We start from the raw sequence: 57,671 nt of genomic DNA, 5'->3' as shown, positions 1-57,671 counted from the left end.
TGGAAGCCGACTCGCTGAACTGCTGCGTACTGGCGGAAGATGTCACGCCTGAACAACCTGAATTTGCGCTGTTCGTGCGGGAAGTCGTGCGCGAGATGACCGCCAAAGCCGGGCAAAAATGCACCGCCATTCGCCGGATTATCGTGCCGCAAAACCGGCTGGGTTCGGTGATTGAAGTGCTGAAAGCGAAACTGGAAAAAATACAGCCCGGCGACCCGGCTCTAGAAGGCGTGCGCATGGGGGCACTGGTCAGCCTTGAGCAGCGGGATGACGTGCAGCGGAAAGTCGACCAACTGGTTGCCGCCGGCTGTGATGTCCTGCTGGGCGGCAAGGCCGATACTGCGCAGCCGGGCGCGTTCTTCCCGCCAACCCTGCTACTTTGCCAACAGCCTGACGAAACGCCTGCGGTGCATGAGCTTGAGGCCTTCGGCCCGGTAGCGACGGTAATGCCATACCGGGATGCCGAACATGCCATGGCGCTGGCCCGCGCCGGCCAGGGCAGCCTGGCGGGGACGCTGGTGACCGCCGATGAGCAAACGGCACGTCACTTTATTCTCGGCGCGGCCCGCGCTCACGGACGCCTTCAGGTGCTGAACCAGGAATCTTCAGTGGAATCCACCGGGCACGGTTCCCCGCTGCCGATGCTGGTGCACGGCGGCCCTGGTCGCGCGGGCGGCGGGGAAGAACTCGGCGGCCTGCGGGCGGTGAAGCACTATATGCAACGCACCGCCATTCAGGGCAGCCCGACGATGCTGGCCGCCGTTAGCGGGCAATGGAACTACGGCGCAAAAGTTCACGAGGACGCCGTGCATCCATTCCGCAAACATTTTGAGGAGCTGCGCATCGGGGAAAGTATTCTGACTGCCCGCCGCACCGTCACCGAAGCTGATATCACCAACTTCGCCAACCTGAGCGGCGACCGGTTCTACGCCCATACCGACAAAATTGGCGCGGCGGAGTCGTTCTTCGGCGAGCGCGTGGCGCACGGTTACTTTGTGGTGTCTGCCGCCGCCGGGCTGTTTGTTGACCCAGGCGTCGGGCCGGTGATTGCCAACTACGGCATGGAAAACCTGCGCTTTATCGAGCCGGTAAAAATCGACGATACCATTCAGGTGCGCCTGACCTGCAAACGCAAAACCGCCAAGCCTCAGAAGACGGCGGAAGATAAGCCGGTTGGCGTGGTGGAATGGGCGGTGGATATCACCAACCAGCATCAGCAGACTGTTGCGCGCTACTCGATCCTGACGCTGGTGGCCCGTCTGCACGGAGATTTTGCCTCTTAAGACTTCGTCACCGATTCTGTTTTGCCCCTCACCCTAACCCTCTCCCTGGAAGGGAGAGGGAAAATAAAAAACGCCCTCTCTTTTGTTTTCCCTCTCTCCCTTTGGGAGAGGGTCGGAGTGAGGGCTGAAGTTAACCTCACGCTCATCGACCCGGAGTCACAATCCTCCTCGATCCCTCATTCTGGCAACCACAGCAAAACACTTGGCAGGGAGCACAAGGGAAGCCCTGGCGGAAGTTGTTATGTTGAATCCGACAGTCTTTATCCAGCACGCACATAACAACACAACGCACTTTTAAGGTGAGAAAGCGATGACAATGAAAACTGGAAAAAAAGCGCTGGCGCTGGCTATTGCGCTCCTGACTTCGGCGGGGATTAACGCCCCCGCTTTTGCCCACGGCGGCGAGGCACATATGGTGCCGATGCAAAAAACGCTGGCGGATTTTGGCGCCGACGTCCAGTGGGACGATTACGCGCAGATGTTCACCCTCGTGAAAGATGGTGCCTATGTGAAGGTGAAGCCCAACGCCACCTCCGCGATCGTTAACGGCAAAACGCTGAAGCTTGAAGTGCCGGTGATCTTTAAAGGCAAAACGGCGTTTATCTCCGAAGGGTTTATCAATGAAGTCTTCCAGTCCGGGCTGGATCAAACCTTTGCCGTCGAGAAAAAGCCGCACCCGCTGAACTCTCTGAGCACCGGCGAAATTAATAAAACGGTGGAGATAATCAAAAACGCGGCTGACTACAAGCCGACTATTCGCTTTACCGAAATCTCACTACGCGAGCCGCCTAAAGAACAAGTCTGGAAGTTTGTGATGGAGGGCACTAGCGTCAGCCAACCACGCGAGGCGGACGTCATCATGCTGGATGGCCGCCATATTATTGAAGCCACGGTGGATCTGGCCGCCGGGAGAGTTAAGAGCTGGAAACCTATCGAAGGCGTACAGGGCATGGTGCTGCTGGACGATTTTGCCAGCGTGCAGTCAATCATCAACAACAGCAAAGAATTCGCGGAAGCGGTGAAAAAACGCGGTATCAGCGATCCGTCGAAGGTCGTCACAACGCCGCTGACGGTTGGCTATTTCGACGGTAAAGACGGCCTGAAGCAGGATCAGCGCCTGCTGAAAGTGGTGAGCTACCTTGACGTTGGCGACGGCAACTACTGGGCGCATCCGATTGAAAACCTGGTCGCGGTGGTGGATCTCGAGCAGAAAAAAATCATCAAAATTGAGGAAGGCCCGGTCATTCCTGTGCCGATGACGCCCCGCCCTTATGATGGCCGCGACCGGCAGGCCGCCAACCTCAAGCCGCTGGATATCATTGAGCCTGAAGGAAAAAACTACACCATTACCGGCGACACGATTCACTGGCAAAACTGGGATTTGCACCTGCGCCTGAATTCCCGCGTTGGCCCGATTATTTCCACCGTGACCTACAACGACAACGGCACTAAACGGAAGATCATGTATGAAGGATCGCTCGGCGGGATGATTGTGCCGTATGGCGACCCGGACATCGGCTGGTATTTTAAAGCGTATCTCGACGCAGGAGATTACGGCATGGGCACGCTCACGTCCCCTATCGTGCGCGGCAAAGATGCGCCGGCTAACGCGGTCCTGCTGGACGAAACCCTGGCCGATTACACCGGTAAACCTACCACCATTCCGCGAGCTATTGCTATTTTCGAGCGCTACGCTGGGCCGGAATACAAACATCAGGAAATGGGGCAGCCGAACGTTAGCAGCGAACGCCGTGAGCTGGTGATCCGCTGGATAAGCACCGTCGGTAACTACGACTACATCTTTGACTGGGTCTTCCATCAGAACGGCACCATTGGCATTGATGCAGGCGCGACCGGCATTGAGGCGGTAAAAGGCGTGAAGGCTAAAACCATGCATGATGCCAGCGCCAAAGAAGATACCCGGTACGGAACGCTGATCGACCATAATATTGTCGGCACAACGCATCAGCACATCTACAACTTCCGTCTGGACCTGGACGTGGACGGCGAAAACAACAGCCTGACCGCGATTGATCCGGTGGTGAAGACAAATACCAGCGGCGGCCCACGCACCAGCACCATGCAAACGAATGAATACGCGATCAAAAACGAGCAGGACGCCGCGCAGAAATTTGACCCTGGCACTGTCCGCCTGCTGAGCAATCCGAACAAAGAAAACCGCATGGGCAACCCGGTGTCCTACCAGCTGCTCCCGTATGCGGGCGGGACTCACCCGGTCGCCACCGGCGCGAAGTTTGCACCGGACGAGTGGATTTATCATCGCCTGAGCTTTATGGATAAGCAGCTGTGGGTGACCCGCTATAACCCGGATGAGCGCTATTCCGAAGGGAAATACCCTAACCGCTCTGCGCACGACACCGGTTTAGGGGCTTACAGCAAAGACAATCAGTCGCTTGAGAACACGGATAATGTGGTCTGGCTAACCACCGGCACCACGCATATCGCCCGCGCCGAAGAGTGGCCCATCATGCCGACCGAGTGGGTACATGCCCTGCTGAAGCCGTGGAACTTCTTTAACGAAACGCCAACGCTTGTGAAATCAGAGGAAACGACCAGTAAATAAAGGGTTTGCGGCGCGCTATTACAGCGCGCCGTTTATTTAACGCCGAGACTAAATATTCGACCTGGCTTAGGTAGTCATTTTGGTTTGTCATGAATAATAAAAATGTGGCGTCACCATCATTGGTTTAGTCTTTTTAAATTTATTTTCAACATGAATGTAAACACCCCCACATTATTTATCATACCGATTATTCCTTGGTGCCTACCATAATGATAGATTTGCTCATGACCACCCTATGACCATATTTTTCCATGAAAGACATTCGCCAATTGCTGCGCAATACTTAGCTCCTCCGAGTTCTCTTTTACTGCGCCGGAATAGCAGCTAACCAGATAATAAATGAAATAACAAACCAACTATAACACCTTAATTAAGGCGTTATAGTTGGTCATTACGAAGAAAAAAACGATGAACTCTCAGTTTCGCTGCGTGCTATTCCCGCCCGCCTGAGGATTTTACCGCATGCCAGCCGTGAATCAGCAGCGACTGGAAGAACGGTGTTACGCTGGCGAACCCGGCTTCGCGCAGCAGAGTTTCGGTCTGGCGAGGCGGCAACAAGAGCAACCGCTGGTTGAGCTCAGCTTTTACCTCAGCAATATCGCGCTGGCGTTGGGTATAGGCCTGCTGCAGCGCAACCCAGTTTCTTAATTGCCCGTCAAAATCGGGGTCCGCCATATCTCCCGCTATTTCTGCGGCAATCAGCTGTCCCACGGGTTTTAGCCTGTCGCCGATGTGCTGATAGATCCCGCCCCGCTGCGGATGTTGAATAAAATGCGCCACCAGTAAGCACAGCGCAGCATCAAATTCATCCTGTTCCGGGACATCTTTGACGTGTCCTACAATCAGCTCACAGCGGCCGCTCAGCCCTTCCCGTTCAAGCTTTTCTGCACAGACGGCCAGCATATCGGGGGAAGGATCGACCCCGGTAAAATGCCACTCAGGATGCTGTTTTGCCAGCCGGACGATTTCGGTGCCGGTCCCTACGCCAACGCAAAGCACTTTCGCCTCAGCCGGAAGATCCCTGAGAAGCAATGACAGCAAGGCGTGCAGGTTGTTAGATATGTCTTTCAGACGTTCGCTGCTGGCATCGTACTGACGGGAAAATTCCGCGTTAAAGATATCATTTGTGTCGTTCATCATTTCACCTCCGGCGGTGCACTGCGGCTAAACATCACCATCATGGATAAAAGATCAAAATGACCTTTTAAATATCATGTAACTTACGATATCACATGAAAGATGAGTATAGAAAGACTTTGTATCTTGCTTTTCTGACGACTGCCGAAGCCTGTTTTTGTAGCAAAAGATAACTATTGCTCCCTTTTCACAGCCCGCTGTTAAGGACAAAACCTGCCTTTTAGCCACGACGATACCACTCGCCGCTGGCTAAAACATTACCCTTTCTTTAAGGAGTTAAAATGGTGAGACTGGAGAAACTAACGTCCCTACGAGGGGGACTCTCGGCTTAGTATCAGAAGGTTCTCGTTGCTTAAAAATAATTCCCTGATTATTTAAAAGACCTAAAACCCCTTGATATTCAGAGTTATAAGATAAGCGCGCATATCCACCATATACATATATTCTTCTCTGCAATACATTAGCTAGTCTCTGCGCCACGCTAAGCTCTTCAGAATTTTCTTTTGCCTCGCCAGAATAACAGCTTAAAAGATGTAGCGGTCTTTTATCTCTCGAGAGGTCAAGTGAATGGCGAAAAATAAGATAACGGTGAAGTTCTTCCGGTGTAAATGCCTGATAAACAGGATTAGGTCCATCCCCCATGATGTACAACTTACCGCTTTGAGAACCATGCACCATAAGGCCAGGCTCTCCTGTACCCAAACAATCATTGACGTATCCTAGACAGAGTCGAGTAGCCTCTCCATTCTTTTTCTCACCTATTTCAATCGTTTTATAATAAGTAACTGGCTTTGCACTAGCAGGATTAAAATTAACGCTTAAATTTCTCTTTTTTCGTTCAAATAAAAATTGATTAATGCTTTTACAAATAGTCATAGCAATATCCATATCATAAATAAAGCATAGGGCATTATAATAAAATGGCGAGAAGCACCATGAACAAAATCTTAATTAAGGTATTATCCCCCGCTCTGAACGGAGAGCATTTTAAACCCTAAAAAAAATAGAAAATTAAAGATGAAGCAGAAACAAAAGTGAGTTCTTCGTTGGCATAATCCTTAAACATTTTACCGAAGTCGCCGCAACTTTAACTGCTACATCGGCTGCAAACCTGACGGAAAAGACAGCAATCCAGGCGTAACGCTCGCTGCATGTTTTTTGTACATGACCTCACACTGTTTTCCTCTGCCCGGAGATATTATTTCCACATAATTTCAAAATCAAAAAAATGAGAACGATAAGCATTTTTGGTTAATAAAAATTAAAAACAAGAAAAAACAGAATCATATTTTTAACTTTAAAATAAACAGTGATATACTCAAAAACGATATCAACTTGCAATCACTAAATAAAAATCACGTATAACGTGCATTTTATCTCTGCCTTTAGCAGTCGTTTTATGGGGCATTTGCGCCATAGCTGAATACCGAGAAAAAACAATATGACACGACACAAACTTCAAGACACCATCGAAAAATACAGCCAACAAGTTAAAAAACATCCTCGTTTTCGAGAAGCCATACAACATCATTATGATCACCTGCTAATCACCTATAAAAAACAACCGCTTTTTTATAAAACCATTCTGCAAAGCTCGCGCTTTCATGTGGTTCTGGCCCTGCTCTGTTTTCACTACGGTGACCGCCAGGCGGTGCTCGCAGACATCAAAGAGTTTTGCGTAAAAATGGGGTTAACCAGCCTGAACACCGTGAATTCTCTGGTCACGCTGCTGCGCATCACCGGCAGAATGACGCTTGAAAAAAGTGAGGATGACCGCCGGGCCCTGTTGTATTCCCCGAGCGTAAAGGGCCTCAATGAAACCCGCAGCTATATGCAAATATCCATCCCTTCATTGAAATTTTTGCTACCGGAAAATGCTCTGTCGTTTCACGCCCTGGAGGATGAAAACACATTTGCAAATTTTTTCCGGCGCAGCGCTAATCTTCTTTTTGACGAAGTTATTTTAAGTCGACTGGTACCCAACAGCGCCATGTTTGTTGACAAAGATGCCGGGCATATCATTATGTTGAGAATATACCTGGGGGCAAAACAGGATGATGATGGCCGCTGGTGGCTGAAGCCTAATTATAATAAAACGTCCAAAGATCTTTTTGTGTCGAGAATGCATCTGAGACGCATTGTTAATTGCGGCATTATGGCCGGGTTATTCAGTGAAGACAGTGAGGGCACGCTCGAAATACACCGTACCTTTATGGAAACGGCTGAATCTTATTTTGGATATTATTTTTCTTTTATCATGTACGGTCTGGATATCGACCCGACGATATTTTAAGCAGCATTAAGCCGGCATTCGCCGGCTTTTTTGATTATCGTTCTCTGAGTGCTTCCTTCGTTTTATTCAGCGGTTTCAGCAGGTAATCAAGCACCGATTTGCTGCCGGTTTTGATATCTACGGTGGCAATCATCCCCGGAAATATCGGAAACGTTTTGCCGTCCCTGTTTGTCAGTTGGCTGACATCGGTGCGGATGTAAACCCGATAGTAGTAAACATCACGCTTGACCTCGTCCTGAATCGTATCCGGTGAAATAGTGGTCACCACGCCCTTTAACCCGCCATAAATCGAGTAGTCATAGGCGGTGATTTTCACCAGCGCCTTTTGGCCGGGATGAATAAACGCCACGTCACGAGGTGAAATTTTTGCCTCAATCAGCATTTGATCGTCGAGCGGAACCAAAGTCATGAGTTTTCCGTTTGGCGGGATGACGCCGCCCACCGTCGTGACCTCGATGCCCTTCACTATCGCCCTGACCGGCGCGGTAAATTTGAGCCGGGTTAACGAGTCCTCTCGCCCACGCATCACCGAGCGCTGGGTTTCAATTTCTTCGTTAGTTTTCGCCAGCTCTTCGCGCGCGCGCACGTAATACTGGTTCTGCATTTCGGTAATTTTGTTTTCCAGCTCGTTTTTTTGTCTCTGCAGGCGCAGGACTTCCACGCTGCTGGCAGCCCCCTGTTTAACCAGCGGCTGCGTCATCGCCAACTCGCGCTGAACCAGCGAAATGGCTTCCCGCAATCCGGCAACCCCTTTTTCAAGACTGCTCCGGCGCGAGTTATAAAGCGCGGTTTCCTGGCGAACAAGTTCGCTATCTCCGGGTAACATGTCGGGAAAAACCAACGGCGTGGCGCCTACTTCTGCCTTCAGCCGTGCGGCGGTGGCCATCGCAGCATGTAGCCTGGATTCACTCTCCTGCACGCCTGACTCGGTTTTCGTGCGATCAAGCTGCGCAAGGACCTGACCCTTCTCTACAATATCCCCCTCCCGAACGTCCAGTTTGTAGAGGATGCCGCCTTCCAGGGACTGAATAACCTGCTCGCGAGAGGACGGCACGACTTTGCCAGCCCCGGTGGTCACTTCGTCCAGAGAGAAAAAGTTTGCCCACAACACAAATGCGAGCAGCATCAGTCCAAGTGCCCACGCCACCAGGCTTGCTCGTGGAAGCGCCGGCTCTTTCAGTCGACTGTTATAACGCGTGATGTCGTTCATGCCCGAACCTCCGTGTCACCTGTCGGTTTTAAGGTCGCGGTTCTGCGAGGGGCAGCTTTTTTTTCCATAAGACCGTGCTGCTGCAAGATTTGGTCCCTTGGGCCGTCCATTACGATGCGGCCGTTATCCAGCACGATGATGCGGTTAACCAACTGCAAAATTGGGATACGATGCGTGGCCACCACCAGCGTGCGGTTGCCGAGCCACGGGCCAAGCTGCTGGATAAGCTGCTGCTCGCTGACTTCATCCAGCCACGCTGTAGGTTCATCCAGTAATAAGATTTGCGGCTGCAGGATCAGCGTTCTGGCCAGCAAAAGTGCCTGCCGCTGGCCTCCCGATAGCCCACTACCGCCTTCGCTGATCGTGTAGTTGAGGCCATTTTTCTGTTTTTGTACAAATTCCAGCGCCCCGCTTAGCGCCAGCGCCCGGTGGATTTCTTCGTCCGTGGCTAACGGGCGCCCCATGGTGAGGTTGTCACGTATTGAGCCGAAGAAGAGCCGCGCCTGCTGGCTGAGCAGATTCATGTCGCGTCTCAAATCGGCAGTGTCGATTTGCCCGAGGCTGGTGTCGTCCAGCAAAATCTGGCCGTGCTGAGGCGTTTGCATCCCCGCCAAAAGCTGAAGTAGCGTGCTCTTACCCGAACCGTTTCGCCCGAGAAGCGCAATTTTTTCCCCGGCGCGGATCGTCAGGCTGGCAATGTCCAAATCGTTGACCTTCTCTTCTTCATCGTAATAAAACGCCGCGTAGTTGAGCTGGTAGTTCCCCTGCAGGTGGGCTTTATGCACTTTCTTGCCCTGTTCAGGATCGTCCAGCGGGCGCTGCATCAGGTCGTCCAGCCCTTTGCGCGCCACCTTAGCCTGCTGCCACCGCGAAAGCACGCCTGAAATCTGCGCCAGCGGCGCGATGGTGCGTGAGGCCAGAATCGAGGTGCCCACCAGGGCGCCTGTAGTCATGTCACCGTTAATCACCAGGTAACAGCCGACGAGTAGCACCACGGCGTAAACGATGGACTGCACTTCCTGCGTCCAGGTCATAAGCAGGCTGGTCAGCCAGCGCTGTTTCATCCCGACCGCCGCGGCAACGTCGTTGGTGTTGTTCCACTGGTTCTGGAACCGCTGTTCGGCGCGCAGCAGTTTAATGTCTTCGATGGACTGCACGGCTTCTACCAGCGTGGCATTGCGAATGGCCGACTCGCGCATCCCCTCATTCGAAAGGTGCGCCAGCGGGCGCTGCACCAGTAAACCTGGGATCAGCAGCAGCGGGATCGCCAGCAGCACAACGAACACCAGCGGGCCGCCTATCAGCCAGAGAATAAAAACAAACAGCAGGAAGAACGGGATATCCGATACGGTACTGATGGTGGTGGAAGTAATCAGCTCGCGCACCGACTCCAGCTCGCGAATTTGCGAGATAAAGGAGCCGGTAGATTTTGGCCGGGCGCTGTTTTTAATGCGTAACGCCCTGGCAAAAACCCTGTCGGAGATACGCAGGTCGGCCCGTTTGCCGACCACATCGGCAATATGAACGCGGAGCATACGCATGGTGAATTCAAAGAGGATAGCCAGCATGACGCCGCCAAACAGCACCCACAAAGTGGGCACCGACTGCGAGGGCACCACGCGGTCATACACCTGCATGGAAAAGATCATCCCGGCCAGCGCCAGCACGTTGGCCGCCATCGCCACCAGCATGATGTCGCCGTAACGTTTCCAGTCTTTCAGCGCCAGCGTCCAGAACCAGTTTTTCTGATAGGGCTTCACGTAATCATCGACGCGCGCATCGGGAATTGAATTCAGCGGGCGTAGCACAACCAGGCTTTTTAGCCTTTTGGCCAGCACATCCCGAGCGATCACCGTCTCCAGGCCGCCATCGCCGCTAAGCTGCAGGCTCAGTTGCCCGTGATTATCCATATGGGTAACCACCGCTATTTGGCCCCCCTCAAGCTCGGCCACCAGCGGCAAGCGCCACGGGTCGATAAGCGAGACGTCCGCCGGGGCGCGACGCATCGCTAAACCAAGCTGGCGGGCCATATCTTCCAGCACCAGCTGCTGCGGGCTTTGGTTTTCCTGGTTAACCACCACGCGGACGTGCTCTTCCGAGAAATCCAGCCGATAGTGGCGCGCGACGGCCAGCATGGCCTGCAGCCAGGGTTCATAGCTTGTATTCGTTGAAGTCATGGTGTTTCACATCCTGCGAAAATGGCAAAAAACGCCTGTGTCGTCCTTTCCGCGGCTTGTTTCATAAACATGTTTTATACCGGGTAATAAAAGTTAAGCTGCTGATATTCCGCCGGACTTAAGGCCCGGCGGAATAAGGGCTAGATAACTAACAGTTGGTGGTTAGCCAGCAGCGTGGCGAGATCGGTTTGTACCCCGTTGAGCGTGACCACCGTGGTCGGGTCAAAGACGCCGCCCTTGCCGTCGCGGTCAATTTGAATCTCAGTGCTGCTGCCGTTCTGCACCACTTTGATGTAGTCCCCGATATTGCCCGCCCCGGCCCCCAGTTGCGCAACGCCATTGATGTAATGCGCCGATGCGTCCCCGGCGTAGCCGCTGCCCTGCAGCAGCTCACGAAGGTCAATACGGTCGCTGTCCGCCGTACCTTCCCAGGTTCCCACGCTGAAGCCGTTCACCACATCATGGCCGTTGCCGCCGGTGGCGTCCGAACTGTTCAACAGCTTGTAGAGCAACGTATCGTGGCCGCCGCTGCCGATGTTGAAGGTGTCGTTGCCGCCGCCGCCTTCGAAGGTGTTGTTCCCGCTATTGCCGGTGATCACGTCGTCATGGCTGGAGCCGACGATCCCTTCGATGTTGGTGAAGGTTGCCGTGTTAAAGCCGGTGTTTTGCGCCCCGGCTTTACCCAGATCAACGGTGATACCTACCCCGGAGTTACGGAAGTCAACCACATCCATCCCGCCCGTCGCGCTCCAGGTCTGGTGATCGGATGAAGTTTCCCAGCCGCCGCCGCCGTTATAGACGTAGGTTCCCTGCTCGGCGATAAAGGTATCGTTATAGCCAGTGCCGTTCAGCGTGCCGCCGTGAACGCCGGTGGCGGCCTCCGCCGTCAGGGCATAGCTTTCTTTCCCGTCTCCGGCGGCCAGCCCATTCCAGGTCACATTGCTGGTGACGCCGTTAATCGCTCTGACCAGCTCGGCATGGTAGGTTTCATTCGGGTTGAGCCCGTAGAAGCTCACCAGCGCCGACGCGTCGTTCGCCCCAATGCCCGACTGGGCGTTGATAATCTGCGTCGAAACCAGCTTCCCGGCAGAGTCATACAGCCGGACGGTATTGCCGTAGAAGACGTTGATCCCTTCACTGTCGACAATGCGCAGGTGCATCGCGGTACCCGGGGCGATGGTGTTGGTGTTGGCCACCAACACCACTTTCCCGTTTTGCTGAGAAACCAGCAGATCCTGAGTACCGTTCCAGTCGTAGTCCGCCACCGCAACGCCCGTGACGTTAACCAGTCCTTTTGCCAGCTGGCTTTCGGTCCAGTTCTTGCCGGTGCCGTCGTTGCTAAACAGACGCGCTGTCTGGCTGGTGCCGTAGGTGGAAAACTTAACAATATCCATGTCGCCATCACCGTCCCAGTCCACGGCCACGGACATATAGCCCGCGTTAGCCGCGGTCGACGTAGACTCCACGCTGGTGTAGTTGCTGTTCAACTGACCATTGCCATCGTTGTAGAAAATCTTCCCGCTGTAATTCACCGTCGCAGAGGTCACGCTCCGACCGGTGGCGATATAGAGATCCAGGTAGCCATCGCCGTTGAAGTCAGCCCACGTCATGGAGGCAGCGGTCGTCGTGTTCGCCACGTTATCGACAAACACGTTGGCAATAGACTGCAGGGTCGTCAGCTTGCTGCCGTTGTTAGAAATCACGCTCAGCGCACTGGTCCCGTTACTGTTGGTATGCTGAACAATATCGATGTTACCGTCATTGTTGATGTCCACCCCGGACAGTTCGCGGTAGCTGACGCCGGTCAAGCCGCCGTTGCCATTCGTCCCGTCGGCCACCATGCTGCCTTTGTTGTTAATCAGGTAGGTTCTGGAGTCCCCCCCGGCGTCACCGTAGGCCAGGTCGACATAACCATCGCCGTTTTTGTCATAGGCAATGACGCCGCCGTACCAGATGGTGGTGCCGTTGGCCTGGGTACTGGTGGTGTAGGTGCCATTGGCGTTGGCAATCCACATGGTCTGTACCGCGTTGCCGTAAGTGGTTTCCGTGCCGTAGATATCAACGGTGCCGTTACGGTCAAAGTCCAGCGCGGTGTAGCTGACGGTATTCGCACGCGTATTAGGCAGCGACGTCTGGGTGTAACTGTTCAGATCCGTGCCGTTGTATACCGAGGTGTTGGTCACCAGCGTCCACAGACCGTTATTGTTGAGCATTAACGTGCTGGCGCTGTTGTTCGCATTGCCCGCCGTGCTCGCCCAGCTGGTGTCATTGGCCGTTTCGGCATGCACGACCAGCGATCCTGTCTGGATCCCGGTGTTGTTGCCGTTACCCGCGCTACTCTTTACTTGAGCGGTGACGTTGTAGCTGTTCAGCCCCAACAGGTCGTTGTCAGGAATTTGCAGATACCAGCGGTTAGATGAAGGATCGACCACCACCGGACCTCCGCGCTCGGAGCTGTACGTTTTGCCATTCACGGTCACGACCACGAATTCACCCTTCATCAGTTGGGCACTGACATCCCCGGTGAGAATCGGCGTGGTATCTGAAGTCGATACCGCATCTACGTGGGCAATTGTCGTCGGCACCGAGGTATCGACCGTCAGCGTGAAGTCGTTCGACTCGGTGTAGTTCCCCGCTTTGTCCGTCACGCGCAGAACATAGTGGTAATTTCCGTCCAGCAGGCCAGAATCCGCAAAGGTCCAGCTTGTACCGCCGGTAATGGTCACTTTGCCTACCAGCACGCCATCGCGGAAGATCTGGGCAATTTCACCGTCGGCCAGCGCATGGTTCAGCGTACCGTTCAGGACCGGCGAGGTATCGTCGGTGGAGTAGCTGCTGTCGAAATTACCGGTACGCTCGCCGTCATTATCCGTATAGCTGACGATAGTGCCGACGGTATCCGGCGCCACGGTATCAACGGTGACAACCTGGGCTGCGGTTGAACCCACGTTTCCGGCCTGATCGATAATCCGCACCTGATAAAGATGGTCGCCGTCCGGCAAAGTACGTCCATCCACGTAATGCCACGCCGTGCCGTTCACCACGGCATCCACCCAGCTCTGACCGCCGTCCAGGCTGATTTGCACGCGTTCGTCGCTGGCAAGGGCGTGGCCCAGGGTGCCGTTCAGGGTCAGCGTGGTATCCATAGTGATAAAGTCGCTGGCGCTCTGCCCGGTATCATCCGAAATACTGTCGATGGTGATGCCATAGGTTGGCGCGACGGTATCTACCGTTACCGTCTGGCTGGTGGTTGCTCCCACGTTTCCGGCAAGGTCGACAACGCGAACCTGCCAGGTGTGGTTACCGTCCGCAAGCTGGCGTCCATCGGTATAGCTCCAGCTTGTCCCGTTGACGGACGTGGCGTTAACCCAGTTGGCTCCGCCGTCGAAGCTCACCTGAACATATTCATTTTTGCCAAGCACCGCGCCAAGTGAGCCGTTCAGCGTCAGCGTGTTATCGTTGGTGATAAAGTCGCTGTTGCTGAAGCCGCTGTCGGTGGTGATGCTGTCCACGGTAACGGTGATAGCCGCATCCGGCGGCGTGGTGTCTACCGTTACCGTCTGAGAAGCGCTCTGCCCGACATTACCCGCAGCGTCGACCACGCGAACATAGTATTGATACGTGCCGTCGGTTAACGTCCGTCCGTCGGTAAAGTACCAGGTTGTGCCTACCGTGGTGACCGTTTTCCAGGTGAGACCGCCGTCCATGCTTATCTGCACATATTCGCCGTCCAGCAGTGAAGCGCCCAGAGAACCGTGGAGAGTCAGCGAGGTGTCGCTGGTGACAAAGTCGCTATTACTCAGCCCTGTATCGTCGGCAATGCGGTCAATGGTGACGGATTTGCTCGCATCCGGTGCCACGGTATCAACGGTGACCAACTGGCTGGTGGTTGCCCCGATATTGCCCGCATCATCAATCACGCGCAGTTGATAGAGATAATCTCCGTCAGCCAGCGTGCGGCTATCGATGTAGCTCCATGTGGTGCCGCTGATACTCACGTCAACCCAGGTTTTTCCGCCATCAATACTGATCTGGGCATGTTCACCGGCCGCCAGCGTTCCCCCTAACTTGCCGCTAATGGTCAGCGTATTGTCACTGGTAATAAAGTCGTGCGCATCGAGACCCGTATCCTGGGTAATGGCCTCAACGGTAATGGTTTTACTGGCATCCGGCGCAACAGTATCAATAGTTACGTTTTGCGTTGCCGTCGAGCCCACGTTGCCGGCATTGTCGATGACGCGCACGTTATAGGTCACGATACCGTCCGGCAGCGTGCGCCCGTCGGCATAGCTCCAGGATTTGCCGTTAACCACAAGGTCAATCCAGCTGGATCCCCCGTCGAGGCTTATCTGCGCCTTTTCGTTATTGCCGAGTGCCGCGCTCAGGGAACCTTTCACCACCACCTTGTTATCGGCGGTAATAAAGTCGGTCTTGCTCAGCCCGGTGTCGTTTTGCAGAGCGTCAATGGTAATGGTCATCTGCGGCGGTGTAGTGTCCACCGTGACGGTGCGGTCTGCTCCCGCACTGTTACCGATGCTGTTGCTGACGCTGGCATGAATCACATACGAGCCACCATCGACCAGCGCGGAAACCGCACCGCTGCCGAGGGTGTAGCTCCAGGTGCCGTCGCCGTTGACCGTGGTGGTATAGCTCTGGTTATTCAGGGTGATGGTCACCGTCTGGCCCGCAGGCGCGTTGGTCACGCCGCTTATCACCAGCGGAGTGCCGTGTTCTGCGGCGCTGACAATGTTGTCTTGCGCGAAGTCATTGACGCTGATGGTCGGCACTTCGCCATTCAGGGTCACCTGCTTATTCGCACTACTGCTGTTGCCGGCTTTATCGCTAACGCTGGCGGAAATCTGGTAACTGCCGTCTGTCGCGCCCAGGAAGTCCTGTGCCGGAACCGTCACAGACCATGTTCCGGTGTCGCTCACCACCGCCTTATAAGAGTGATTATTGAAGGTGATGGTCACCGTCTGCCCAGGCTGAGCGTCAGTGGTGCCGCTAATGACCTGGCCTGCCTGCTGCTCGGCGCTGTTGATGATGTCGTCCCCCGCCACCTTGTTAAAGGTGATGGTTGGCGGGGTGGTGTCCACCGTCAAAGTACGATCCGCGCTGCCCGGGTTTCCTGCCTTATCCTGAACGGAGGCGCTAACGTTGAAGTTGCCGTCGGTAAGCTTAGCCAGGTCGTCCGCGGCAACGGTCACGCTCCAGGAGCCGTCCGCCTGCACCGTAGCTTCGTAGCTCCCGCTTCCCAGCTTAACGGTCACTTTTTGCCCGCCTTCCGCGCTGCTGGTACCGCGAATGGTTAACGGCAGCTGCTGTTCCGCCGCGTTGATCACGTTGTCACCGGAGATATCGGCGAGGGTGATGACCGGCGCTGCGGTGTCTATGGTGATGTTATGGCTTGCCGAAGTGGCATTATTTGCGCTGTCCGTCGCCGATGCCACGACCGTGTAGCCGTTACCGTGCACCAGGTTTTGCACCTGACTCGCCGGCACGGTAACGCTCCAGCCACCGCCTTGTTGAACAGTGGCGTGGTACTGTACGCCGTTCAGCGTGACGGTCACCTGAGTGCCGACGGCCAGTTCAGCGCTGCCGCCGCCGATAACCAAATCCTGCTGAGATTCTGCGGCGTTAATCACGTCGTCATCGCTGATAGTCCCGATGGTTAGCCCAACACGGACGGCGTTAACCTCAACCGTATGGGTGTTAGTGCCCTCGTTGCCGGCGCTGTCGGTGAGCGTGGCGGTAATCGTTGCCGTGCCGTTTTTCAGCGATGAAATCGCCGAAGCCGGGACGCCTATGCTCCAGTTGCCGTTGGCATCTATCTGGGTGACATACTGAGTGCCGTTGAGGGTAATAACAATTTTATTCCCTGCTGCTGCGCCGCTGCTGGAGCCAGAGATAATCTGCGCCTGAGCGTGCTCTTCAAAGTTGATGATGTCGTCACCCGCCACGACGTTAAAGCCGATCGTCGGCGCGGTGGTGTCTAGCGTTATCGTTTTGCTACTGGTTGATCCGTTACCCGCCGCATCGCTGACGCTCGCACTAAGCTGATAGTTGTTATCTGCCAGGCTCCCCAGGGCTGTAGCATCAAGCGTTACGCTCCAGGTGCCGTCCGCTTTCACTACGCCAGTATAGGTTTTTCCGTCCAGGGTCAGCGTGACCGTCTGTCCGGCTTCCGCGTTTGACGTTCCGGTGACGACGACGCCCGCGCCTGCTTCTGCGGCATTAATAACGTTGTCCGTGGCAATGGGGTCAATGGCAAACCCCGGCGGCGTGGCATCCACGCTGAACTCACGCTCTGCGCTGGCTCCGTTGCCGTTCACGTTAGTCACGGTAGCTTTTACTGACGCATCGCCATCCTTCAGCCCTGCCATATCGCCTGCTGGCACGGTGTAACTCCAGCTCCCGTCGGCCGCAACCTGCACCGTATAGGTGTGCCCGCCGAAAAGAATGGTGACGTTTTGCCCGGCCTCAACGTTCTGGGTCTTACCTGAAAGAACCAGATCGGCCCCTTTCTCAGCCGCGTTAAGCACGTTATCTGCTGTGATAGCGTCAACGCTGACCGCAACCGGACTGAGGTCGACATTCACCATGCGATCGATAGAGATCGGGTTCCCCGCGCCACTGCTGCCCGCGGCGGTAACAGTGACATTGCCTGCCGCCCACTGGCTGACATCTTCCGCAGGTACGGCGGCCGACCAGGTTCCGCTGGCGCTCACCGTTGCCAGGTAGCCTTTGCCGTTGATGGTGACGGTCACGGTACTGCCTGCGCTCATGCCGCTGGCGCTTCCGCTAACAATCAGGTTCTGATTGTGTTCAATGGCGTTGATCACATCGTCCCCCGCCACGGTGTGGATCCGAAGACCCGGCAGGCTGGCATCAATGGTAAATTCACGTTCTGCCGTGCCGCTGTTGCCGTGCCCGTTAGTGACCGAGGCCGTGGCGGTGAGTTTTCCGTTCCCCAGGGCGGTAAGCACGCTAGCAGGCAGGTCGAGGCTCCAGCTCAGATCGCTCTGCACCGTCGCGGTGTAGGTTTTCCCCCCCAGATTGATCGTGACTGTGTCGCCGGCTGCCGCATTGCTGACTTTTCCGCTCAGAGTCTGGCCTGCTGCGATTTCAGACGCGTTAAGGACGTTGTCTGCGGTCACTGGATTAATCGTGACGCCCGGCGCGGCGGTGTCGACCAACAAACTGGCGTGAGTGCTGGCGCTGTTGCCGATAGCGCTTGTTGCGGTAGCGGTCAGCGTATAGTTGGCTTCGCCCAGCCCGACCAGATCGCCCGGCTGAACGTCAACGCTCCAGTTACCGCTGGCGTCGGTGGTGGCGGTATAATTTTTACCGTTCAGCGTGACAATAACCGCAGTGCCCGGGGCCAGATTAGCGCTGGTCCCGCTCAGGGTTAATGTTTCCCCTTTTTCACTGGCGTTAAGCACGTTGTCACCGCTTAACGGATTGAAGCTGAGCGACGGTAAACCGGTATTGACCACAACGTCATGGCTACCGATCCCCGTATTACCTGCTGCATCCGTCAGGCTGGCGTGAATAGTGACGGTGCCGTCCGCCAGCTGGCTGACGACGCTGGCCGGGACGCCAATGCTCCAGTTGCCCGCAGCATCCACGGTGGTGCTCCAGCTGTTGGAGCCAATGGTCACGGTAATTTTGTCCCCTGCCGCAGCGCCGCTGCTGGAACCGGAGATAATTTGTGCCTGCCCGTGCTCGGCGAGGTTAATCACATCGTCGCCCGCAACCACACCAAAGGAGATGGTCGGCACGGTGACGTCCACGCTGAAGTTATGGCTTGCGGAGGTGTGGTTGCCTGCGGCATCGCTGACGCTGGCTGCAACGGAATAGACGCCGTCACCAAGCGCAGAAGCTTTCTCCGCCGGAACGGTTATGCTCCACGTTCCGTCAGCCTGCACGGTGCCGGTATAAGTTTCATTGTTCAGCTTCACGGTCACGGTCTGACCCGGCTCCGCATTGCTGGTACCGTTGATGACCAGCGGCTGCCCGGCCTCGGCTGCATTGAGCACGTCATCCCCGGCGATAGTGTTGATTTGCAGGATCGGGGCCGCGGTATCCACGCTGATTTCACGCCCGGCCGATGCTCCGTTACCGCTCACGTTAGCGACGCTAACTTCCACAGAAGTCTCGCCGTCTTTCAACCCTTTCATATCATTAGCCGGTACGGTGAATGTCCAGCTACCGTCGCTTGCTACCTGAGTAGTGTAGGTGTGCCCGGCAAAGGTAATGGTGATAGTCTGCCCGGCCTCCACATTCTGTGTTGCCCCGGACAGCAATAAATCAGCGCCCTTCTCGGCAACGTTCAGCACGTCGTCCCCGGCAATCTGGCCGATGGTTATCGCCACCGCGCTGAGATCAACATTGACGGTGTGATCGATGGACACCGGGTTGCCTGAGCTGCTGGTTCCGCCTGCCGAAACGGTAATATCGCCGGCCTGCCACTGGCTGACTTCGTTTCCTGGCACCACAGTCTGCCAACTGCCGTCGGCGCGTACCGTCGCGGCATAGTCTTTACCGTTGATGGTCACAGTTACCGCACTGCCTTCGCTCAGGCCGCGGCTGGTGCCGTTGATGACCAGGTTCAGGCCATGTTCAATGGCGTTGATAACGTCATCGCCCGCAATTGTATTAATCCGGATGCCCGGCAGGGCCGCGTCGATAGTGACTTCGCGAGAACCGGTACCGGTGTTACCCGCGCCGTCCGTCACGGAAGCATTAATTTTAAGCGAGCCGTCGCCCAGTGCGGTCAGCACATCCTGGCTAAGGGCCAGGCTCCAGGTGAGATCGCTTTGCACCTTCGCGGTATAGTTGACGCCACCGATGTTAATGGTCACGTCTGCGCCGGCCTGCACGCCGGTCACGCGCCCGGTGATCGTCTGGCCAGCGGCCAGCTCGGAGGCATTGATAATGTCGTCGATCGCCACGGCATTGATAATAACGCCCGGCAGCGTAGAGGCGACTTCCAGCGTGCTGCTCTGGCTGCCAGCGTTGCCCACGCCGTTGCTGGCGCTGACGGAAACTTCATAGAAGGCCTCGCCAAGTTTGCCCACGTCGCCTGCTGGTACGGTGGTGGACCATTTGCCGTCGTCGCCCACGGTAGCGGCATAGTTTTTACCGTTCAGATGTACGGTGACGGCGCTCCCGCTCGCCAGCCCGGTAGAGGAACCGCTGATGATGACATCCCCGGTTTTCTCATCGGCATTGAGGATGTTGTCCCCCGCAATAATGTCGATGGTCAGGGTTGGTGCCGCGGTATCGACCTTGACGCTATGAATCGCATCGCCGGTATTGCCCGCTTTGTCGGTAATGAAGGCCGTCACGGTGTAGGTGTTATCGCCCAGCGCGCTGATATCCGCCCGCGGGATGCCGACGCTCCAGTTCCCGCTCGCGTCCACTACGCCGGTGTAGCTTTTACCGCCTAGCGTAACGGTAACAATATCGCCAGCCTGCGCACCGGTGCTGGTACCGGAGATCACCTGCGCCTGGCCGTGTTCGGTCTGGTTAATCACGTCGTCAGTAGCGACGGTGCCGATGGTCACTACAGGCACGGTTTTATCAACCAGCACGTCGCGGCTGGCGCTGCCCGGGTTACCCGCGCGGTCTTCCACGCTTGCGGTGACGGTGACGTTACCATCAACCAGTTTACCGACGTCCGATGCAGGTACGGTCAGGCTCCAGTTTCCGTCTGCCTTTACCGTTGCCTGATAGCTTTCTCCGTTCAGCTGCACGGTCACGGTCTGGCCCGCCTCTGCGGTACTGGTTCCGCTGATAATCAGATCCTGCTTAGCCTCTGCGGCATTCAGCAGGTTATCCTTGCTGACAGGATCCACGGTCAGGGTCGGAGCAAGGCTGTCGACGCTGACGTTTTGCGCCGCTTCTGTACTGTTGCCATTTTTGTTGGTCACGCTCACCTGAACGGTGGTGTCACCCTCTTTCAGGTTCACCATATCCGCCGCCGGGACGGTGTACTTCCAACTGCCGTCCGCCTGAACCGTGGCGGTGTAGGTGTGCCCGGCAAAGATAATGCTGACGGTTTGCCCCGGCTCTACGTTTTGCGTCGTGCCGGAGAGTTCGAGGTTGGCGCTCTTTTCAGCGGCGTTCAGTACATTATCGCCGGTGATGGCGTTAATGCCGATCACCACTTCGCTGAGATCGACGGTAACCTGATGCTGGATAGCCACATCATTTCCCGCGCCGCTGCTGCCCTTCACCTCAATGGTGACGGCACCTTCTGCCCAGCGAGCGACATCTTCTCCCGGTACGGCGGCCTGCCAGCTGCCGTCCGCGCGAACGGTTGCCGCGTAGTCTTTACCGTTAATCGTTACGGTTACCGAGCTGCCCGCGCTGAGGCCGGTGCTGGTGCCGTTGATAATCAGGTTCTGGTTATGCTCGATGGCGTTAATCACGTCATCGCCCGCGACGGTACCCACGCGCAGCCCCGGCAGGTTCGCGTCGATAACAATATCGCGGCTGCCGCTGCCGGTGTTGCCGTGTCCATTGGTCACAGAAGCAGTAATGGTCAGCTCGCCATTGCCCAGCGCGGTGAGGATCTCTTTGGAAACCGACAGGCTCCAGCTTAAATCGTCCTGGACGGTCGCCTGATACAGCTTGCCGCCGAGATTAATAGTGACAACGTCACCTTTTGCCGCCCCGGTGACGAGGCCGCTGAGCGTCTGGCCGCTGGCGATTTCCGTGATATTGAGAATATTGTCGCTGGTGACGTTGTTGATAGTAACTGTTGGCAAGGCGCTATCGACCTGCACGCTGTGGCTGTCGCTATTGCTATTGCCGTGGGCGTCGGTTACCGCCGCGGTCACCGTGTAATTAGCCTCACCCAGCTTGCTGACGGCAGAAGCCGGAATCGTTGTGCTCCAGCTGCCGTCGGTTCCGGCCACGGCCTGGTAATTAATTCCGTTCAGGGTGACGGTGATGAGGGTGCCAGCGGGCTGGTTGCTGGTCCCGGAAAGCACAAGGTCCTGCCCCTTTTCCGTTGCGTTAATAACGTCATCCACCGCAATGGCCGCAATCGAGATCGCCGGCAGCGCGGTATTCACGCTCAGGCCTCGATCGGCGCTGCCGCTGTTGCCAGCCGCATCGGTGACGCTGGCGGTGATGGTGTAGCTGCCGTCCGCCAGGCCATTAATGACCGACGCCGGGATGCCGACATTCCAGTTACCCCTCGCATCAAGCGTTGTGGTGAAGGTGAACGACGTTCCCTGCCCGTTGGTCACCACGACGGTAACCACATCCCCCGCAGCAGCTCCGGTGCTGGTGCCGCTCACGGTGTGGGCCTGGTTATGCTCGCTGGCATTAATGATGTCATCGCCTGCCACGGCATCGATAGTCAGCTTCGGCTCGGTAATATCAACCAGCATGCCGCGATCGGCGTTTGCAGGGTTACCTGCTTTGTCAGCCACGGAGGCGCTGACGGTGATGATGCCGTCCTTGAGCGCGGCTAAATCATTGGCCGGAACGCTGACGCTCCAGCGGCCATCGGCGCCAACGGTCGCGGTATAGTTGACGTTATTCAGCGTCACCGTAACGTCCTGCCCCGGCTCTGCGCTGCTGCTGCCGCTGACAATCAGCGGCTGCTTGGCTTCTGCGGCGTTAAGCAGGTTATCCCCGCTCAGCGGATCGATAAGTAGCGTTGGCGCGCTGGCGTCCACGCTGTATTCCTGGGCGGCGTTTGCCGGGTTACCGTTCACGTTGCTGACGCTGACGGTCACCTGGGCATCACCGTCTTTCAGTTTTGCCATGTCGGCGGCTGGTACGGTATAGCGCCAGCTCCCGTCGTCATTCACGACGGTGGTATAGCGATGCCCGGCGAAGGTAATGCTGACGGTCTGGCCCGGCTCAACGTTAGTGGTCAAGCCGGAGAGCACCAGATCGCTGCCTTTTTCTGCCGCGTTCAGCACGTTATCGGCCGTGACGCTATTCACGCTGATGGACACCGGCGCTAAATCGACATCCACGATACCGTCGATGCTGACCGGATTTTGGGCACCATCCTCTGCTTTTGCGGTTACCGTCAGCACGCCGTCAGGCCAGCGGCTAACGTCGCTTCCCGGTACGGCGGCGCTCCAGGTGCCGTCGGCGTTTACCGTTGCCAGATAGTCTTTGCCGTTTAGCGTCACGGTCACCACGCTACCCGCGTTGAGGCCAATGCTGGTGCCGCTGACAATGAGATCCTGGCTATGCTCCGCGAGGTTGATCACGTCATCGCCCGCGATAGTATTAATACGCAGGCCCGGCAGCTGGGCTGCGATCGTGATGTCATGATCCGTGCTGCCGGTGTTACCGCGCCCGTTGGTGACGGAGGCGTGAACGGTAAGCTCACCATCGCCCAGCGCGGTGAGCATCTCTTTGCTCAGCGGCAAACTCCAGCTCAGGTCGCTCTGGACGGTAACCGTATAGCTTTTACCGCCAAGAATGACGGTAACTTCATCTCCTGCCGCCGCGTTGAACGCGCTGCCGCTGAGCACCTGTCCGGCGTTAACCTCCGCCAGGTTGATGATGTTGTCGCCCGCGACGGTATTAATAGTGATGACAGGCAGCGAGCTGTCGACCAGCACGCTGTGACTGGCAGAATTGCTGTTACCGCTGGCATCCGTGACCGATGCGTTAACGGTATAGTTAGCTTCACCCAATTTTGCGACGTCCGGCGCCGGGATCTTAACGCTCCAGGCACTGCCGTTGACGACGGCAGCATAGTCAACGCCGTTCAGATTCACGGTGATTTGTGTCCCGTCCGGCTGGTTGCTGGTCCCGCTAATGGTAACTTCTGCGCTCTTTTCTGCCGCGTTAATCACGTCATCCTGCGCGATGACATTGATGGTGATTTGCGGCAGTCCGGTAGCAACATCAAACGCCAGCGAGCTGCCGCCGACGTTGCCTGCTTTATCCGTCACCGCGACCGTTGCGGTATATTTGCCGTCTGCCAGACCGCCTATCACCTCTGCAGGCAGGCCAATGCTCCAGTTTCCACCGGCGTCCAGCACCGTAGAATACTCGACGCCGTTAACGGTGACTTTAACGCTGTCGCCCGCGGCCGCGCCGGTGGCTTTACCGGACAAGATCTGCGCCTGGGAATGTTCGGCGCGGTTAACGATGTTATCGCCAGCGAAAACATTGATGGTGACCACCGGCACGGTGGTATCGACCAGCATGCCGTGGTTGGTGCTGGCCGGGTTGCCAGCTATGTCGCTGACGCTGGCGCTGATAGACCAGTTTCCGTCGGTTAGATTAGCCAGATCTGCAACCGGCACGGTGATGCTCCAGGTGCCATCGGCCAGAACCTGCCCGGTGTAGCTTTGGTTATTGAGGTTCACGGTGACCGTTTGCCCCGGCTGTGCGGTGCTGGTCCCGGTGATGACCAGGTCTTGTGCCGCTTCGGCATGATTAAGAATATTGTCAGCCGTGACGCTGTGGAGCGTGATTGACGGCGGTTGGGTATCGACCAGCACTTCCCGTGCGCCGCTGGCGCTATTACCGCTGGCATTGGTGACGCTCACGGACACTTCTGCGCGGCCATCAATCATGTCGCGCATATCCGCCGCTGGCACGGTATACGTCCAGTCACCGTTTTCGTTAACGGTTGTGGTGTAGGTGTGCCCGGCAAATTTAATGACTACAGTTTGCCCGGTTTCTACGCCCTGAGTTTTCCCGCCCAGGGTAAGATCTGCGGCCTTCTCAACCGCATTCAGCATGTCATCGCTGGTCACGCTGTTGATGGAGATAGCGACGGAGTTCAGGTCAACGTCCACCGGGCGGGAGGCCGCAACCGGGTTGCCCCATTCATCGGCAGAACTGGCGCTAATGTTCAGCTTACCGTTCGGCCAGCCGGCCAGATCGCTTGCCGGGATCCCTATTTGCCAGGTGCCGGTGGCGCTTACAGCCGCCGGGTAATCCACGCCATTCACGCGTACGGTAATAATTGTCCCGGCGTTGAGGTGCGAGCTGGTGCCGCTCACCGTCAAATCCTGATGCTGCTCGATGGCGTTAATCACGTCATCCCCGGACACGGTATTGATGCGCAGCCCCGGGAGCTGGGCGTTGATATTAAAACTACTGTCACCCCGGCCGGTGTTGCCGTGACCGTTGGTCACGGAGGCGACTACGGAAACATCGCCATCGCCCAGCGCCTGCAGGTCGCCCGCAGAAACAGTGATGCTCCAGGTCAAATCGCTTTGTACTTTGGTGGTGTAGTTTTTTCCACCTACGTTAAGGGTAACCGTGTCGCCTTCATGCGCGCCGGTGACTCGCCCGCTCAGCGTCTGGTCGCTGGTGATTTCGCTGTTATTGACGCGGTTGTCGCCCGCGAAGGTCGACACCACTACCGTAGGCAGTGCCGTATCAACCAGCAGCGTCGCGTTCGCCGTCCCCGTATTTCCCGTACTGTCCGTGCCGCTGACGCTCAGCGTGTAAGTGGTATCGCCCAGCTTGACGACATCCTCAACGGGTACCTGAACCTGCCAGACACCGCCCTGAACGTCGGCGGTATAATTGACGTTATTCAGCCTGACGGTGACGGTGCTGCCGTCCGGTAAATTGCTGGTGCCGCTCAGCGTTAACGGCTGAGTCGCCTCAATGGCGTTCAGCACGTTGTCCTGGCTTATCGGATGGAAAGCAACCGCTGGCGGCGTGGAGCTGACGGTGATGTCATGCTCTACTCGGCCACTGTTTCCCGCCGCATCGGTGATGGTCACGGCCACGGTATTTGTGCCTTCCGGCAGCGATGAAATAACTTCTTTGGGCACGCCGACGCTCCAGCTGCCATCCTGCTGCACGCTGGTTTGCCAGGTTTCTCCGCCAATGGAAACGGTGACTTTGTCGCCAGGGGCTGCGCCACGGCTGGTGCCAGAAATGATCTGTGCCTGGCCCTGTTCGCTGACGCTGAGAATATCATCCCCGGCCACGGTATTGACGCTGGCTTCCGGCGGCGTGGTGTCGACCAGCAGAGAGGTGTTAGTGGTGGTGGTGTTGCCCGCTTTATCGCTGACGCTGAAGTTCAGCGTGTAGCTATTGTCCGCCATAGTCTGCACATCATCCGCCGGCACGGTCATGCTCCAGCTGCCGTCTGCGCTTACCGTTGCGGTATAGGTTTTGCCGTTCAGCTTAAGCGTGACCACCTGCCCGGCTTCGGCGTCAGTTTTACCGCCGATGATCACCGCCGCGCCGTGTTCAACCGCATTAATGATGTTGTCGTCGGCGATGGCATTTACCGTCAGCCCAGGCGCTTTCGTGTCCACCACCAGCGTTTCACTGGCAGTGACATTGTTGCCTGCGGCGTCTTTCCCGCTCACGGCTACCGTCCAGCTCCCGTCCGCCAGGTTTTTGGCGTCGGCTGCAGGCACGGTTACGCTCCAGCTGCCGTCGCTACCTACGGTTGTGCTGTAAGTTTTCCCGTTCAGGGTGAGGGTTAACGCCGTGCCGCTGGCCAGTGCCTGCGAACTGCCGCTGATGATAACGTCGTTTGCCTGCTCCGCCGCGTTGATCATATTGTCGCCTGCCGTCGTCGCGACGGTCAGTGAAGCCTGAGCGGTAACAACATTGAGGGTAATATCCCCGGCAGAGGTGACTTTATTGCCGTCGATTTGCACCACGCTGTAGGTGTGCGTCCCGTCCGGCTGCTCGCTCAGCAGCACTTTCCAGTTGCCGTTGCTGTCGACCATGGTACTGGCAATGGTGTTGCCGCTGCTGTCTTTGACCTGAATAGTGGCTCCCGGCTGTCCGGAGCCGCTGAAGGTTGGCGTTGCGTCATCGGTCACCGCGTTGCTGCTCAGCAGCCCTTTGCTGTCGCCTTTATTATCGGTAACCGTGAACGTTGGCCGGGCGCTTTCGACCTCTTTGGTATTGTCGATAACGGTGGTGTGTGACTTCCCGCCGCCGTGTGCCAGCAGCGCCCCGATACCCGCGCCCCCGGCCACGGCACCAGCAACCCAGCCCCACGGCACATCGCCGAGCGCAGAGCCGTCCATGAATGGTGCAATGGATTCAATGGGGACGGAGGTTTCCGTTAAAGCCGTGCCCTGGGTGCCAACCGCGGCGCCCGCTTCGTCGAAAGTGATATGCGTCAGTGCCTTGCCGTCATCAAACACCAGTTCTGAATGGTGCCCAGACCGCCCTTCTTCCTCCACAAAATAGCCATTGCAGCGAATAACGCTGCCGTCTTTCATGTATACCAGCAGATCGTTGCCCTGACGCAGATAGTGCGCCACATCTTTAGCGCTGCCGTGAATCTGAATGACAGAGGGGGATGAAAGCGACACAGAGAGATTCCCATCGCCTGTTACCAGGGTTTTCTCTGCGTCCTTGCGGGAAATAACTTCAAGAATCTTACTCATAGCACTTCTCCTTATATATGCCGGAACGAGGCATACGGTATTAATTTTTGGATGTAGAAACCCCTGAGAATTCCGGATCTCATTTCACATCAACTTATTTTTATGTGGCGGGGCTAAGCCACTACTTTCACACCATTTATTTCAAATCCGGTAATTTCGAGGCGGCATTTTTCTCGACGCCTGTCAGGGGCAATAGATTATCAACGGCGGCAGCGTAATTTACTGCCGCCTGCCAGCCGTCGAAGTCCGCATTAATTTGTGCATAGGCCGCCTGGAACACATCCTGCTCCACGCTTAATAAGTCGTTGAGACTGCGTTTGCTTAATTTATATTCATTTTTATAAACTTCCCGCGCGCGTCGGGCATTTTCCAGCTGGAGTTTTCCCGCCGTTTCACGGCCTCTGGCCCCGTTCCAGTCAGCCATTGCCACGGACGCTTTTTGCAGCACGTCGAATTTCGCCTGCTCAACCTGAGAAGCCGCAATACGTCTGGCTCCCTGAGCCTGCTCGACCTGGGCGGAGACCGCCCCACCCTGATAGATAGGCGCGTCCACGCTCAGCTGAATCTGATCGTCCCAGTACGCGCTGTTGTTGGACTGGTAACGAGTGCGTCCGCCTTTCAGGCTCAACGTGGGCCAGTGGCCCGATTTCGCTTTCTCTACGGCATACCCTGAAGACTCACGCATGGCCTCCGCCGCCAGCACGCTCGGGATCAGCGAGTAATCAATGTTGTCCAGCGGTTCCTGTTCAAGCGCCAGGCGTACCGGCATGGCCTGATATTGCGCGGCGCTGATTCCGGTTAATACCGCCAGTCTCGCTTTCGCGCTTTGGAACGCCGCCTGATATTGTTCAAGCGTTGAGCGCATACCGGCAATGCGAGTCTGGGTTTGCAGCACGTCCGAACTCGAACTCAGCCCGGCATCCGCCCGCAGCTTTGCCATAGTGTTGACGTTTTGCAGCGCGGCAATACTCTCTGTCGTTGCCGCGATCAGCGCCTGGTTACGCTTCACATCGACATAGGCCTGCGCCGTTTTTTCTGCCACACCGGTCAACGTCGCCATAAGCTGGTAGCGATAGCTCTCACGCTGGCTCTCCTGCTGACTAATGTTGCTGCTGGTTTTCCCAAAGTCATACACCAGCTGCGTCAGGCTAAGCCCGTAGGCAGCCGAGTTCTTGAGGGAACCGCTGGAGTCCGTGGTACGCGAATGCCCGGTGCTGCCGCTGAGGGAGACCTGCGGCATCCAGGCGCTGCGGGCTTGATCAATCTGCGCCTGACCAATCCCGAACTGAGCTGCCTGCTGAGAAACAGCAGGATCGCGGTCAAGAGCGAACAGAATACTTTCGTTCAGCGTGAGGGTTGCCGTTTGCGCGATGCCGGGTGCTGTGGCCCAGGCCGGCGCTGGTGCGGCATTCACCCGCATGCCGCTGCCGAAAAAAATAACGGCAAACATCGCGACCGGCAGGGAATAAGACTGAAGCATAAACGGCAATATCCTTATCCATTAAATAATCAGGATGATGTTGCTCCTTCCTGCATTGGGAATAAACAGGCACGGATGAGTAGCTGATGTATTTAAACGACTGTAATGGTTGAATTAAAACGCCCACATTATTGCGCCCCGTTTATTTCTGGAGCGAGACGTTGTGACTATAAAGAGGTAGAAAGCTGTCGACCGCTTTCATGTCTTCTTAATAAATGAAGGTCATGATTTCACGCTGCCTCTTTATATAAAGGCGTTACGCAATATGACTTATTTAGTCCTGCGGAGCAAATCACTTAGATCCTTTTTCCGAATCATCCTTAAGAAAAATCCTACCAAATAAAAATTAACCTCACCAATGATTTATTGTTAAGAGTATGTTACTCAAAAGGAGATGCTCTGAAAAAACAGCTCGATTGATCTCGTGAATAGAGACATCGTGATAAATAGCTAATAGTTATAATTCATCAACTTATGGAATAAGCATTGATTTACATCAATTTTACATTCCAGCGAAGTTCTTCAATAAATCCGTGCTGCTCATTTTTGGTTGTTTTTCCATAAATGTTACATTGTCGCAAGTTCTACGCAAAATAAGGGCGTTGGGCAGATTTTAACCCGGGGAAATTGTCACGGAAAAAAATCATTTCATGACTAAAATAACGTCTTCTTGACAAAAAAATGCAAAAAAAAAGACCGGGGGAAACCCGGTCTGAAGGTAGCAACATTTCTTATCAAGATTAATGGTCAAGATCGGATAACGATCTTCCCTCGCGGGAGGGGACCTGCAGATTACCAGCCGTAACTTATTCCGGGGCGTGATAAGTGCCGAAATGTGCCAACGTTTAGTAACGCACGCACACGGTTTTGGTTTCGGTGTAGGCATCAAGCCAGTCCGGGCCAAAATCACGCCCTGTGCCCGACTGCTTCATGCCGCCAAACGGCATATTAGCGTCGATCAGCGTATGGCTGTTCACCCAGACCGTGCCCGCCTGTATCCGCCCGGTGTACTGCATTGCTGCCTGCAGATTGTTGGTCCACAGGCTTGCCGTGAGGCCGTACTCGCTGTCGTTGGCCTGTCGCAAGGCTTCTTCCGCATCCGCCACGCGCACGAGGTTAACCACCGGGCCAAAGACCTCTTCTCTGGCAAGGCGCAGAGAGGCGGCAGGGTTCACTACCAGCGTTGGGGCAATATAGTAGCCGCTGCCCTGCGGGCCTGAATTCCCGGAGAGTAGCTCCGCGCGCTGCTCTTGCGCCTGCGCCAGATATCCGGCCACTTTTTCCTGTTGCACTTTCGATACCAGCGGGTTGATGTGGGCCGCTGGGTTCATGCCCGCCCCCACCTGCAGCGATTTCACCGCTTGCTCAAAGCCGCTCACCAGCGTGTCGAACAGCGGGGCTTCGATATAGATCCGCGAACTGGCGGCGCACACCTGCCCCTGATTGAGGAAGCTGCCCGCTATTAAACCTTCAATGACCATCGCCGGGTCGGCATCTTTCAATACGATTGCCGGGTTTTTCCCCCCCAGCTCCAGCGTGACGCGCGTTAGCCTGTCTGCAGCTGATTTGGCAATGCCTTTACCCGTCGCCGTCGAGCCGGTGAAGCTGACTTTGGCAATCAGCGGATGTTCGGTCAGGGCTTTACCGCAGCCGGAGCCGCTGCCGGTGACGGCGTTAAATACGCCGTCCGGTACGCCCGCCTCGGTGGCCAGCTCAGCCATACGCAGCAGCGTTAGCGGCGTAGTTTCTGAAGGTTTGACGACAATCGAGCAGCCTGCCGCCAGCGCCGGCATCACTTTCCACATGCCAATAAGCAGCGGGAAGTTCCACGGCACGATCCCGGCCACGACCCCAACGGGTTCTTTGCGCGTCCATGCCTGATAGCGCGCCCCTTCCGGCATCGGGATAGAAACATCCAGCGTCTGACCGCTGATTTTGGTTGTCAAGCCTGCGGTATAGCGCATCCAGTTCAGCGTGCAGCCGACTTCAAATGCACGAGAGATGTTAATGGACTTACCCTGCTCCAGCGTTTCAAGCTGCGCCAGTTCTTCCGTGTTTTGCTCAAGCAGGTCAGCAAACCGTAGCAGGATCCGCTCCCGCCCGGCAGGTAGCATGTTGGCCCATACGCCGCTGCTGAAGGCACGCCAGGCAGACGTTACCGCGCGGTCGACATCCGAGGCGCTGGCGTCGGCGCTGCTGGAAATTTGCTGCCCGTCCGCCGGATTAAAGACCGGCAGGCGCCCTTCGCTGTCTGACGGCTGCCAGCGGCCGTCAATGTACAGCCCATGTGAACGCTGAAGAAACTGTCGCACACTGCCCAGCACGCTTACCGTTTCTGGCTCAGTCATAGCATCTCCTTATCAAGGTCATTATCGTGTAGCCCACCTTCATTCTAGGCGCTATGTTGAGGTTAGGGTTTTCTCCGGCTGACATTCGCTTTGCTGGCTGTGACACGCTACACAAATGTTGATGATGATTCTTTTTTTGAATCACGTTTATCTATAGTTATTGGCTTCTGGCGGCAATCAGTGAGGATATATGGCAGAAAAACAGTGCAACGAGCGATTCGAAAAATGGCTTGACCAGGTGAATCGCGCATGTGGTCGTTTTTCAGGTGCGGCGCTGGAGAGCGGGTTTCACGGCAGCCTGAGCGAACACCTTGCCCATGCCATTAAACTTAGCGTGGTGGAAATTAACCAGGCACGCCTGCTGCGCACAAAGCAGGAAGTTACCCAAAGCAACGACGCCTGGTTTTATACCGTTTTTCAGCTGGAGGGCGAAGCCGTCATGGAGCAAGGCGATCGCCAGGCCGTGCTTACTCAGGGTGATATTACGCTGATTGATGCTGCCCGCCCCAGCTGTTTTACCTATACCGACGGGGCGAAGCAGGTTTCGCTTTTGCTGCCGCGCCATCTGTTGGAACACCACCTTCGCCAGGGCGAAGTCCCCTGCGCACAAAGACTCTCCGCAGATATGCCTGTTGTGCGCCTAAGCCACGGTTTGCTGCGTGAAAGTATGGGTAGCGAGGGGCTCAGTGGCGGAGAAAGTGAAGCCACGCTCGAAGCGATTGCCTGCCTGCTCGCGCCGGCGCTGATTCAGCACAACCTGCCGGGCTCAAAGCGCGACCGCCACCTGCAGAAAGTCATGTCGCTGATTGATGACCATATTCAGTCCGAAACGCTACGCCCGGAGTGGATCGCCGCCGAGTCGGGGATGTCAGTGCGCAGTCTTTACCGACTGTTTGCCGATAAAGGCCTGGTTGTGGCGCAATACATTAAGAATCGCCGACTGGATCTCTGCGCCCAGGCGCTGCGCACGGCCAGTCACAGTGAAAAACTGGCGGGGATTGGCTACAGCTGGGGATTTGCCGATCACAGCCATTTTTCAACGGCGTTTAAGGGCAGGTTTGGCGTGTCGCCTGGGGAGTATCGCAAGCGTTTTCAATCAGCCTGAAAGGCAACCCTCACCCCGGCCCTCTCCCAAAGGGATAGGGGGAAGACAAGTTAGGGGGAATAGACATAAAGCTACTTCTTCATCCACTGCCCGTTCAGCCCGCGGACGTATTCTCCGGCAGGTGCTCTGTCCACCAGCTTTTGGCCAGCCAGGCGAGCAACCTCATTGAGCGAGACATTGTTGGTGTCTGCCAGTTGCTGGTAGTGTCGGGCGCGGCCTTCATTGATGCTTTGCACCAGTGCCAGCGTCTCCGGATCCTGCTTGATGGGCGCAATATAGCCGCTTAGCGTTTCGCCCACCCGCCCCTGCTCACGCGCTTCGTTTAGGGTCAGCGCCATCACGGATGTGCTGAACAACAGGCCAGCCAGCAGCACGCCTTTAATTATAGAGTTCATCGCCGTTCCCCTTCTCAGAACAGATCGCTACGGTTTTTAAGCAGGCTTTCAACGTCTTTATCCACTTTGATGTGGATTTCGTGTTCGATTTTGACGTTCATATTGATGGTGATCGGCTCTTTAGGGGCGGCCACTTCAATGCGCGGCGTGCAGCCTGTCAGCATCAGCGCCGCCGATGCCAGCAGCGCAGGGGTAAAATAGTTCATTTGGGTTCCTCACAGGCTTCACCGGGCTGGGTGCAGCGAGCCGTTGGCAGCGCGGCGTTCTCTTCCAGCCAGGTTTGTAAATTATCGCCAAAGCGCAAACTGCGCCACAGGGTAAACAGGTTTTCCTGATGGGTATAGTTGAGATTGACGGTGTTAGTTTTTCCCTCCACGTGACTGATGCCGGTCACGCTGGAGCGCATCCTGACCACGCCGAGGTTGTCGAGGTCGATTTGTGTCCATGAGCGCGAGATCTCCATGTAGCGCAGCCAGTTGATTGCCGCGCCAGCCGCCATGTTGTTGTCCACGATGGCATCCGCCATGTCTTTGTCCATGCGGAAGGTCATTGGGCCAGGGTTGGTCAGCCAGCCGTCTTTGATAATCCACTGCGGGTGATTGATCCACAGCGGCAGCGCGCCGTTGAAGCGCCCGGACATACTGAACTGTTTAGGGTTGATGGCGGTGACGAGCTGGCTGGAGGAGAGCCCCTGCAGCCGTAAAAGCGCCGCGTCCCGCTGGGGCATGCGCAATTGCTGCATTGAGATCTTGCCGCCCAGCACATCCGCATTGACGTTGGTCAGCAGCAGCGGCTGCTGTTCGCTCCATGGATACCAGCCTTCCAGATCGGCGGTGATGTTTTGTGCCACTATCTGGTTGCGAACTTCAGCAATGCGCAGCGTGACCGGCCTACGCCTGCCAAAGTGCCAGGTTGAATCGCTAAAGCGGAACGGCAGCACAAAATCGACGCCGTTAATCTGGTTATCCGGCATCCACACGCTGCCGCTTTTGACCACGCCGTGGCCCCCGGCTTCAAAGCCCTGCCCGGCCGCCGCGGAGAAGGCTACCTGGGCGTAGAGATCGCCCCCTTTCAAATCCATTTTCCAGTCAGTGGGCAGCAGCGGCTGGAACACGGTGAGCGTCTGTTTTGGCCACCACGCGTTGCCTCTCAGGCGCTCCCCGTCCCAGCGTCCGACCACACGTACCGGGCCAATTTCCCCGGCGTGTAAATTGCCTTTGAACAGGAAAGCGGTCGGGTTTTGTCCGTCCACGCTGAATTTAAGCGTCGATGGCGGCAAGGTGCTGCCGCCGCTAAAGGTGGTCGCCCCCGCGTCCAGGGAGAAACCGCCGGTGAAGATCTCTTTTTCTTCGTTCCGCTCCCAGCGCAGCGGGTTGTCCAGGCTAAGACGAGGCTTCGACATCAGCATTGAGCCGTACTGCAGCTTGTCGAAACCGGTGGACAGCGAACTCAGTTCAATGGCGCTGTCACGCCATTCGCCCACGCCGCGAACGTCCCATTTTGCCTGCATCGGCGTAAAGCTGCCTTTGCCCCAGTAGCGCCATTGCCACAGCCCGGCGTCCGGCAGGAAGTCATTGGCTTTCCCGTCCAGATGCAGTTCCACGGCGCCCATTTCATTGTCGTGGGCGCGTAAGATAGCCTGTAGTCTGCCGTCGATGCCTTTACTGGAGACTCGCACGCCCGCCAGCGGCCAGCGCACATCGTCAATATTCAGCGTTTCAATCAGGCGGCCACGGGAGCGCAGCAAGGCGCCCGGATGGAACAGCAGCGATGGGTCGGTTAATGCGCCCGTCAGTTCACCGGGCAACGCGGCATAGAAAATAAGCTGGTCCTGCTTCGCCTCTCCGGTGAGCTGTAGCGGCAAAGCGCTGTCGGTCAGGCTGAGTTTTCCTGGGCCGAAGTTAAGCACGGCGTTGCCCTTCCCGGCGTCGCCCTGAGTCAGCACATTCAGCCGCCCGGTGAAAATGGCGTTATCCAGCCCGGCCTGCCAGTTATCCACCTTCAGCGACACTCCGCCGCCCAGCGGGAAACCTTCATAAGGCCAGCGCCACTGCCCGGCGTTAATCTCAAGGGCGTTTTCGCTCAGGCGCCAGGGAATGTTCAGCAGCGGGGCCTCGTCGCCTGATAATTTTTTCACCGTCAGGTTGCCGGCGTTAGTGTGCCAGTTCAGGGCCACGTGCAGCCTGTCCGGCTCCTGGGGAATTTGCACCTGCGTGGCCACTTGCCCATCCGTCGGCAGGCCATCCGGCACCAGCGGGAGCGTTAAGTCACCCACCAGCTCAAGCGGCGGAAGCCCTTCGAATGCCCCGACTTTTAGATCGCTAATTTTCAGGTTTTGCCCTTTGAGCGTGGCGGAAAGCGTGAGCAATTTCCCCTGATAATCCAGCTGCTGCTGCTGCGGGGTCAAAGAGAGATGCAGCGCCCCCGCATACTGCAGCCACGGCGTGACGTTAAGCTGGTCGATAGTCAGCCAGGTGTTCGGCAGCATTTTCTGCCATTCTTCAAGGGTGCGCGGTGCGGCGGGAGCCACATCATCGGCGGGGATCTTGCTGATGCAGTCTGGATTGAGATTCAGCTCCGCGAGGTGAAGCCGCCAGCGGCTCGGATGGCTGAGGCTTGCATCTTTGAGGCTGGCAAGCTCGCATTCCCCGGCGAGATAACGAAGATCGGGGATAATAATCGCCCCGTTGTGCAGGCGCGGGCTGTCCTCCAGCGCAATACGGGTGCCCTGTGGCAGCCAGATCCCGGCGAGCGTCGGCAGCCAGTACGCCACCGTGAGCAGCAGCGACAGCGGCAGCAGAATCAATGCAAGTATCAGCGCAAGCGCGGCTTTATATTTACCCTTCATGGGTGGTTAATATCCTGATTCAGCGACAATTTAAGCCGAAATATGTCATTATTCTGGCACGATTCAGGCCGGGCGTGAAGGCGGCGGCAATAGTAAGCATAGTCTGCCCGGGAAGTGAAATAGTCACCTGCCGTTAAAATTTCAGTTTATAAATTGTATGATTATTTTAAGCATGATAGTTTTGGAACCAACCCTTTCTGGAGATAAGTCTTATGAAACTTGCGGTTTATAGCACAAAACAGTACGACAAAAAGTATCTGGAGCAGGTTAACCAGGAATATGGCTTTGATCTTGAATTTTTTGACTTCCTGCTGAGCGAAAAAACCGCCAAAACGGCCAACGGCTGCGACGGTGTGTGTATTTTCGTTAATGATGATGGTAGTCGCCCGGTGCTGGAAGAGCTAAAAAAACACGGCGTTAAGTTTATCGCGCTGCGCTGTGCTGGCTTTAACAACGTCGACTTGGACGCAGCGAAAGAGCTTGGTATGCCGGTGGTTCGCGTCCCTGCCTACTCGCCGGAAGCCGTGGCTGAACACGCTATCGGGATGATGATGTGCCTTAATCGTCGCATTCATCGCGCCTACCAGCGCACACGTGACGCCAACTTTTCGCTCGAAGGCTTAACCGGTTTTACCATGCACGGCAAAACAGCAGGCGTGATCGGCACCGGGAAAATCGGCGTTGCCGCGCTGCGTATCCTGAAAGGGTTTGGCCTGCGCCTGCTGGCGTTTGATCCGTATCCGAGCGCAGCGGCGCTGGATTTAGGCGTGGAATATGTCGATCTCGAAACGCTGTTTGCGCAATCCGACATTATTTCCTTGCACTGTCCGTTGACGCCGGAAAACTATCACCTGCTCAACCACTCCGCCTTTGATCAAATGAAAGACGGCGTGATGGTGATAAACACCAGCCGCGGCGGGCTGATTGATTCCCAGGCCGCCATCGACGCGCTCAAGCACCAGAAAATCGGCGCGCTAGGCATGGATGTGTACGAGAACGAACGCGATCTGTTCTTTGAAGATAAGTCTAACGACGTGATTCAGGACGACGTGTTCCGCCGCCTTTCCGCCTGCCACAACGTGTTGTTTACCGGCCATCAGGCATTTTTGACGGCGGAGGCGCTGACCAGCATTTCCGAAACGACGCTTGAAAACCTGCGTCAGCTGGAAAAAGGCGAGCCTTGCCCGAACCAGTTGAATTGATTTTCCGCCCGCCTCTCGCAGGAGGCTGGCTGCTTTTAAGAATATCCTTACTGATTCATGCGCCACATCCTGCGAAAGTGGCGCGCTTTCATTGATGACACATAAACCTTAGGGAGAAGAGATGAAAAAGTTTGCTTCACTGATGCTGGCAAGCGTTGTACTGGCGGGCTGTGCCCAACCGGCGGATAAAGGCAGCGTGACTGCACAAGATTTGCAGCACCATCGCTTTGTGCTGGAGAGCGTAGACGGTAAGCCTCTGGACGTGAAAAACAGCAAGCGCGCGCCTGAGCTGAGCTTCGGTGAAAACATGCATATTTCTGGCGCGATGTGTAACCGCTTTATGGGCCAGGCGACACTCGAGAACAATACGCTGAAGGTGAAAGGTATGGGCATGACGATGATGCTTTGTGTTGAGCCGCAGCTGAACGACCTGGATCACCGCATTAATGACATGCTGACCAGCGGAGCCAAGGTTTCTCTGGCTAACCAGCAGCTGGTGCTGAAGAGCGGCCAGCATACGCTGACGTACAAACTGGCCGATCTCGTAAATTAATCAGTAGCTTCCACAGGTGCCAGCGGCAAGCGAGTTTTCGTTACAGCGCTTGCCGTTCGGCATGGCACACATGCCAATCGCGCTGCCGTCCAGCTGACGCGCAACGCTCATCGTACCGCCAATCATCGCACAGTTCGCTTCGCCCTGGCTGGACATCGCCGCCCTGAGGCCTGGAGGGACGTGGGCCGCAGTGGCCTGTTGAGGGGGTTCATTACTGCAAGCTGATAATAACAGTGCGGCACAACCGGCTAAAAACGCAGCGCGCATGGCTTCTCTCTCCCGTCTGAATATGCAAAACCTTTGCATAATGGCGCATGGCTCCCGCTGCGTCGAGAGCATAACGCAATAAAATGTGTTGGTTTTTGTGGCTTACATCACCTTTCAAGCCAAAACATCAGAGTTTTCTGAGCATCCTTCATTCCTTTTATGATTCAGCGCAGTACGTCCCCAGGTTATTTCACTGTTAATCGTGGATCAATTTGTGCACTCGGCAGGCCCATAACTTCTAATGGCCAGGGTGGACACACTATAATTGAGGAATTACAACGGGGCTCCAGGCTTTCAGGCGAGTCCCTTTATTTTGCGCAATGTAAGGGTGTCTTATGATCACTATCGACGGCAACGGCGCAGTCGCCTCCGTGGCGTTTCGTGCCAGCGAAGTAATTGCCATCTACCCGATTACTCCCAGCTCGACAATGGCGGAACAGGCGGATGCCTGGTCGGGCGACGGCAGGAAGAACGTGTGGGGCGATGTCCCTCGCGTAGTCGAAATGCAGTCTGAAGCAGGCGCGATTGGCGCGGTGCACGGGGCACTTCAAACCGGGGCGCTTTCCACTTCGTTTACGTCATCGCAAGGCTTACTGCTGATGATCCCGACGCTGTACAAGCTTGCGGGCCAGCTGACGCCATTCGTTCTCCACGTTGCCGCGCGCACCGTGGCCACCCACGCGCTTTCCATTTTTGGCGATCATTCTGACGTGATGGCCGTGCGCCAGACCGGCTGCGCCATGCTGTGCGCAAGCAGCGTCCAGGAAGCGCAGGACTTCGCACTGATTTCCCATATTGCGACCCTGAAAAGCCGCGTGCCGTTTATTCACTTCTTCGACGGCTTCCGCACCTCGCACGAAATCAACAAAATTGTGCCGCTGGCGGACGATACCCTTCGCGGCCTGCTGCCGCAAAAAGAGATCGATGAACATCGCGCCCGCGCCCTGAACCCGGAGCATCCGGTGATTCGCGGGACGTCGGCCAACCCGGACACGTACTTCCAGTCCCGCGAAGCGACCAACCCGTGGTACAACGCGGTTTACGCGCACGTTGAACAGGCGATGAACGACTTTGCCGCCACCACCGGCCGTAGCTATCGTCCGTTTGAGTATTACGGCCACCCGGAAGCGGAGCGCGTGATTATCGTGATGGGCTCCGCCGTCGGCACCTGCGAAGAAGTTGTCGATGAATTGCTGACCAGGGGCGAAAAAGTCGGCGTGCTCAAAGTGCGCCTGTACCGCCCCTTCTCCGCCGAACATTTGCTGGAAGTTCTGCCGCAAACCGCGCGTCAGGTGGCGGTGCTTGACCGCACTAAAGAGCCGGGCGCCCTTGCTGAGCCGCTGTATCTCGACGTGATGACCGCGCTTGCCGAGGCCGTAAGCCGTGGCGAGCGCGAAACGCTGCCTCGCGTGATTGGGGGCCGCTACGGGCTGTCATCCAAAGAGTTCGGCCCGGAATGCGTCCTGGCTATTTTCAATGAGCTTCGCGAAGCCAAGCCGCGCCCGCGTTTTACCGTGGGTATTTACGACGATGTGACCAACCTGTCGCTGCCGTTGCCGGAAAATACCCTGCCGAACCGCGCTAAACTCGAAGCGCTGTTTTATGGCCTGGGCAGCGACGGCAGCGTGTCTGCCACCAAAAACAATATCAAAATTATCGGTAACTCCACGCCGTGGTTTACCCAGGGTTATTTCGTTTATGACTCCAAAAAGGCCGGGGGGCTGACGGTTTCTCACCTGCGCGTGAGCGAGCAGCCGATCAACTCCACCTACCTGATTGAGAAAGCCGATTTCGTTGGCTGCCACCAGCTGCAGTTTATCGACAAGTACCAGATGGCCGAGCGCCTGAAGCCCGGCGGTATTTTCCTGCTGAACACGCCTTACGCCGCCGACGAGGTGTGGAGCCGCCTGCCCCAGGAAGTTCAGGCTGTGCTCAATCAGAAGCAGGCTCGCCTGTACGTCATTAACGCGGCGAAGATCGCCCGCGAGTGTCATCTTGGTGCCCGTATCAACACCGTAATGCAGATGGCATTCTTCCACCTGACGCAGATCCTGCCTGGCGACACCGCGCTGGCAGAGCTGCAGGGCGCGATTGCCAAAAGCTACAGCAGTAAAGGGACGGAGATCGTCGAGCGTAACTGGCAGGCGCTGGCGCTAGCTCGTGACTCCCTCGCCGAAGTGCCTCTGCAGGACGTTAACCCGGCAAGCGCGATGCGTCCGCCGGTCGTCTCCGACGCCGCACCTGATTTTGTGAAAACCGTTACCGCCGCGATGCTCGCTGGTCTCGGCGATGCCCTGCCGGTTTCCGCCCTGCCGCCTGACGGGACCTGGCCGATGGGCACGACCCGCTGGGAAAAACGCAACATCGCCGAAGAAATTCCTATCTGGAAGCCGGATATTTGTACCCAGTGCAACCACTGCGTCGCCGCCTGCCCGCATTCGGCTATTCGTGCCAAAGTGGTTCAGCCTGAGGCAATGGAAGGCGCCCCGGAAGCCCTGCAGTCGCTGGACGTGAAGTCCCGGGATATGCGCGGTCAGAAATACGTGCTGCAGGTAGCGCCGGAAGATTGCACCGGCTGTAACCTTTGCGTAGAAGTTTGCCCGGCCAAAGATCGCCAGAACCCGGAAATCAAGGCAATTAATATGCTGTCTCGCCTTGAACACGTTGAAGAAGAGAAAGAGAACTATGACTTCTTCCTCGCGCTGCCGGAAATCGATCGCACCAGCCTGGAGCGCATCGATATTCGTACCTCGCAGCTGTTAACGCCGCTGTTTGAATACTCCGGGGCCTGCTCCGGCTGCGGCGAAACGCCGTACATTAAAATTCTGACCCAGCTGTTCGGCGACCGTATGCTGATCGCTAACGCCACTGGCTGTTCGTCTATTTACGGCGGCAACCTGCCATCCACGCCGTACACCACCGACGCAAACGGCCGCGGGCCAGCCTGGGCTAACTCGCTGTTTGAGGATAACGCCGAGTTTGGACTGGGCTTCCGCCTGACGGTGGATCAGCACCGCGCCCGCGTCATGCGTTTACTGGGCCAGTTTGCCGATAAACTTCCGGCCGAGCTTAATGAGCAGCTTCACGCGGAAGCAACACCGGAAGTCCGCCGTGAACAGGTTGCCGAGCTGCGTAAACATCTGGCGAACATTGACGATGCTGATGCCCGCCAGCTGCTCACCGATGCCGACGCGCTGGTGGAGAAATCTATCTGGCTGATTGGTGGTGACGGCTGGGCCTATGACATCGGTTTCGGTGGCCTCGACCACGTGCTGAGCCTGACCGAAAACGTCAACATTCTGGTGCTGGATACGCAGTGTTACTCCAACACCGGCGGCCAGGCGTCTAAAGCCACGCCGCTGGGCGCCGTCACCAAGTTTGGCGAGCACGGCAAGCGTAAAGCACGTAAAGATCTGGGCGTCAGCATGATGATGTACGGCCATGTGTACGTCGCGCAGATTTCGCTGGGGGCACAGCTGAACCAGACGATGAAGGCCATTCAGGAGGCGGAGGCTTATCCTGGTCCATCGCTGATCATCGCCTACAGCCCTTGCGAAGAGCACGGCTACGATCTGGCGCTGAGCCACGATCAGATGCGCCAGCTGACCGCCACCGGCTTCTGGCCGCTTTATCGCTTCGACCCGCGTAGGGCTGATGAAGGCAAGGTGCCGCTGGCGCTGGATTCCCGTCCACCGTCCGATGCGCTGGCCGATACGTTAATGAAGGAGCAGCGTTTCCGCCGCCTGAACGCCCAGCAGCCGGAAGTTGCCGAGCAGCTGTGGAAAGATGCCGCCGCCGATTTGCAGAAGCGGTACGATTTCCTGGCGCAGCTGGCGGGTAAAGCGGAGAAGGTTAGCGAGTAATCGGGGCAATTACCCTCACCCCGGCCCTCTCCCTGAAAGGGAGAGGGGAAAACACGCACATCCCGTTTCAGATACCTTCGCCCCTATGGGGAGAAGGTCAGGCGGAGGAGAAAACGCGTTTACTTCAGCAGGCGAACCTTCACTGACTTACCTTTGATTTTGCCCTGCTGCAGCTGTTTCCACGCGTGACGCGCCACGGATTGGCGCACCGCAACGTAAACATGGATCGGGTGGACGTCGATTTTGCCGATGTCCGCACCTTCCAGCCCCATATCGCCGGTTAACGCCCCCAAAATATCGCCCGGACGCATTTTGGCTTTCTTGCCGCCGTCAATGCACAGCGTCGCCATTTCCGCTTCCAGCGGCTTCACGGAAACGCCGGACGGCACCTGCTGCCATTTCAGCGAAAGATTCAGCATTTCAGCCAGCACGCTCGCGCGCTGCGCTTCTTCCGGGGCGCAGAAGCTGATAGCCAGCCCGCTTTGCCCGGCTCGCGCGGTACGGCCAATGCGGTGAACGTGCACTTCCGGGTCCCACGACAGCTCGTAGTTAATGACCATTTCCAGCGCTTTGATATCCAGCCCACGAGCCGCAACGTCTGTTGCCACCAGCACGCGGCTGCTGCCGTTGGCAAAACGTACCAGCGTCTGGTCGCGGTCGCGCTGTTCCATGTCGCCGTGCAGCGCTAACGCACTTTGATGTCGCTCGTTCAGCGCATCGCATACGGCCTGGCAATCTTTTTTGGTGTTGCAGAACACCACGCAGGACGCCGGCTGATGCTTGCTGAGCAGCGCCAGCAGCAGGCCGATTTTGCCCCCGCGGGAGATTTCATAAAACTGCTGTTCAACGGACGGCAGCTCATCAACGGTATCAATTTCGATAGTCTGCGGGTCGCGCTGAATTCGCCCGCTGATAGCGGCAATGGCTGCAGGCCAGGTGGCGGAGAAAAGCAGCGTCTGGCGTTTGGCCGGCGCATGGGCAATAACTTCATCGATGGCGTCGGCGAAGCCCATGTCCAGCATACGGTCGGCTTCGTCCAGCACCAGCGTTTGCAGAGCCTCCAGCTTCACCGTTTCTTTTTTCAGGTGATCTAACAGGCGGCCCGGCGTGGCCACGATAATGTGCGGCGCATGCTGTAACGAGTCGCGCTGTACGCCAAACGGCTGGCCACCACACAGGGTTAAAATTTTAATATTTGGCATGTAGCGCGCCAGGCGACGCAGCTCTTTGGCGACCTGGTCGGCCAGTTCGCGGGTTGGGCACAGCACCAGCGACTGGGTTAAAAACTGGCTGGCATCAATGTGCTGCAGCAGGCCAAGGCCAAAAGCGGCGGTTTTGCCGCTGCCGGTTTTGGCCTGAGCACGGACGTCTTTTCCGGCCAGAATGGCGGGCAAGGCCGCTTCCTGAACGGGCGTCATTTCGTGATACCCCAGTTCGCTAAGGTTGGCGAGTTGTGCTTCAGGTAAAGCGTTCAGTGCGGAAAAAGCGGTCACAATGGTCATCTCTTAATAATAACGGGCAGGCGCGTATGCTAGCAGATTCGCGTGATTCAGGCGTGAGTTTATCAATTTTGCTGCGTTAACGAGTGAAACAGTAAAAACGGTGCCTTTCGCTAAGGCACCGTTTTCCATTGGGAATGGAAGCGCTATTCGCTAATCGGCAAATAGCCCTGCCATTCTGGCCTGAAGCGTTCGCCCTGCTCCGCTTTTTCCAGATGGATAAAATAATCCCCCACGCTTTCTAACAGCAGGCAGTCATCGACATCTTTCAGGTTGTCTTTGTGCTGCTGGTAGCTTTCGACCAGCAGGTTGGCAATCGCCTTCTCTTTTGCCTGGGCCGGATTTTCAGCCACGAAGAAATCAAAGTCATGCAGCTCCGCCAGCGTTTTCGGGCTGTAGCCACCGACGTTCACAAAAAAGAGCTTTGGCGTTTGCTCAACGGGTTTATCGGAAAGACTAATGCGGTAGCCGTCGGCCCAGCGCAGCTTGCCGTATCCGTCGATATGGATTTTATCTTTGTCACCAAACCAGGCCGCCCGCAGCGCGGGCCACGCGTCCTCTGGCCTCTCTGCAGCCACAAACTGGACGTCATGCACTTCGATATTGGATTTTCCGGCATTGCCGCCCACATAAAAGACGTAAAGTTCCATTTGTTCTCCTTATTAATCGCTATATAAAATAATATATAACGATTGATATTTGAATGACTTTCCATGTGCATTAAAGATTGATCGCCAACAGGAACGGGGATAAAAAAACGATTACTATGCTTAAGCTTCTCGCCCTAAGCTAAATCAGCAGCCAAAGCAGAAGATTAAACAGACAAGGAGCCAGAATGTTCGAAGATAATGACTATAAGCTGTATGTCATCGTGAACCGCACTGCCGACGTCAGCGTGCAAATGAATGCCGTGGGCCACCTGTGCGGCGGTATTATGCTTAAAGTCGATGAGCCTGTATTTCATGACTATCCTAACCAGGATAGCGCCTTAAGCGCCTGGATGAACCATTATCCAGTGGTTGTACTTCAGTCTAAAAACAGCAACCAGCTGGCAACAGCGCTGGAAAAATGCAGGGAAGAAGGCGTGCTGTATAACTTCTTTACCACCACCATGCTGTCGCACTCTTCTGAGCAGCAGATCAAAGATACGCGCGACACGCCTTTCGCTGAGCTCGATTTTGTTGGCATCGCGCTGTACGGTGAAACTGAAAAACTCAAACCGCTGACCAAAAAGTTTTCCGTCTTTAAAGGTTAAACACTCCGGGTAATGATGCCTTGCGCAGTTATTCAACCCTTACCCTTCGTCTCCGGCGTAAAAATTGATGATGTCATCTTCAAACCAGCAGCCCACTTTGTAATACATCGCACAACCAATCAGAAAGCTGGCAATGAGTATTAATGCTGTCAACAATCCTTTCACTTCGAAACACTCTCCCATGATACTTGCTGTGATATTGACAGGCCGGTTGAGAAAAAGTTCAGCGGCGAAACTATTCTGGCCATAGCACGATCATCACAGACGCTTCGGTCTTTGCGATGGCAATTCTGTCACAACGTTCTGGTTAACTAGGGTTGCTAATTTTCTGAGCAAACCAGGTGTCATTGTGTCCGATAACCACCTTCATTTCAAAAACGTCAGCGGTTTCTTTTTCCGCGCCGTTCCGGCGGAGTTCCTCAGTAGCGTGCTTTCGCGCACTCGGCCCGATTCCCCAGGGCGTTACCATCGACCAGGGCAAACAATTCTTTATATGAGCCCGGTACGTGAGTGGGCAAGGCTGGCGGTTGCCGCCCATATGCAAAAAGACGGCAAGCCGCGGCTGCTCGTCCCACTGTATGTCGAAGGCGCGCGGGTGCTGGACCAGCGAGATGAATATTCATGCCTGGCTTTAGGCATCAACCGAGATCTGTCTAATCATTGCTGGCTCAGCGCACTGCAGCAAAATATCGAACCACCTTCCTGGCAAAATGCTGACCAGGCTCGCTTCTCCAATGCCGATGGCATTATCGACCGTTCCCGAAGTATTCCCGATGGCTGGCACCTGAATTTATTCCGCTGGAACGATCTTGGCGGCCCACGCGTCACGGTGTGTGGCGATCCGATTCCCGTTCCGCTATCGTGCGTTTAACCCCAACTGAAAGCTAATACCATCACAGGAGACTTTATGTCGGATGTTTATTCTCGTCTTACCGGGCAGGGATGGTCATTGCCACCGGCGCTGGTTCCTCCCCCGGGCGTTGTTTTTCCTTTCGAGGCGGTCAGGATCGTGGGGAACCGGGCCTATATCTCGGGGCACGGGCCGCAAAACCCGGATGGCTCTTTATACGCGCCCCGCGGGAAAGTCGGGGGCGAGGTTAGCGAGCAGGAAGCCTGTGAAGCCGCCCGCCTGACGGCGCTGTCGATTCTTGGCAGTCTGCACCGTTCCCTGGGCGATCTGAACCGTATTTCATCCTGGAATCGGGTCTTTGGCATGGTCAATGCCGCCCCCGGATTTACCCGACTACCGGCGGTCATTAATGGTTTTTCTCAGGTGATCCTCACGGTGTTCGGCCCTGACGTGGGCGCGCACAGCCGCTCCGCTGTAGGTCTGGCTGAACTGCCTTTTGATATTGCCGTTGAAATTGAAGGTGAAGTGGGTATTGATTAAACGGCCTGGCCGCTAGCAAACCCGCGCTATGGGCAGATCGGCATAGCGAGTGGTATAGCGCGGCGACAGCATGTCGCGCTTCATCGCCCACGGCTGCTGTATGCCCTGCCCGGCAAAATAGAGCGTGCCTTTGCCCTGTTTTTGATTCAGAAAGTCCAGCACGGTCATTAATTTTTCGCCGTTAGGGCGTGGAACATGCTTGTCGAATAAATCGAATTGCGCCACACCCTGACTAAAAAAATCCCCCAGCATAACGCCGGCTTTCTGGTAGCGATGCCCCGCCTGCCAGATAGCGTCCAGGCTCTGCAGCGCGGCCTGGATAATATCCCGGCTGTCCTGCGTGGGAATGAACAGCGAGACGGACGAGCAGTTGCCGTAATAGGGTTCGTTCACGGCAAACGGACTGCTTTTCACAAAGGCAGAGATCACCCGGCAATATTGATGCTCAGCCCGCAGTTTTTCCGCCGCCCGGCTGGCGTAGCTACCGATCGCCTGGCGCATAGCCTCATACTCGGTAATCCGCTCCCCGAACGAGCGGCTGCAGATGATCTCCTGTTTGTCGGCAGAGAACTCATCCATTTCAAGGCATGACTCGCCGCGTAATTCGCGCACGGTTCTTTCCAGCACCACGCTGAAGTGCCGCCGAATAAAGCGAATATCCGCGTCAGCAAGCTGTAAAACCGTTTTGATGCCCATGGCGTCGAGTTTTTTCGACAGCCGCCGCCCCACGCCCCAGACTTCGCCCACGGGAAGCTGTGCCATAAGCCAGCGCTGGTGCGCAGGCCGGGATAAATCAACCACACCGCCGGTTCGCTCCTGCCACGTTTTTGCCGCGAGGTTTGCCAGTTTAGCCAGCGTTTTTGTTGGTGCGATGCCCACGCCTACCGTCAGGCGGGTGCGCTGGCGAATGGTCGAACGGATCGTCTGGCCAAAGGCCTTCAGGTTGTAGCAAGTGCTCACGCCCGTTAAGTCACAAAATGCCTCGTCGATGGAGTAAATTTCGACCCTGGGCAGCAGCTCTTCAAGTACGCCCATCACCCGCTCGCTCATGTCGGCATACAGCTCGTAGTTGCTGCTAAACGTCAGCACGCCATGCCGCCTGAGCGCCTCTTTCTGTTTAAAAAAAGGTTCACCCATTTTGACAAAGGGCCGGGCTTCCGCAGAGCGGGCGATGACGCAGCCGTCGTTATTGGATAAGACCACCACCGGTTTTCCGGCTAAATCCGGGCGGAATGCCGTTTCGCAGGAGGCGTAGAAGCTGTTGACGTCCACCAGCGCAAACATGCTTAGCTCGCGGCTTTGATGATAAAAGTAACGATACCAAAAATATCGAGTGGCACCTCATCGGTGACCGGAATCGGTGCCCAGGCGCTATTCATCGGCAGGAGCATCACCGTGGGGCGAAGCTGCAGACGCTTCACGGTGAATGCCCCATCAATGGCGGCAATCACGATGTCGCCCTGTGATGCCGTTCTTGAGCTGTCTACAATCAGCAAGTCACCTTCGCCAATCCCGCCTTCCACCATCGAATCCCCTGCTGCTTTCACAAAGTAGGTCGCGCCGGGATTGCGCACCAGCAGCTTATTGAGATCGATACGTTGCTCAACATAATCCTGAGCCGGATTCCCATATGAACTCATTCTGCCCATATCTTGTCAGTCCTAGAGAAAATACAACTGTTTTGGGTTATAGAGGTAACACTGTAGAGAGTCTTATGCATGATTGATGCACCACATAAATACAACTGTATTTATATACAGTATCTGTGGTTTTAGATATGGATCAAGATGTTTTTTTGAAGATAGCCCAAACGCGTTGAAGTTCGTAGGAATTTAGTTGGCGGGGTCAGTCTTTAAGTACAACTGTTTTAGTTCCACACACTTTTTGAGACTTCCGGGGATTTAGCCATCAGCCGGTATTCTTCCGCCGTCAGATTATTCAGAGATTCATGAGGTCGCTCGCTGTTATATTCGGCCAGCCAGCGCTCTGTGAATTCCCGCGCTTCATTCAGTGCCTTGAACTGGACTTCTGTCCGGTACATCCGGTTAAAGTGCTCGATTAGGAACAGAAAATGGAGAACTTCCGATATGAGACGTGATGCTTTATAGCTGCGCATGACTTTGATCAGGTTCAGTTAAATAATACGGCTCACCCGATATTTATCGCAGGTTTCACCGGTTTCACTCAGAGCAGTGAAAACGCTGCTGTGGAAATACACACCATCACTCAGGACATATAAATCACGGGCAAACAAACGCTGATTATATTTATTACGTGCCGAAAAAGGATTATGCAGTCACGCATAGAATCCACCTCTCCTGCAGTTATGTTAAACTCTGTTTCAGCGAAATAACGTTAAGTCCCGAAAGAGATAAGCTTAAAATCACCCCAGCAATTTGGGACGCTAAACTCGGTAATATATGGGATATGTCTCTTGCTAAAAAAGCTATATTGAGACAGTATGTTAATGCCCTAGGGCAGGCCATGATAGTTTGAAAAGTGATCCATTTTCTTGTGTTATGCTATAGCTAACATCTCCACCGTGGGCGCGCATAATAGCTTTTACTACCGATAATCCTAAACCACAACCCTCTGGATTAATATTTTTGGCATATTCTCCTCGCTGAAAAGGCTGGAATAAGAACTTCTGAAGTTCTTCAGGAATTCCAGGTCCTTTGTCCTGAACGATAATGAAATTATCGCTTCCCACAATACCATTCTTCACTAAAAGCATTTGTGGTGCGGAATATTTTAAAGCATTGTCAAAAATAACAGTCAGGCACTGAATAATACGTAAAGGATCGCAGATGCAACGCTGGCATGTAAGCTCAGTCACTATGTTAAAGCGTTTTGTTTCAAAGTCAGGCAAAAAGGTATCAAGCGCACCGGTGATCAGTATTGCAAGATCAACTTCACTGAGCGTCAAGGAATATCCTGCCCCTCCTGACGAGCTCACGACACGAAGATCCTCGATTAAGTTAGTCAGACCTTCAGTTTGCTTAAGGAGGTTTCTGAATAGCGGCAGTTCTGGTTCGAACACGCCGTCAACCAGTCCCTGAAGCCTCCCCCGTAAAATAGTCACCGGTGTCCGGAGTTCATGCGCGATGGCAGCATTCCATAAATTTCTCTGAGCATCCAACGTCTGCAATTTTTCCGCCATCTCATTAAAGTCATCGACGAGTTTATTCATCTCACCTAACTGCGAGCCCCGGCTAAATGCTCTCGCGCTCAGGTTTCCCTGAGATATTTGTTTCAGGCTGTAAGCCACATCATTCAAGGGTTTTAATATTCTTGCCGACAGTTTTACGGTAAAAAAGAGTGAAACCACCAGACTGGTGATGGAGGCGATCAAGATCCACATCCAGTCCAGGAAAGTCATGTTATCTTGATTGTCTACGACCATGCCTCCTGGCAGGTAGTCAATTAAGAAACTATAAAATAAGTACGAACCGAGTACAGCAATGGCAATGATCACAAATGTTAACGACAACATATATGTCAAAATCTGACGGCTCAGGATCGCTTCTTTGTTCATTTTTTGTCACCTAACCGGTAGCCTAATCCTCGGATGCTTTCGGGAATGCCTTTCAGTCCGGCATGTTCAAGCTTTTTCCGAAGTTTGCTCATATGGCTGTCTACAGTGCGATCCATAGAGTCACCCTCCGGCAAACACGCATCGAGTAACTCTTCACGCGAACAGACTTTTCTCGGGTTTCTCGCCAGATAGGTCAGAAGCTTAAACTCAGTGGTGGTTAATACTGGCGTGGAAACCTCACCTTCTGCAGTGATTTCAACGTAAAATTCATCAGGATAAATCGTTAAAAAAGGAGTTCTTAAAGGCCGTGTATGTGTAGCCTCTGCAACCGGTCTGGTTCTGCGAAGTACAGCTTCAACTCTGGCAATAACTTCTGATGGATTAAAGGGTTTTATCACATAGTCGTCAGCCCCGAGCCGTAGGCCCATCAGTTTATCAACGTCTTGATCAAGTGCTGTAACCATTATGACGGGGACATCAGTTTCCTTTCTTAACGTTGTAAGAACGTTCCAGCCATCGTAAACGGGCAGGTGAATGTCCAGCAGCAGAAGGTCAGGCTTGTGTTGACGAGTAAGGTTTATAGCCTGCTCACCGTCTTCAGCTCTTAGGGTTTTCATGCCCGCCTTGTGTAAGTAGCCTGTCAGTATGGCGGCGATGTCATCATCGTCTTCTGCGACGATTATCAGATTGTTGTTGTTCATTTTTTCTTCCAGAGTACCGATGACAGCATGCATTTTAGCGTGAAATGCCTTTTATAGTCATGTTTAAAGATTTAGCACTTAATTAACAACGTCATTTTTAGGTCAATTTGTTTCGACAGGAATTTTTTAATAAAGTTCATATAATATTTAGAAGATATTTACACAGTCAGCTCTCCATACTAGCTACACATTTCAGAAATAATCAATCAACATAGCTCAGTAAAAATCGTCACCCAAGAAAAGCTTAGGGCTGTAATTTATGTTGCTGAGTAAGGAATGTAACAATGATAACTAAAGCTATTTTTCGAAGCGAGAATTTTATTGCCTCGATTATATTTTCTATTATTTCATGGGGGTTGTTACACTCTTGGTTTTATCTTACGCATGCGATCAATGAAAAAGTAGACTCAACATTGCCGTTCTCCGCATTGTTCCGCGTATTGATATTTATTTCAGCATTTTCATTCATTATCCAGAAAAATCCCGGGGTGTTAAAATACCTCATTGTCATAACAACCGGATTAATCCTGACATTCGCACACATCATCATCTTATTACATCTAATTTTTAAAACCATGCCGGATATTTATGATATTGTTTTTTATTTCGAGTGTTTTTTAGTAATCTTTTTTTGCGGATTTCCTGTGTTCTTAGGATTTAGATTGATTTGACTCTAGCTATTGTCAGCGCGATGGGCGACTTTTGATGTAACTACACATATCCTCCATAATCTGTCCATTCGCTATTGATATCAAAACGTTATACTTAACATATATCTTTTATTATCGAATATATTATGCCACTTCATTTACACCTAAACTGGATAATTAAGCCATTGCTAAATGGTTTTATTCTACGATGCGTAATTAAAATTCATCATGATTTATAAAGACAAAAACAACAGATCCACGGCCCCCGGGGTTGCTATCTCGCTTAAGAGACTCGCCTACCGGCACAGAAAGAAATTGTGCATTACTTTCATGCTCGTTATTGCTGAAAACGTTGCATTCCTGCTTTATCCCGTCCTCGCGGGCATGGCGATTAATGCCATCCTAGCAGGACAGACATCACGTGCGGCCTTTTATGGCCTGATGGTTCTGTTAATGTGGTGCATGGGCGCAGCTAGGCGTAGTGTAGATACACGAACGTTTGCACGTATCTACGCAGGCCTTGCTGTGACTGTAGTATTATCCCAGCGAAAATATTTACTTAATCACTCGACTATTGCTGCGAGAGTAACACTATCACGAGAATTTGTGGATTTCTTCGAATTGCACCTGCCTGTATTGATCACCTCGATAATTTCCCTTTTTGGTGCAGCAATAATGCTGTTATGGATTGAATTCTGGACAGGAATAACCTGTTTGATCATTGTGGCAATACTGATGTGTTTTGTCTCCGGCTATGCCCATAAAAACGAGACGTTATATCAGCGTATTAATAATCGACTCGAAAAAGAGGTTGATTATGTTAATAAGGCATCACTTGGGGCTCTAAAAAGACACTATGATATGCTTGCCCGTCTGCGTGTAATATTATCTGACAGAGAAGCATGGGGATATTTATCCATAGGAATTCTGGTTTCTGCCCTCTTTTCCATGACTATTATCATGATGAGTCTGGAGTCTGGAATTAATGCCGGACATATTTATTCCGTCATGACATATATGTGGATGTTTTCAACTAGCCTGGATGACGCCCCTCATCTCCTTGAAAAATTTTCTCAGCTCAGGGATATCGGTAAACGGGTCTCAACAGACGATGCCCCCTCTTTATCAAGTAAGACATGTTGATTTTTAACCATACCTACGTTGACTGGAAGTACATCTGATGCCGCATTTTTTTATTGAGCGCCCCATTTTTGCATGGGTTATCGCCCTGTTTATTGTTCTGACAGGAGTATTGTCTATTCCTCGTTTGCCGGTTGCACAATATCCTGCTGTTGCGCCACCAGGTATTATTATTTCCGTGAGTTACCCTGGCGCTAGTCCAGATGTTATGAACACATCCGTTGTGTCTCTGATCGAGCGTGAAATTGCGAGTGTTGACAATTTACTTTATTTTGAATCTTCCAGCGACACGACGGGGATGGCGTCAATTACCGTAACCTTCAAACCCGGAACCGACATCAAACTCGCCCAGATGGATCTGCAAAACCAAATTAAGATTGTGGAGTCTCGCCTGCCTCAGTCGGTAAGACAAAATGGGATAAATGTTGAGGCAGCTAATTCCGGGTTTTTAATGATGGTGGGATTAAAATCTCAAAAAGGAGACTATCAGGAAGCTGACTTAAGCGATTATTTTGCCAGGAATATTACTGATGAACTCCGGCGCGTACCGGGTGTAGGTAAAGTCCAGCTTTTTGGAGGAGAAAAGGCGCTCCGCATATGGCTTGACCCGATGAAATTACATAGCTATGGGCTCTCTGTTACGGATGTATTAAGTGCCATCAGTCAACAGAACGTGATTGTTTCACCGGGCAGAACCGGAGATGAACCCGCGACGAACGGTCAAGGGGTGACCTATCCAATAACGGTAAAAGGACAACTATCTTCTGTTGAAGAATTTCGCAATATCACGATTAAATCACAGGTCTCCGCCGCCCGGGTGACGCTGGCAGACGTTGCCCGCGTAGAGTCCGGATTACAAAGTTACGCATTTGGGATCCGTGAAAATGGCGTGCCAGCAACGGCAGCCGCCATTCAACTGTCTCCTGGTGCAAATGCGATTAGCACCGCATCGGGTATCCGTGCGCGGTTAACAGAACTGTCCGGTGTACTTCCTGATGGAATGACATTCACCGTGCCTTTCGATACGGCTCCATTCGTTAAGCTATCGATACTGAAGGTGGTTGAAACATTTGTTGAAGCCATGGTTCTGGTCTTTTTCGTTATGCTGCTTTTCCTTCACAAGATACGTTGCACACTTATTCCTGCGATTGTAGCACCTGTGGCGCTGCTCGGTACTTTTACCGTAATGCTATTAAGCGGTTATTCCATCAATATTTTAACCATGTTTGGAATGGTGCTGGCCATCGGGATTATTGTTGACGATGCGATTGTTGTGGTAGAGAACGTCGAACGACTGATGGAAGACCAAAAAATGTCTCCGAAGGAAGCGACGCGAGTAGCGATGCGTGAAATTACTCCGGCCATCATTGGCATTACGCTGGTACTCACTGCGGTATTTATACCTATGGCTTTTGCCAGCGGATCCGTGGGTATTATTTATCGACAGTTCAGCATTTCGATGGCGATATCCATTTTACTGTCGGCATTCCTAGCGCTGACGTTAACCCCTGCGCTTTGTGCAACGCTGCTCAAGCCTCATGATAGTCGTCAGGGTAAAAAAAGTGCATTTTCAGCATGGTTTAACGCTCACTTCCATCGTCTGACTTCGTTTTACGCCACTGGTCTGGGTTTTGTTCTGAAGCGTACCGGTCGTATGATGATGATCTACTCTGCATTATGTTTGGCATTGTTTGCCGGTCTGTCTTCCTTACCTTCATCGTTTTTACCCGATGAAGACCAGGGCTATTTTATGTCCTCAATCCAGCTTCCCTCTGATGCCACAATGCAGCGGACGCTTAAGGTCGTCGATACATTTGAGGAGGAGATCGCCCACAGGAAGGCGGTAGAAAGTAACATCATGATCCTGGGATTCGGTTTTTCTGGCTCAGGTCAGAACTCGGCCATGGCATTCACCACCCTCAAGGACTGGAAGAAACGCAAAGGAACCACGGCGCAGGAGGAAGCCGACAATATTCAGTCCCGAATGGCAAACGTGCCGGACGCCGTGACGATGAGTCTGCTGCCTCCGGCCATTTCTGATATGGGAACCTCATCAGGGTTCACTTACTATTTACAGGACAGAGGCGGGAAAGGCTATCAGGCACTCAAGAAGGCGGCCGATGAGCTTATCGTGCGGGCAAATCATAATTCTCAACTTGCCGATGTCTATATTGATGGACTTGGTGAGGGGACAAGGCTTGCCCTGCATATCGACAGAGAAAAAGCAGAGGCCATGGGTGTGTCGTTTGATGAGATAAATCAAACCATTTCCGTTGCAGCAGGTTCCAATTATGTTAATGACTATACCAATAATGGTCGTGTTCAGCAGGTTATCGTCCAGGCAGATGCGCAATACCGGATGCAACCAGAACAACTTTTGGCTTTGTCTGTCAAAAACCGTCTGGGGCAAATGCTTCCGTTATCCACTTTTGTGACGCTTTCGTGGAGTGTTGCACCACAGCAACTGATACGCTATCAGGGATATCCTGCCATACGCATAACCGGAGGTGCCGCACAGGGAAAATCATCGGGAACCGCAATGGCGGCAATGGACAAGCTGGCTAAACACTTACCACCGGGGTTCGCCGGTGAGTGGGCGGGAAGTTCGTTACAAGAAAAGGAATCCGCATCACAGCTTCCCGGTCTTATTGTGCTCTCGGTACTGGTTGTATTCATGGTCCTAGCTGCACTTTACGAGAGTTGGTCTGTTCCTTTCGCAGTCATGCTTGTTGTTCCTTTGGGACTACTCGGTGCTGTGCTGGCTGTATCCGTTGCGAATATGATGAATGACGTCTTTTTCAAAGTGGGCCTGATCACCCTGATTGGTCTTTCCGCCAAAAATGCGATTCTGATTATCGAGTTTGCGAGACAATTGATGAAAGAAGGAATGAGCCTTATTGATGCGACATTGGCCGCTGCAAAGCAACGCCTACGACCAATACTGATGACTTCTCTGGCTTTCACATTAGGCGTTGTTCCACTGATGCTCGCCAGTGGAGCCAGCGACAGCACGCAGCACGCTATTGGCACCGGTGTATTCGGGGGGATGATTAGCGGAACTCTACTGGCTATTTTTTTTGTACCGGTATTTTTTGTGGTAATTACCCGATTTACTAGTACGCGAAAAAACAGGCCGGGAAATAGTCGGAACGGCTAATATCTGCCACATGTTCCAGCCAGTAAAAAGCATGCTTATTACCTGGCTGGTATTTCATCGTCGAGGACATTATGAACATGATTATCACCCAAAGATTAACTATTCGTCCTTTTAAGGAAAAGGATTCGGCCTCGCTTTTCGACTATCTCTCTTCCCCACGTACTCCTTGCTTTAAGGATGAAAAGTTACATTCATTAGCTGAGGCGAAGGTCGAGGTGACTAAACGAGCCGCTGACCCAACACAGTTTGCCGTCTGTCTAAAAGAAACCGATACGTTAATCGGAAATCTTTTTGCGGACAATAACAACGAACCGGACAACAATACCTGGTCTGTTGGCTGGCATTTTAATCAACGCTATGAAGGTCAGGGATATGCGACAGAATCAGTCATTGCATTGTTTGATTACTTATTTAATACAAGAGGTGCAAGGCGTTTGTATGCCTGGGTTGAGGATTATAATCGGGCCTCTCAAAAGCTCTGTGAGCGTCTGCGTATGCGACGTGAAGGCTGCTTTAAAGAGTTTATTTCATTTGTAAATGAAAATGGCCAAGAAAGGTATGATGACACCTACATCTATGCATTATTGAAAAAAGAATGGACAAAGTAGAGGGCGAAGAAAAATATCTTCTTTTCTCTCAAAGTTACCTATCAAAGCGATCAAGCTTAACCAAAACTTTGACCCTGACCCAAAATCCTGCTCCATTCAGAAATAGAATTCTTGATTATGAATGGAGCATATTCGGGGTCATAGTCACAATGAAGACATTGGCCACTTGACTGTACTTACGGTTACCTGCTTGAAACTAACAGTCGAATTGAGTCCCCAAACAAGTAGCTCATCATCGTTCGATAATAGTTGAGAAGCTACTCAATTCTTCTAAAGCCGTATTAACGTAATCACTTAATAGAAAAGCAAGTTCAGAGGGACTTCTGCCTTGACTGAGTTCAAATACAACGTCCTTGATATTGGACTGTAAAGATTCAACAACTAGCCTTGCTTTAATTAAATCCAAAGTGGCCCCAAAATTTGTCACTTCCTCGAATGCCAAATGTATATAGGGCTCAAGGCTGCTGATTGATGTATGCCCAGTGAACTCCTGGACTTTCCTTTTAAGCATCTCACCATCCAATAATGCACGACGGAACTCGTCCCGATTCTCATATTCATGCTGTTCAATCAATGCTACAAAAAGCTTGGTGATGAATCTGTGGCGGAACATATGTGCACATGCTTGCTCTTCAATTTTTGCTGTTTTAGCAAGCAACAGTAATTCATTCGTCAGAGTCTCAGGTGTGAGTCTTAGCCCAGTTGTTTCAGAGATCAGTAAATAGCCTAAATCCTCTTTGGAGCCCACTGTTTTCTTAATGATCCTGTTCCTGAATTTTTCGATGAAGTTTACGACTAGTTCAAGATCTATTTTAGAAATAGGTAAGTATCTGTACTCCTCCCTCCCTCCTGACCGTTTGGCTGTGAAGACCTTCAGGAGCGGCTCTTGCTTCATCAACTTTGCATTATAAATATCTTCGACTCTGATGTTTGCGATTTCAATTCGCCTTGCCCCTGTAATTTCCAAAAGCTTGACCAGGATGAAGCGTCTTCTCCGCTGATAAGTCGTCCTGCTCACATGTGGGATGGCCTCAATGAGCTTTGCGATATTCCTTGAGCTGATAGGTAAACGCCGTGTTTGAGGCTCGGGATGAGGAAAAGAATGGTGATACCAATAGGTACGGGTAACCTGCTTTCCTTGGTTGACTAGCTTGACTTCTTTGATCTCAGCTCTGATCGTGCCCGTAGCCCCGATGAAGAATGGTTCAAGATAGAGTTCTCCAACGTAATCCAAAAAGCCAAGGCAGATCCTGCCAATGTTTGCTACGTGAGCTCCCTGCCGTTTTCGCTGCCCCGGTTTTCTTGGGTCCATTTCCCCCTGAAGTGTTCTGATGAACAATGAGAAAAGAGAGTCAGTAAGCTCAATAAAGCTATGGTTATTATTAAAGCAAAAGCGAATAAGAGGTGATAGAAGTTTGGCATATTGTGTGAGCGTGCCACCGTCTTCCTTACGGGACAGTCCGCGTTCAAAACAATACAGCAGATATAGATTACCTTCTGTACAAGCTCTACCATCAGGCCAAAAGAGGAGAGGAATGTTATCCGCTTTAACACTCAAGACATGACTGTTACGATCAACCCCGAAAGGTAACCGTAACACGTTGCTTGTTAGATGATACAGTTTCTCATTGTTATTCAAGGGATTGAGCCTCATGCGAGGATGTCAAAGACTGTTTGCTTATAGAGAGCATTGAAAGTAGCTCTCTGCGGCGTTTTTTGAAAAGGCTCAGCTCTGTCGGGTCATGGCATTTTTCGGCAAATTGCTCAGCGAGAATGATCGACTCCCTGAGAATATTCGTTACCAATGCAATTTCATCCCGGAGTTGGGTGATTGTCTTATCTTGAGACTTAACCTTAGCTTTAAGAGCCTGCTTAGTCACTGAGGAAGGCTTTGCTATCTTGGCTGTACGGGAATCGTGAATGGCTTTAGAGGCCAAATGTCTCAGGTTATCAAATACAGAAAACCCTCCAGGAAGAAGGTCATTCGCCCTGTTTTTAAGCGTATTAAGCGACATAGGATAAATTAACGATTCGCTTATCGATAGCTTTGCAAGGCCACCTTGGCTCTTCAATGCGATTAAAATATCTGTGCTTTCATGATACATACTAGGTGTCTGAATAATCGACTCAAGGTATTTAATACGAGCAAGCACAGAGCGGTTGTTAATATCCAGCGGAGAGTTCGTTTGAGGTGATTTTTTCTTCATGATTTATCGCCCATTATTTTAAAGAGAATTTCATAACGATTTCCATCAGGAGTATCGTAGAAGATTGGCTCGATATTTAATATTCCCTCAATGATTAGGTCTTCAATATAATCAGCAACTTCATCTGATTGCATGATTGAAAAAGATGAAATCCCATAGCGCTCTTCTAAAAGCGCCCCGAGACTCTTTGAATTACTCTGCCCTGAGACCAATGCTTCAGATGCATATTCGGCACTGACTCTCCGCAATACTTCGCCTGGTACAGTCTCAGTGATGTAGTGATAAACGTGTTCAAGGTTTGTATGGCCTAAAAACCACCGCAGAGTATCCAGACCGCCAAAACCACCGTTCCAAAAAAAAGTCATAGCGAAGAAACGTCTCATCTGGTGAGTGCGAATGTAATAGCGCCGT

32 protein-coding genes and 3 pseudogenes (2 of these 35 running past the window's edge) are annotated in these 57,671 nt (G+C 53.9%); 14 read left to right on the top strand and 21 right to left on the bottom strand.

What is annotated here, in order from left to right; translation table 11 throughout:
* A protein-coding gene (gene paaZ, locus ACR6JA_RS06025; protein ID WP_494493067.1) for a phenylacetic acid degradation bifunctional protein PaaZ crosses the window boundary here: on the top strand, nucleotides 1-1,283 show its 3' portion. Its footprint begins 763 nt before the window's first position; only the last 1,283 of its 2,046 coding nucleotides appear in the window; its start codon lies beyond the left edge, outside the window; the stop codon is at nucleotides 1,281-1,283.
* A 310-nt stretch (nucleotides 1,284-1,593) separates the two neighbouring features.
* Nucleotides 1,594-3,867: a primary-amine oxidase gene (tynA, locus tag ACR6JA_RS06020; protein WP_494493066.1), complete on the top strand. Its 2,274-nt coding sequence runs from the start codon at nucleotides 1,594-1,596 to the stop codon at nucleotides 3,865-3,867.
* A gap of 432 nt (nucleotides 3,868-4,299) precedes the next feature.
* Here the strand turns inward: tynA and ACR6JA_RS06015 are convergent, their stop codons facing one another.
* Both ACR6JA_RS06015 and ACR6JA_RS06010 read right to left on the bottom strand, forming a co-directional pair.
* Complete coding sequence (locus ACR6JA_RS06015) at nucleotides 4,300-5,007, bottom strand: class I SAM-dependent methyltransferase (protein WP_250153546.1); 708 nt, start codon at nucleotides 5,005-5,007, stop codon at nucleotides 4,300-4,302.
* A gap of 273 nt (nucleotides 5,008-5,280) precedes the next feature.
* Nucleotides 5,281-5,880: a hypothetical protein gene (locus tag ACR6JA_RS06010; protein ID WP_494493065.1), complete on the bottom strand. Its 600-nt coding sequence runs from the start codon at nucleotides 5,878-5,880 to the stop codon at nucleotides 5,281-5,283.
* 565 nt (nucleotides 5,881-6,445) lie between these two features.
* Here ACR6JA_RS06010 and ACR6JA_RS06005 point away from each other — a divergent pair.
* Nucleotides 6,446-7,297 (top strand): hypothetical protein, encoded by an 852-nt coding sequence (locus ACR6JA_RS06005; protein ID WP_213714485.1) that lies wholly within the window; start codon nucleotides 6,446-6,448, stop codon nucleotides 7,295-7,297.
* A gap of 34 nt (nucleotides 7,298-7,331) precedes the next feature.
* On the opposite strand, the gene ACR6JA_RS06000 is transcribed toward ACR6JA_RS06005, so the two are convergent.
* The 5 genes from ACR6JA_RS06000 to ACR6JA_RS05980 form a co-directional block, all read right to left on the bottom strand.
* Nucleotides 7,332-8,507 carry an HlyD family type I secretion periplasmic adaptor subunit gene (locus tag ACR6JA_RS06000; protein ID WP_213714487.1) on the bottom strand — a complete coding sequence of 392 codons (1,176 nt, stop codon included), beginning with the start codon at nucleotides 8,505-8,507 and terminating at the stop codon, nucleotides 7,332-7,334.
* Complete coding sequence (locus ACR6JA_RS05995) at nucleotides 8,504-10,684, bottom strand: type I secretion system permease/ATPase (protein ID WP_213714489.1); 2,181 nt, start codon at nucleotides 10,682-10,684, stop codon at nucleotides 8,504-8,506. The genes ACR6JA_RS06000 and ACR6JA_RS05995 overlap by 4 nt, the downstream gene beginning before the upstream one ends.
* A 140-nt stretch (nucleotides 10,685-10,824) precedes the next feature.
* The gene (locus ACR6JA_RS05990) at nucleotides 10,825-27,057 is read right to left on the bottom strand and encodes an Ig-like domain-containing protein (RefSeq protein ID WP_494493064.1); all 16,233 of its coding nucleotides are present in this window, start codon (nucleotides 27,055-27,057) and stop codon (nucleotides 10,825-10,827) included.
* 136 nt (nucleotides 27,058-27,193) lie between these two features.
* Nucleotides 27,194-28,537: a TolC family outer membrane protein gene (locus tag ACR6JA_RS05985; protein ID WP_494493063.1), complete on the bottom strand. Its 1,344-nt coding sequence runs from the start codon at nucleotides 28,535-28,537 to the stop codon at nucleotides 27,194-27,196.
* Nucleotides 28,538-29,382: 845 nt separating this feature from the next.
* Nucleotides 29,383-30,885: an aldehyde dehydrogenase family protein gene (locus ACR6JA_RS05980; RefSeq protein WP_494493062.1), complete on the bottom strand. Its 1,503-nt coding sequence runs from the start codon at nucleotides 30,883-30,885 to the stop codon at nucleotides 29,383-29,385.
* A 190-nt stretch (nucleotides 30,886-31,075) separates the two neighbouring features.
* Here ACR6JA_RS05980 and feaR point away from each other — a divergent pair, with 190 nt between their 5' ends.
* Nucleotides 31,076-31,990: a transcriptional regulator FeaR gene (gene feaR / locus ACR6JA_RS05975; protein WP_494493061.1), complete on the top strand. Its 915-nt coding sequence runs from the start codon at nucleotides 31,076-31,078 to the stop codon at nucleotides 31,988-31,990.
* A 71-nt stretch (nucleotides 31,991-32,061) separates the two neighbouring features.
* Here the strand turns inward: feaR and ACR6JA_RS05970 are convergent, their stop codons facing one another.
* The 3 genes from ACR6JA_RS05970 to ACR6JA_RS05960 are packed head-to-tail and all read right to left on the bottom strand — an operon-like array spanning nucleotide 32,062 to nucleotide 35,233.
* Entirely contained in the window at nucleotides 32,062-32,385 is a 324-nt protein-coding gene (locus tag ACR6JA_RS05970) for a YdbL family probable chaperone protein (RefSeq protein WP_494493060.1), read from the bottom strand.
* A gap of 14 nt (nucleotides 32,386-32,399) precedes the next feature.
* Nucleotides 32,400-32,591, bottom strand: a complete 192-nt coding sequence (locus ACR6JA_RS05965; protein WP_213714502.1) for a YnbE family lipoprotein — start codon at nucleotides 32,589-32,591, stop codon at nucleotides 32,400-32,402.
* Complete coding sequence (locus ACR6JA_RS05960) at nucleotides 32,588-35,233, bottom strand: YdbH family protein (RefSeq protein ID WP_494493059.1); 2,646 nt, start codon at nucleotides 35,231-35,233, stop codon at nucleotides 32,588-32,590. The genes ACR6JA_RS05965 and ACR6JA_RS05960 overlap by 4 nt, the downstream gene beginning before the upstream one ends.
* Nucleotides 35,234-35,445: 212 nt before the next feature.
* Between ACR6JA_RS05960 and ACR6JA_RS05955 the strand changes: the two genes are divergently transcribed.
* Complete coding sequence (locus ACR6JA_RS05955; RefSeq protein WP_008461388.1) at nucleotides 35,446-36,435, top strand: 2-hydroxyacid dehydrogenase; 990 nt, start codon at nucleotides 35,446-35,448, stop codon at nucleotides 36,433-36,435.
* A 121-nt stretch (nucleotides 36,436-36,556) separates the two neighbouring features.
* Complete coding sequence (hslJ, locus tag ACR6JA_RS05950) at nucleotides 36,557-36,988, top strand: heat shock protein HslJ (protein WP_494493058.1); 432 nt, start codon at nucleotides 36,557-36,559, stop codon at nucleotides 36,986-36,988.
* Here hslJ and ACR6JA_RS05945 read toward each other — a convergent pair whose 3' ends face one another.
* Nucleotides 36,989-37,255 (bottom strand): putative hemolysin, encoded by a 267-nt coding sequence (locus tag ACR6JA_RS05945; protein ID WP_008461385.1) that lies wholly within the window; start codon nucleotides 37,253-37,255, stop codon nucleotides 36,989-36,991.
* A 335-nt stretch (nucleotides 37,256-37,590) separates the two neighbouring features.
* Between ACR6JA_RS05945 and nifJ the strand changes: the two genes are divergently transcribed.
* Nucleotides 37,591-41,118, top strand: a complete 3,528-nt coding sequence (nifJ, locus tag ACR6JA_RS05940) for a pyruvate:ferredoxin (flavodoxin) oxidoreductase (protein WP_213714508.1) — start codon at nucleotides 37,591-37,593, stop codon at nucleotides 41,116-41,118.
* Nucleotides 41,119-41,237: 119 nt separating this feature from the next.
* Here nifJ and dbpA read toward each other — a convergent pair whose 3' ends face one another.
* Both dbpA and ACR6JA_RS05930 read right to left on the bottom strand, forming a co-directional pair.
* On the bottom strand, nucleotides 41,238-42,611 hold the full coding sequence (gene dbpA / locus ACR6JA_RS05935; protein ID WP_213714510.1) for an ATP-dependent RNA helicase DbpA: 1,374 nt from the start codon (nucleotides 42,609-42,611) through the stop codon (nucleotides 41,238-41,240).
* A gap of 152 nt (nucleotides 42,612-42,763) precedes the next feature.
* Nucleotides 42,764-43,267 carry a DUF1543 domain-containing protein gene (locus ACR6JA_RS05930; RefSeq protein ID WP_213714511.1) on the bottom strand — a complete coding sequence of 168 codons (504 nt, stop codon included), beginning with the start codon at nucleotides 43,265-43,267 and terminating at the stop codon, nucleotides 42,764-42,766.
* Nucleotides 43,268-43,452: 185 nt separating this feature from the next.
* Between ACR6JA_RS05930 and ACR6JA_RS05925 the strand changes: the two genes are divergently transcribed.
* The 3 genes from ACR6JA_RS05925 to ACR6JA_RS05915 all read left to right on the top strand — a co-directional run bounded on the left by ACR6JA_RS05925 (nucleotide 43,453) and on the right by ACR6JA_RS05915 (nucleotide 45,262).
* The gene (locus ACR6JA_RS05925; protein WP_494493057.1) at nucleotides 43,453-43,872 is read left to right on the top strand and encodes a DUF2000 family protein; all 420 of its coding nucleotides are present in this window, start codon (nucleotides 43,453-43,455) and stop codon (nucleotides 43,870-43,872) included.
* Nucleotides 43,873-44,221: 349 nt separating this feature from the next.
* Entirely contained in the window at nucleotides 44,222-44,743 is a 522-nt protein-coding gene (locus tag ACR6JA_RS05920) for an RES family NAD+ phosphorylase (RefSeq protein ID WP_213714514.1), read from the top strand.
* Nucleotides 44,744-44,779: 36 nt separating this feature from the next.
* Nucleotides 44,780-45,262 carry a RidA family protein gene (locus tag ACR6JA_RS05915; RefSeq protein WP_213714516.1) on the top strand — a complete coding sequence of 161 codons (483 nt, stop codon included), beginning with the start codon at nucleotides 44,780-44,782 and terminating at the stop codon, nucleotides 45,260-45,262.
* A 12-nt stretch (nucleotides 45,263-45,274) separates the two neighbouring features.
* Here the strand turns inward: ACR6JA_RS05915 and umuC are convergent, their stop codons facing one another.
* The 3 genes and pseudogenes from umuC to ACR6JA_RS05900 all read right to left on the bottom strand — a co-directional run.
* On the bottom strand, nucleotides 45,275-46,546 hold the full coding sequence (umuC, locus tag ACR6JA_RS05910) for a translesion error-prone DNA polymerase V subunit UmuC (protein ID WP_494493056.1): 1,272 nt from the start codon (nucleotides 46,544-46,546) through the stop codon (nucleotides 45,275-45,277).
* Between the two features lie 2 nt (nucleotides 46,547-46,548).
* Nucleotides 46,549-46,893 (bottom strand): annotated as a pseudogene (umuD, locus tag ACR6JA_RS05905) (translesion error-prone DNA polymerase V autoproteolytic subunit); the annotation flags it as partial.
* A 236-nt stretch (nucleotides 46,894-47,129) separates the two neighbouring features.
* Nucleotides 47,130-47,321: pseudogene (locus ACR6JA_RS05900) on the bottom strand (integrase core domain-containing protein); the annotation flags it as partial.
* Nucleotides 47,322-47,599: 278 nt separating this feature from the next.
* On the opposite strand from ACR6JA_RS05900, the pseudogene ACR6JA_RS05895 reads away from it, so the two are divergent.
* A pseudogene (locus tag ACR6JA_RS05895) lies at nucleotides 47,600-47,758 on the top strand (hypothetical protein); the annotation flags it as partial.
* On the opposite strand, the gene ACR6JA_RS05890 reads toward ACR6JA_RS05895, so the two are convergent.
* Both ACR6JA_RS05890 and ACR6JA_RS05885 read right to left on the bottom strand, forming a co-directional pair.
* On the bottom strand, nucleotides 47,727-48,797 hold the full coding sequence (locus ACR6JA_RS05890) for an ATP-binding protein (protein ID WP_494493055.1): 1,071 nt from the start codon (nucleotides 48,795-48,797) through the stop codon (nucleotides 47,727-47,729). The pseudogene ACR6JA_RS05895 and the gene ACR6JA_RS05890 overlap by 32 nt on opposite strands.
* Complete coding sequence (locus ACR6JA_RS05885) at nucleotides 48,794-49,498, bottom strand: response regulator (protein WP_494493054.1); 705 nt, start codon at nucleotides 49,496-49,498, stop codon at nucleotides 48,794-48,796. The genes ACR6JA_RS05890 and ACR6JA_RS05885 overlap by 4 nt, the downstream gene beginning before the upstream one ends.
* Before the next feature lie 878 nt (nucleotides 49,499-50,376).
* On the opposite strand from ACR6JA_RS05885, the gene ACR6JA_RS05880 reads away from it, so the two are divergent.
* The 3 genes from ACR6JA_RS05880 (at nucleotide 50,377) to ACR6JA_RS05870 (ending at nucleotide 55,053) form a co-directional block, all read left to right on the top strand.
* Nucleotides 50,377-51,291, top strand: coding sequence for an ABC transporter six-transmembrane domain-containing protein (locus ACR6JA_RS05880; RefSeq protein ID WP_494493053.1), 915 nt, complete (start codon nucleotides 50,377-50,379; stop codon nucleotides 51,289-51,291).
* A gap of 37 nt (nucleotides 51,292-51,328) precedes the next feature.
* A complete protein-coding gene (gene kexD / locus ACR6JA_RS05875) occupies nucleotides 51,329-54,445 on the top strand; it encodes a multidrug efflux RND transporter permease subunit KexD (protein ID WP_494493052.1) in 3,117 nt (1,038 codons plus the stop codon).
* 71 nt (nucleotides 54,446-54,516) lie between these two features.
* Nucleotides 54,517-55,053 (top strand): GNAT family N-acetyltransferase, encoded by a 537-nt coding sequence (locus tag ACR6JA_RS05870; protein WP_494493051.1) that lies wholly within the window; start codon nucleotides 54,517-54,519, stop codon nucleotides 55,051-55,053.
* Nucleotides 55,054-55,285: 232 nt separating this feature from the next.
* Here ACR6JA_RS05870 and ACR6JA_RS05865 read toward each other — a convergent pair whose 3' ends face one another.
* The 3 genes in view from ACR6JA_RS05865 to ACR6JA_RS05855 are tightly spaced (each overlapping or abutting the next) and all read right to left on the bottom strand, a layout consistent with a single transcriptional unit that may run on beyond the window.
* Nucleotides 55,286-56,692: a tyrosine-type recombinase/integrase gene (locus ACR6JA_RS05865; RefSeq protein WP_494493050.1), complete on the bottom strand. Its 1,407-nt coding sequence runs from the start codon at nucleotides 56,690-56,692 to the stop codon at nucleotides 55,286-55,288.
* Nucleotides 56,685-57,260 carry a hypothetical protein gene (locus ACR6JA_RS05860; protein ID WP_494493049.1) on the bottom strand — a complete coding sequence of 192 codons (576 nt, stop codon included), beginning with the start codon at nucleotides 57,258-57,260 and terminating at the stop codon, nucleotides 56,685-56,687. Before ACR6JA_RS05860 ends, ACR6JA_RS05865 begins: the two co-directional genes overlap by 8 nt.
* Nucleotides 57,257-57,671 carry the final stretch of a site-specific integrase gene (locus ACR6JA_RS05855; protein WP_494493048.1) on the bottom strand. 1,709 nt of this gene lie beyond the right edge of the window, so the window shows 415 of its 2,124 coding nt (coding positions 1,710-2,124); the start codon falls outside the window, past its right edge — the gene reads right to left on this strand; it ends in the stop codon at nucleotides 57,257-57,259. The genes ACR6JA_RS05860 and ACR6JA_RS05855 overlap by 4 nt, the downstream gene beginning before the upstream one ends.

The organism is Cedecea sp. B1(4) (genome assembly GCF_059414925.1).
This window is presented reverse-complemented; position numbering and strand designations above follow the sequence as displayed.

Coding starts and splice junctions, on each gene's coding strand:
- tynA (WP_494493066.1), top strand. CDS start 1,594: ATGACAATGAAAACTGGAAAAAAAGCGCTGGCGCTGGCTATTGCGCTC.
- ACR6JA_RS06015 (WP_250153546.1), bottom strand. CDS start 5,007: ATGATGAACGACACAAATGATATCTTTAACGCGGAATTTTCCCGTCAG.
- ACR6JA_RS06010 (WP_494493065.1), bottom strand. CDS start 5,880: ATGACTATTTGTAAAAGCATTAATCAATTTTTATTTGAACGAAAAAAG.
- ACR6JA_RS06005 (WP_213714485.1), top strand. CDS start 6,446: ATGACACGACACAAACTTCAAGACACCATCGAAAAATACAGCCAACAA.
- ACR6JA_RS06000 (WP_213714487.1), bottom strand. CDS start 8,507: ATGAACGACATCACGCGTTATAACAGTCGACTGAAAGAGCCGGCGCTT.
- ACR6JA_RS05995 (WP_213714489.1), bottom strand. CDS start 10,684: ATGACTTCAACGAATACAAGCTATGAACCCTGGCTGCAGGCCATGCTG.
- ACR6JA_RS05990 (WP_494493064.1), bottom strand. CDS start 27,057: ATGAGTAAGATTCTTGAAGTTATTTCCCGCAAGGACGCAGAGAAAACC.
- ACR6JA_RS05985 (WP_494493063.1), bottom strand. CDS start 28,537: ATGCTTCAGTCTTATTCCCTGCCGGTCGCGATGTTTGCCGTTATTTTT.
- ACR6JA_RS05980 (WP_494493062.1), bottom strand. CDS start 30,885: ATGACTGAGCCAGAAACGGTAAGCGTGCTGGGCAGTGTGCGACAGTTT.
- feaR (WP_494493061.1), top strand. CDS start 31,076: ATGGCAGAAAAACAGTGCAACGAGCGATTCGAAAAATGGCTTGACCAG.
- ACR6JA_RS05970 (WP_494493060.1), bottom strand. CDS start 32,385: ATGAACTCTATAATTAAAGGCGTGCTGCTGGCTGGCCTGTTGTTCAGC.
- ACR6JA_RS05965 (WP_213714502.1), bottom strand. CDS start 32,591: ATGAACTATTTTACCCCTGCGCTGCTGGCATCGGCGGCGCTGATGCTG.
- ACR6JA_RS05960 (WP_494493059.1), bottom strand. CDS start 35,233: ATGAAGGGTAAATATAAAGCCGCGCTTGCGCTGATACTTGCATTGATT.
- ACR6JA_RS05955 (WP_008461388.1), top strand. CDS start 35,446: ATGAAACTTGCGGTTTATAGCACAAAACAGTACGACAAAAAGTATCTG.
- hslJ (WP_494493058.1), top strand. CDS start 36,557: ATGAAAAAGTTTGCTTCACTGATGCTGGCAAGCGTTGTACTGGCGGGC.
- ACR6JA_RS05945 (WP_008461385.1), bottom strand. CDS start 37,255: ATGCGCGCTGCGTTTTTAGCCGGTTGTGCCGCACTGTTATTATCAGCT.
- nifJ (WP_213714508.1), top strand. CDS start 37,591: ATGATCACTATCGACGGCAACGGCGCAGTCGCCTCCGTGGCGTTTCGT.
- ACR6JA_RS05930 (WP_213714511.1), bottom strand. CDS start 43,267: ATGGAACTTTACGTCTTTTATGTGGGCGGCAATGCCGGAAAATCCAAT.
- ACR6JA_RS05925 (WP_494493057.1), top strand. CDS start 43,453: ATGTTCGAAGATAATGACTATAAGCTGTATGTCATCGTGAACCGCACT.
- ACR6JA_RS05915 (WP_213714516.1), top strand. CDS start 44,780: ATGTCGGATGTTTATTCTCGTCTTACCGGGCAGGGATGGTCATTGCCA.
- umuC (WP_494493056.1), bottom strand. CDS start 46,546: ATGTTTGCGCTGGTGGACGTCAACAGCTTCTACGCCTCCTGCGAAACG.
- ACR6JA_RS05890 (WP_494493055.1), bottom strand. CDS start 48,797: ATGAACAAAGAAGCGATCCTGAGCCGTCAGATTTTGACATATATGTTG.
- ACR6JA_RS05885 (WP_494493054.1), bottom strand. CDS start 49,498: ATGAACAACAACAATCTGATAATCGTCGCAGAAGACGATGATGACATC.
- ACR6JA_RS05880 (WP_494493053.1), top strand. CDS start 50,377: ATGATTTATAAAGACAAAAACAACAGATCCACGGCCCCCGGGGTTGCT.
- kexD (WP_494493052.1), top strand. CDS start 51,329: ATGCCGCATTTTTTTATTGAGCGCCCCATTTTTGCATGGGTTATCGCC.
- ACR6JA_RS05870 (WP_494493051.1), top strand. CDS start 54,517: ATGAACATGATTATCACCCAAAGATTAACTATTCGTCCTTTTAAGGAA.
- ACR6JA_RS05860 (WP_494493049.1), bottom strand. CDS start 57,260: ATGAAGAAAAAATCACCTCAAACGAACTCTCCGCTGGATATTAACAAC.